Source organism: Streptomyces sp. NPDC051173, assembly GCF_040689515.1.
Taxonomy (GTDB): domain Bacteria; phylum Actinomycetota; class Actinomycetes; order Streptomycetales; family Streptomycetaceae; genus Streptomyces.
In genome coordinates, this window is the sequence record NZ_JBFBBD010000048.1 from 1 (window position 1) to 52,172 (window position 52,172).

The following is a 52,172-nucleotide window of genomic DNA, read 5'->3' on the forward strand; positions in this document are numbered from 1 at the left end:
AGGCGGTCTAGGCCCGGATTTCGCACGTGCCTCGTTCGGTTGGAACGGGGCACGTGCGAAATCCGGGCCTAGACGGCGAACAGTTCCCTGGGGGAGTTTGAGGACGCGCCCGCAGGCCGCTCCCGCCGCAGGCGGCAACGGACCCGCAGCTCGGGGTCTGGGGCAGCGCCCCAGTTTCGGGAAGGGGCGGGGTGGGGGAAAGCCCGCCGCAGGCGGTACACGGATCGGCCCACCGGGCCACGCCCTGGCGTTACGGCGCCTCAACCACCGTACGTCGCACGCAGCGCCTCCTCGGCCGCCGCCAGAGCCGCGGCGCGGTCGAGGCCCAGCCGGTGCGCACGCTGCGCGAAGGTCGCGGCCGCGGCCGCCGCCTCCCGTGCCGCCGTGTCCCCGGGCGCCGCCACGAACGTGCCGTGGCGGCCCCGGGTCTCGATGACACCGTCCGTCTCGAGCGCGCGGTACGCCTTGGCCACCGTGTTCGCCGCGACGCCGAGTTCTTCCGCGAAGCCCCGTACGGTCGGGAGCTTGTAGCCGACGGGCAGCGCGCCGGAGCGGGCCTGTCCGGCGATGGCGGCGCGGATCTGCTCGAAGGGCGGCTCGGCCGCGTCGGGGTCGACGGTCAGGTGCAGGGCCACGGTGGGACTCCCGGTTCGGCGAAGGGTGACGAAGGGTGAAGAAGGGGTGTGTCACCCATTGTGCGTCAGGCGGTCCCACCGTGCCCGGGTGGTGTCAGAGCTCCAGCGACGCGCCGTAGGTGGTCAGCCAGGTGTCGAGGCTGAGGACCAGCTCGGTGGTGGACTGGAACGCCTCGCCGGCGCCCTGGTCGAGCGAGCCGGTGACGGCCGCGGTGTCCAGCAGCGCGTGGACGGGCTTGTTCCGGTCGGCCAGCACGCGGCGCAGCTCCGCGCGCAGGACGCCGGGGTAGCGCGGGTCCTGGCTGCTGGGGTAGGGGCTCTTGACGCGGTCCGCGACGGAGGCGGGGAGCAGGTCGCGGGTGGCGGCGCGCAGCAGGGACTTCTCGCGGCCGTCGAAGGTCTTCATCGCCCAGGGGGTGTTGAAGACGTACTGCACGAGGCGGTGGTCGCAGAAGGGCACGCGCACCTCCAGGCCGGTGGCCATGCTCACGCGGTCCTTGCGGTCGAGCAGCAGCTGCACGAAGCGGGTGAGGTGCAGATAGCTGATCTCGCGCATGCGGGCTTCGAGGCCGGTCTCGCCCGCGAGCCGGGGGACCTCGGCGAGGGCCTCGCGGTAGCGGCTCTCGCGGTAGCCGGCGAGGTCGATCTTCTGGAGGAGGCCCGGGTCGAGGAAGTCGGTGCGGTCGCCGCTGCCGTCGCCGGAGACGGTGTCGAAGATGCGGGCCGTGAGCCAGGGGAAGGTGTCGCCGTTGACGGCCTCGGCGTCGTGGAACCAGCGGTAGCCGCCGAAGACCTCGTCGGCCGACTCGCCCGACAGCGCGACCGTGGAGTGCCCGCGGATCGCCTTGAAGAGGAGGTAGAGCGAGGTGTCGACCTGGCCGAAGCCGACGGGCAGGTCGCGGGAGCGCAGCACGGCGTCGCGGTTGGCGCGGTCCATCAGGGTCGCGGTGTCGAGGACGATGTCGGCGTGGTCGGCGCGTACGTGCTCGGCGAGGGCGTGCGCGAACGGGCCGTCGGGGGTGCCGCGCAGGTCGCTGGCCCTGAAGTTCTCGGCGTGGCCCGCGAAGTCGACGGCGAAGGAGCGCACCGGGCCGTGGCCGCCGTCGGCCAGGCCCTTGGCGGCGAGGGCGGTGATGACGGAGGAGTCGAGCCCGCCGGAGAGCAGGGTGCACAGGGGGACGTCGGCGATGAGCTGGCGGGAGACGATGTCCTCCAGCAGCTCGCGGATGTGGCCGACGGTGGTGTCGAGGTCGTCGGTGTGCTCGTGGGACTCCAGCGCCCAGTAGCTGCGCTCGGTCAGTCCGCCGCGGCGCACCCGGACGGTGTGGCCGGGCCGCACCTCGCGCATGCCCTTGTAGATGCCGTGGCCGGGGGTCTTGGTGAAGGCCAGCATCTCGGCGAGGCCCTCGGCGTCGACGACCGGGCGGACGTCGGGGTGGGCGAGGATCGACTTGGGCTCGGAGCCGAAGATCACGCCGTCGCGGGTGGGGAAGTAGAAGAGCGGCTTGACGCCCATGCGGTCGCGGACGAGGAGGAGCTCCTCGGTGCGCGGGTCCCAGACGGCGAAGGCGTAGATGCCGTTGAGGCGTTCGGCGGCGGCCTCGCCCCATTCGAGGTAGGCGTGGAGCACGACCTCGGTGTCGCTGGTGGTGCGGAAGGTGTGGCCGCGGCCCTCCAGCTCGGCGCGCAGCTCACGGAAGTTGTAGACCTCGCCGCTGTAGGTGGTGGCGAGCAGGGTGCGGCCGTCGTGCTCGACGAGCATGGGCTGCTTGCCGCCGTCGAGGTCGATGATGGACAGCCGGCGGTGCCCCAGTGCGGCGTGGGTGTCCAGCCATATGCCCCCGGCGTCGGGACCGCGGCAGATGTGGGTCTCGTTCATCGCGTCGAGCGTGCCGCGCGCCGCGTTGAGGTCCTGGTCGTAGGCGATCCATCCGGTGATGCCGCACATGCTCGCGATGCTCCCCTTCGCTGGGCCGCCCCGGCCGGTCGGTCCCGGGTGCGGCTGTCCCCGTGTGTGACAGGCCCGCCGTGATCCGCGCGGCACGCCGTGAAGATCACCCTACGCCCGCATAGATGCATTCACCATGTATGGACGAGAAAACATTCGGATCGGATCAGAAACCGGCGGTAACCCATCCCACCTGCGAAAAAAGCCTGCTGACGAGCCGTCAGTCAAGAAAGTGGAACGTAGGTTCCGGATGCATCAGGAAATCGTGGTGCGAGATGTTCCAGGCGTACGCGCCCGCCATCGCGAACGCGATCCGGTCCCCCACCCGCAGCTCGGCGACGGGCACCTGCCGCGCGAGGACGTCCTTGGGCGTGCACAGCTGCCCGGTCAGGGTCACGGGCTCGTCGAGCGCGGCGGGACGCGGCCAGGCGCGCGGCCACTCCTCGACCGGCAGCACGGTGAAGGGCTGGTCGTGCGCCTTGGCGGCGGGTGTGCGCAGGTGGTGGGTGCCGCCCCGCAGGACCGCGAACGCCTCCCCCCGGCTGTGCTTGAGGTCGAGGACCTCGGTGACGTACCAGCCGCAGTGCGCGGCCAGCGAGCGGCCGGGTTCCGTCCGCAGGGTGAGGCCGGGGTGCGCGGAGGCGAGTTCGCGCAGGCCCGCGCCGTAGGCCCGCCAGTCGAAGCGGGTGTGCGGGCGGACGTAGTCGACGGCCATCCCGCCCCCGACGTTCACCTCGGTCAAGGCGATCGAGTGCCGGTCGGCCAGGGCCCGCGTCCAGCTCACCACCCGCGACGCGACCGCGAGGTGCGTCGCCGCGTCGAGCCCGCTGGCGAGGTGGGCGTGGATGCCCCGCAGCCGCAGCCGGCGGCCGCGCAGCAGCGGAATACAGGCTTCCGCGCGATGGGGGTCGAGGCCGAAGGGACCGGGTCCGCCGCCCATGGCCAGTGCCGCGCCGTCCAGTTCACCGCTCTCGCCCACGGGGAGGTTGACGCGCAGGAGTATGTCGGCGGACGCGTCGCCGGGCCGCTCGTCGGCGAGGTCCGCGAGCAGCCTCAGCTCGCTCTCGCTCTCCACGTGGAAGCGCTCCACGCCCAGTTCGAGGGCGAGCCGCAGCTCCTCCTCGGTCTTGCCGGGACCGCCGAAGGCGAGCGGCAGCCCGGGAACCTCCGCCCTGACGTGGGCCAGTTCGCCACCGGAGGACACCTCGTAGCCGTCGACGTGCGGGGCGAGCGCCCGGAGGATCCCCGGCGCGGGGTTGGCCTTGGCCGCGTAGTACAGCTCAACGCCCTCCGGCAGCGCGGCGCGCACCTCGCGGGCGTGGCCGTCGAGCGCGGTGAGGTCGTGGACGTACGCGGGCAGTTCGGCGCCGGGCAGGCGGGCGGCGAGCTCGGCGACGCGAGGGGTGATCATGGTGCGGTGCTCCAGGGTTCGGTACGGGTGGTGCGGGTGGTACGGGTAGTGCGGGTGAGAGCAGACAACAGGTCCGGCACGAGGGGCGAGGCGATGCGGGTGTAGCTCGCGTCCCGGTCGGCCCTGCGCTCCCAGCGGGCCAGCAGATTGGCCTTGGCGGGCAGCGGCGCCCCGGCCACCAGCGCGCGCAGGAGCGGCGGTTCGCCGTGCGCGGCGGCGCGGGCGGCCAGGATCCGGCGGACGGCGGCCCACAGCTCGGGTTCGAGGTGGGGGTGGAGGTCGGCGAGCACGGCGAGCATCTCGGCGACGTGGTTGACGAGGAGGCAGTAGACGACCCGGTCCCAGCCACGCTCACGGCCGTACGTCAGGGAGCGGGCCACGTCCTCCGGCAGCGCGGCGAGGGCGGCGGCGTGCCGCCCCGCGAGCAGCTTGGTGCCTTCGAGGTCGCGGAAGAGCACCTGGCGGGGCACGCCGTCGCCGCCGACGCCCACCACGACGTTCTGGAGGTGCGGTTCGAGGACGACGCCGTGGTCGAAGTAGGCGGCGAGCACGGGCGGCACGAGCAGCCCGAGGTAGGCGTCCCACCAGGCGAGCGCCCCGGCGGGCCCGGCGCCGGCCAGGAGCAGGCCGAGATGGGCGCCGCCGGTGGGGTATTCATCGGCGACGGCCGCCGCGAGCAGCCCGGTGACGCCGGGGGCGAGCCGGGCGGCGAGGCCCTCGCGGACGATGACGCCGAAGCCCTCCGCGAGGTCGCGGCTGCCGAGGTCGAGGGTGCGGTAGCCGGGCTCGCGCAGCAGGTCGGCGCCGGGGAAGCGGGCGGCCAGGGCGGTGGCGACGGGCTCCAGCAGCCGGGTGAGCGCGACGGCGCCCGCCAGCTCGTACTCGGCGTTCTTGCGCAGGCAGTTGGTGATGCGGACGTTGAGGCTGAACTTCAGGAAGTCCCGGCCGTCGTAGAGGGTGCGTACGGACGCGGTGGGCGCGAAGCCGTCGCCGCCGGGCCCGAGGTCGCGCACGTCGCCCCGGGCGAGGGCGGCGCGCAGCGCGGGGTGGTCGCGGAGCATGGCGTACTGCCAGGGGTGCGCGGGCAGCAGACGGTATCCCTCGGGCACGGGCCGCTGCCGGTCGAGGACGGCCAGGGCGCCGTCCGTCGCGACCTCCTCGCGCACGTGCTCGCGGCGTACGGCCAGGTGGCGCAAGGGGAACCGGGCGCGGCTCTCGGGGGCGTAGCGGTCCCAGTCACCGGCGGTGCCGGTGCGGGCCTTGGGGGTGGGGTGGAAACGGTGACCGAAGACCAGGGACTGCTCGGAGTCCAGATAGGCGTCGGTCCCCGCCTCACCGCGTGCGGCGCCGAGGGCGGCGCTCACCCCGGCGTGGCTGGCGGCCACCTGCCCGAGGAACTCGTCGTTCCGGACGCCCGTACGCAGCTCCAGCTCCCGGTGGACGCGCTCGGCGAGCGCCTGCCAGGTCAGCTCGGTCCAGGTGGCGCCACGCCGCTCGGCCACCGGCCCGGTGAAACGGTGGGCGCCGATGAGGGACGCACGGCGCACCCCGACGCGGAGCAGGGTGCCGCCGCGGGGCAGGCGCAGCATCAGCCGGCCGTCGGCGACGGCGGTCCGGTGCTCGGGCCCGGAGACCTCGCGGAGCAGGCAGTTGAGGAGGGTGTGGGCGACGACGTGATCGGCGGAGGCTACGCCGGTGAGGGTGGGGGGTGCGGTCATTGTTGGCGGCTCCTGGTGCGGGTTCATTGCTGAGTGCGGGTTCCTTATCGCCTGCGGCGGGGGCGCCCTGCGGGCGCGGCCTCAAACGCCGGCCGGGCTGGGTTGGGCGGACCGTAGCCCATCGTCTGCGGGCCGCAGTCCGTAAAACGCTGGTCCGCGGGCAAAAGGCCACGGTCCTCGGAATCCAGCCCGTCCGGCGCTTGAGGACACCACCGCGCAGCAGTGGTGCGGGAACGGCAACAGCCGTCGTCATCCACCCACCCCCCGGAGGTAATTGGAGCCCTCCACATAGCGCTTGTTGATGTCGGTCGCCCCCGAGCGTTCCTTCGTGAGGAGGGTGCCGGCCGTGATCATGGCCTTCACGGGGAGGTGGTCGGCGTTCAGGACGCGGGTGCGCAGGGTGGCGGCCGCGTCGGGGGCGGTGGTGGCGACGCGGTCCAGCGCCTCGGTGAGCCGCTCGCGGATCCGGTGCAGCAGGGCGTCCAGGGGGCGCGGCCGAGGCGGGCGAGTTCGAAGGCGGAGGACCCGCTGGAGGAGTTCGCCCTCCAGCGCGGCAGCGTCGGTCAGGCCCATGGCGTGATCTCCCAGCGCCGCGCCGCCAGGAATTCCTCGACGGCGCGGTCGATCCGGCCCTGGTCTGTGCCGGTCGCCCGGATGACCCCGAGGTAGTCGCGGTTGGTGCGGTGGAGCGGGTGCGCCTCGCCGGTCGCGCGCAGCGGCCGGTACACCAGCCGTACGCCGTCGCGTTCCGTGTCGCTCGCCGGAGGCGCCGCGGTGAGCGTGCCGCCGCGGTCGGCGCAGACGTACTCCACGCGCGCCCGGCCGTCCGCGCGGGCGTCCAGGCGGGCGGGCAGCCGCTCGCCGAGGTGGGTGCGGAGGATGCGCTCGAAGAGGGGGATGCCGAGGGCGTCGACGAGCGCCAGGTCGCACTGGTCGCCGATGGCACGGTAGTTGACCTCGACGATGCGGGCGCGGTCACCTTGGACGACGTACTCGGTGTGGCAGGCGCCGAATCCGACGCCGATCGCGCGCAGTTGCCGCAGGGCGTCGGCGGCGTGCGGGTGCGGCGGGCCGGGCAGCAGGGTGAGCCGTTCCTCGGTGAAGTACGGCAGGGGGGAGAGTCCGGTGCGGAAGGTGCCGAGGGTGTGCAGGGCGTGCCCGTCGCCGAGCGTCTCCAGGGTGTGCAGCGGGCCGTCCAGGTACTCCTCGACGACCAGCGCGGCGCCGGGCCTTCGCACGCGTGTCTCGCGGCAGCGGTCGGCGAGTTCGCCGGCGTCGCCGATCAGCACCACGTCCTCGCTGGCCACGCCTTCGCGCGGCTTGAGCACGCAGGGGAAGGGGATGCCGCGGAGGGCGGGGCCGGCCGGGTCGTCGTGCGGGCCCAGTTCGGCGGAGCGCACGGTGTCGGCGCCCGCCCCGGCGAGGCTCCGGCGCAGCCGCGCCTTGTCCTTGGCGCGGAGCGCGGCCTTCCAGTCCTTGCCGGGCAGCCCGAAGTAGTCCGCGGCCAGCGCCGCCTGGACCTGGAGGTGGTCGCTGTTGGTGAAGACCGCGTCGGGCCTCCCCAGCCGGTCGATCAGGCCGATGACCTCGCGGAAGTCCCGTACGTCGCAGGCCACGACGTCCGGTCGCGGCAGCGACGGGCGTTTCGCGTACGCGGCGCGGTGGGCGTCCGGCTGATCGGTGAGCAGCGTGACGGCGAGCCCGAGCACGGCGGCCGCGGGCAGGAAGCCTTCGGTGACGGAGTCGGTGGGGTTGCGGGCGAGGAGGTGCAGCCGCCGGGGCGCCGCGCCTCGCCGTCGGACCGCCGTCGGGTGCGGCGGCGTCTGCGCCTGCGGCGGGAGCGCCCCGGCGGGCGCGTCCGGCCCCGCCACGTCTCCCGCCATGTCTGTCCGGCTATGGGGGGCACCTGGCGGAGCCACTGGTTCGACCACAGACAGACATTAAGTTAGGCGAGCCTAACCTTGTCAATCGCCTTAAAGGATCGGCGTCTTATGTCGCGTTCATCCCTGCCGCGCCGTCACCCCGGCAGCCCGATCCTCCGATAGCGCGCCCGCCGGCCCGACAGGCGTTCCCCCTGTTCACGCGCCGCGAGAGCGGCCAGCTCGGCACCGAGGACCCCGCCGAGTCGCGCGAGGAACCCTTCTCCCTCCGCTGCCTCCTCCACGATCACGTCCACGATGCCGTGGGCGAGCAGGTCCGCGGACCGCACTCCTTGCCGGTCGGCGACCTCGTACGCCCGGTCCGTCGTGCGGTGGAGGATCGCCGACGCCCCCTCCGGCGGCAGCGGCGAAAGCCACGCGTGCCGGGCCGCGACGACGCGGTCGGCGGGCAGCAGGGCGAGCGCGGCCCCGCCCGCACCCTGCCCCAGCAGCAGGCAGAGCGTCGGGGCGGGCAGGGTCACGAGGTCGGCGAGGCAGCGGGCGATCTCCCCGGCCAGCCCGCCCTCCTCGGCGTCCCGCGAGAGCGCGGCGCCCGCCGTGTCGACGACGGTGAGCAGGGGGAGGTCCAGCTCGGCGGCGATCCGCATACCGCGCCGCGCGGCCCGCAGCCCGGCGGGGCCGAGCGCCTGCCCGAGGCCCGGTACGGCGGGTTCGCCCCGGTCGTGGCCGAGGACGACGCAAGGCGTACCGCCGACCCTGGCCAGGGCGAGCATCAGGCCGGGGTCGCGCTCCCCCGCCGCCGTACCGCTGAGCGGCGTCACGTCGGTGGCGGCGGCCGCGAGCAACTCCCGTACGCCGGCCCGGCCCGGGAGGCGCGACCGGCGGATCGACTCGGCGGTGGGGACGTCCTCGGGCGGGGCCGTCCCGGCCTCCCCCACTGCGGCAACCGGCCCGGTCGCGGATTCCCCGCACAGGACCCTCAGCGCCCGCGCCGCCACCCCCGAGAGGCGGGACGGCGGGAGCACCGCGTCCACCAGGCCGTTGGCCAGGAGGTTCTCCGCCACCTGGACGCCCGGGGGGAACTCCTCGCCGTAGAGCGCCTGGTGGACGCGCGGGCCCAGGAAGCCGATGAGAGCGCCCGGTTCGGCGGCGGTGAGGTGGCCGAGTGAGCCCCACGAGGCGAGGACGCCGCCGGTCGTGGGGTGGCGGAGATAGACGAGGTAGGGCAGGCCGGCGGCCTTGTGGTCGGTGATCGCGGCGGCGACCTTGACCATCTGGAGGAAGGCGACCGTGCCCTCCTGCATCCGCGTGCCGCCCGACGCGGGCGCCGCCAGCAGCGGCAGCCGCTCGGCCGTGGCCCGCTCCACGGCCCGCACGAGCCGCTCCCCCGCCGCCACCCCGATCGACCCCGCCAGGAAGCGGAACTCGCAGGCCACCAGGGCCACTCGGCGCCCCTGGACACGGCCCTCACCGGTGATGACGGACTCGTCGAGCCCGGTGCGCTCCCGGGCCGCGAGGAGGTCGGCGCGGTAGGCGGCGTCCTCGGTCGTCACCTCGACGGGCTCGTCCCAGCACCGCCAGCTGCCGGGGTCCACGGCGGCTTCGACGATCTCCAGGGCGGTCGCACGGGGGCTGTTCGCAGTCATGTGATCACCCTGCCACGCCCTCGCTCCCGTTTTCGAGACTCACCCGCGGCCCGTGCTGCCGCGTGCCCGGCTCCATGGCCGGTTCCGGACGGCCGTTGTTTCGCCGGTGACCACGGCGCACAGACTGTCGGGGTCGGAGGCGGCGGGCGAGAGGGGCGAGCGGGATGGGCGAGGCGACAGGCACCGGCGCCGCGGCGGTGGGCAGGACCCCGTTCGACGATCTCTACAGCCGGCCGGACCCGCGGGCCTACTTCCGGGTGCTGGGAGCGCTGGGATACCGGACGCCCCACCATGCCCAGGCGGTCTTCCGGCGCCTGGCCGCCGACCGGACGGCGGGGCCGGGACCGGCGGGCGTGCTGGACATCTGCTGTTCCTTCGGCATCAACGCCGCCCTGCTCAATCACGACGTGACGTGGGACGAGCTCCACGCCCGCTACACCTCACCCGAGGCCGGGGCCCTCACCACCGCCGCGCTGATCGCCGACGACCGCGCCTTCTACGCCGCCCGCAGACGGCCCGGCGCGGTGCCGGTGACCGGCCTCGACGCGGCCGCCCCCGCCCTCGGCTACGCGGTCGCGACCGGCCTGCTGGAAGAGGGCTTCGCCGAGAACCTCGAAACCGCCCCGCCCTCCCCGGCCCTGTGCCGCGCCGTGCGCCGCACCCGCCTGATCACGGTCACCGGCGGAGTGAGCTTCCTGTCCCCCCGCACGTTCCGGTCGCTCCTGGCCGCCGCCGAAGTCCCGCCGTGGGTGGCCGCGTTCGTGCTGCGAACCGGCTCGTACGACCACATCGCGGCGGCCCTGGCCACGCACGGGCTGGCCACCGAGAGGAGCACCGCCACCTTCCCGCAGCGCCGCTTCACCGACGAGCGGGAGCAGCGCTACGCGGTGGACGCGGTGGCGGCGGCCGGGGAGGACCCGCGCGGGAAGGAGACCGAGGGCTGTTTCCACGCGTCCCTGCACCTGTCGCGGCCCCCGGCCGACGTGGCGGCCCTCCCGCTGGCGGCCCTGCTGCGGGACTGACCTCCGCCTGCCGTCAGGCGTCCGCGTCCGCGTCGAGCAGCCGCTCCGGTGCCGCCTGCCGCCAGGAGTCCACGATGATGTCGCGCAGTTCGCCCAGGTCCTCCAGCGCGGCGAGCCGCACCCGTACCCACGAGGAACCCGCCTCGTGCGGCGGGACCCAGAACTTCTCCGGCTCAGCGGCGATCAGCTCGGCGCGCTCGTGCCTGGGGCAGCGGACGGCGATGGACGTCTCGTCGTCGGGCACCGTGATGTACATCTTCCCGGCGACCCGGAACGTGGGCATGCTCCACGCCTCCTTCTCCACCGTCTCCGGGAGAGCCATCGCGATACGCCGGACATCATGGGAATCGATCACGGACGACACCTTAGACAGGCGTTCGGTCAGCGGGCGTCGCAGGCGAGCAGTCCGGCGAGCCCTTTCTCCCGGGCCAGTGCCTCCAGTGCGTCCAGCGCCTCGCAGGCCCGGTCCGCCGCCTCGGGGTCGCGGGCCCGCAGGCCGCTCTCCTCGAACTCGTCCTCGTCCAGGCGCAGCACCGTGCCGCCGTCCGCCGACACCCAGAGGTCGAGGTCGAGGTCCTCGACGACCAGTGTGCGGCCGTCGACGGTCGCGGGGCGGGTGATGTCGCAGTACCAGCCCTTCAGGGCGCCGTCGGCGGACCGGACCTCCTTGACCGCGTACCAGCGGTCGCGCCAGTAGTGCTCGGTGAAGACGTCGCCGTGCTCGAAGCGGACGAAGCCGAAGTCCCGGTCCGCCGCGCCCGCCCACGGGGCGCGTACGGCGAGGTGGGTGCCGTCGTCGTGGACGACGGCCGCGGGGTAGCGCACCTTGGTCCGCTCCCTCTTCGTCAAGGTGACCGTCATGTCACTGCCCGCCGTCAGAATGGTCATGGTGCTCTCGATTCCGCGCTCTTCGCCGTCAGTTCCGGCGGCAGCGTCTCCCGGTGACGGGCGGCGGGTCCACCGGTTTTCCGCGGGCCGCCCGAAAAGCCGGAAGGCGCCCGGGACTTCTCCCGGGCGCCCGGACTTCTTGCCGGTCAGCTCAGCATCGTCTTGCAGGTGGTCGGCGTCGCGTTCGCGGGGTCGAGGGCGTTGGCCGTCTCGTGGAAGGCGAGGCGGTCGATCGTGCCCAGGGTCAGGTGCATGGAGATGTCGACCGGGCAGAGGTCCTGGACGACGACGTTCCGCACGTTCGGGCCGGAGAGGAACGCGGAGGTGTAGGGGGTGACGACCTCGTCGTACTTCGTGGCGATCACGGTGTAGTTGACGCCGGGCACGGTGTCGCCGCCCTCGTTGAGGCGGCGCATGAAGTCGGAGCCGACGACCTGGTCGGTGAGGCCGGGGGTGAGGCCCTTGAGGACCCCGCGCGCGCCGGGGACGACGTCCAGGAGCTTGGTCAGGCCGGACAGCGTCGTGCCGTGGTTGTTGGGGGCTATGCCCACGAGGGAGCCCACCTTGGGCGCGCCGCCCAGGAACTTGAGGTAGTAGCGGGGCATCATCCCGCCCTGGGAGTGGCCCACGATGTCGACCTTGGAGGCCCCCGTCCGCGCCAGCACCGTGTCGACGAACGAGGCGAGCTTGCCGGCCCCCTCCTCGATCGGCCCGAGGCCGTAGAAGGCGGGGATGCCGAGCACCTGGCCGTAGTCGAAGGAGTAGACGCAGTAGCCCCGTTCGACCAGATAGGGCGCGAGGGAGAACCAGTTGTCCGTGCCGTTCTCGAGCGTGCCGTGGACGAGGACGACGGGCCGCGGGTGCGCGGCCGACGGCTTGCAGGAGTCGTTGTTCCAGCCACTGGTGACCGGAGCGGCGTGGGCCGGGGTGGCCGTCGCGAGCGTCGGGGCGACGGCGGCCGCCAGGGTCAGCGCCAGTGCGGGCAGCAGGGCGCGGAAGGATCTGCGGCGCAGCTTCATCTGAACTCCTCGCAGGTGGGGGATGCGCACGTCGGACCGGCACCGGCGGGTGGGTTTCCGGCGCGTTAAGAAGACGTGAACTTACTTGCGAGTAGGGTGCGCGGTGTTTTTGCTTTCGTCAAGCAAATGCACCGAGTTGGGCAGAAAGGTTCAGGCCACGCCCAGCGTCGCCGCGGGCCCCACCGACCCCGCCCCGAAGCGCGCCCGCGCCCGGTCGACGGCCGCCTCGATCCGGCGCGCCTTGTCGTCGGCGGGGTCGAAGGTCAGCTGGTACGGGGCGGGTCCGGCGGGGCCGACCCCCTCCGCGCGCAGCGCCACCGCCCGCACCCGGGCCCGCTGCAGGCCGAGTGCCGCGTGCAGCGCGTACGCGGTGGCGGTCAGCACCGGGGTGTGCGCGGTCGGTTCGGTGAAGGACCTGGTGCGGGTGGTCGAGGAGCCGTCGGCGTAGCGGACGGTGAGCGTCAGCCCGCGGGCGGTCCGCCCGCCCTCCCGCAGCCGCGCCCCGAGCCCGTCGGCGAGCGTGAGCAGGGCGCGGCGCCGGTGGCCGTCGTCCAGTTCGTCCCCGGCGAAGCGGTGCTCCGCGCCCATCGACCGGGCCCGCTCCCCCGGCGTGACGGGCGTCGGGTCGAGGCCGCGCGCCCGCTCGTGGATCCGCCGGCCCGCGGCCGCCCCGAGGATCCGCTGGAGCGCGGGGAGCGGCGCGGCGGCGATCCGGCCGACGCTGTCGAGCCCGTACGAGCACAGGGTGCGGGCGGTCGCCGGGCCGACGCCGTACAGCGCGGCGGCCGGCTTGCGGGCGAGGAAGGCGGCCACGGCGGCGGGGTCGCCGGGGAGCGCGCGCACCGCCCCGGGCGGGCCGTCGTGCGCGGCCATCCGCGCCAGCATCGGGTTGGCCGCGATGCCGACCGTGCAGTCGGCCGCGTACCGCGCGAGCGCGCGGACGCGCAGCAGGCCGGCGAGTTCGGCCGGGTCGTGCGCGAAGTAGCGCACGGCGCCGCGGACGTCCATCAGCGCGGCGTCGGGAGGCAGCGCCTGGACGACGGGCGTCACATCGGTGAGCAGGGCGAGCAGGCCGTCGTACGTCTCCTCGTCGACGGCCGCGCCGCCGGTGGGGTGGAAGTGCACGTACAGGACGGTCGTCTCCCCCGGGAGGGGCGGGACAGAGGAAAGCGGCTGGGGCCGGGCAGAAGAAGGGAGGCGCTCGGTCATCGTCCCGCGCTCCCCGGGCTCGCGTGCCACAACTTCCTTCCGGTGGGCGCGCCTTCACCCGCCGGCCGGAGGTCGGCCCAGGGGTGCATCGCGTAGCCGGTGGACAGGTGGATGCGGCGGGACGGTGCCGCGCCGGACGGGCCGGCGGGGCTCGCCAGCAGTTCGGCCACCGCGCGCAGGCCGCCGTCCGCGCGGAGCCTGGTGAGCTCCGCGAGGTCCCACGCCGCCGCGCCCACCACGCTGAGGCTGCGGGGGCCGCGCCGCTGGACCACGCCGCGCACGAGCAGCAGCCAGGAGTGGAAGACGGTGTGCGCGCACCGCTCGTGGCTGGGGGCACCTCCCAGGCCGCCAGGCCTAGGGGGAGCGTCGAAGAAGGCGCAGTCGACCAGGCCCGTGCCGTCGTCCAGGGTCGTGAAGATGACCCGCCTGCCCGAGCGGACCGGCGGGGTCTGGGTGGCGGCCTTGGCGCCCGCGACCAGGACGGTCTCACCGTGCCGCGCGTCGCGCAGCCGCTTCGCCGGGAGGGCGCCCAGCTCGGCGAGGAACGCCCGGTGGTCGGACATCAGATGGCGCGAGGCGTCCATGCCGAGCACGCTCAGCTCGGCGCCGAGGCGCTCCTCCGCGTCGAGGTCGGGCAGGCCCACGGGCGCGGCGCGGGCGCTGTCGACCAGCGTCGGCTGGGCGGCGGGGCCGCGTCGCCGCCGGTGCAGTTCGGCGATGTGCAGCAGCAGGTCACGGCGGTTGGGGCCGAAGGCGTCCAACGCGCCAACGCGCGCGAGCCGTTCGGCGACGGGCCGGGCGGGGTGGGCGCGCTGCCACAGGTCCTGGAGCGAGGTGTAGGGCTGCCCGGCGACGATCCGCGCCGTCTCGGCCTCGGTGATGCCCTGCACCTCGGAGAGCGCGAGCCGGATCCCGAATTCCCCGGACACCAGTTCGATCCGATGGGCGGCCGCCGACCGGTTCACGTCCAGCGGCAGGACCGGCACCCCGCGCCGCCGCGCGTCCGCGAGCAGCAGCCGCTTGGGATACATCCCCGGGTCGTGCGTGAGCAGCCCCGCGTAGAAGGCCGCCGGGTGATGGGCCTTCAGCCAGGCGGACTGGTAGGTCGGCACCGCGAACGCCACGGCGTGCGCCTTGCAGAAGCCGTAGCTGCCGAACGCCGCCACGATCTCCCAGGTGCGGCGGGCCACTTCGGGCGCGTAGCCGCGGGCCGCCGCCTCCGCCGCGAACCACGCGCGCACCCGGCCCACCGACTCCGGGTCCGACAGCGCGCGGCGCGTCTCGTCCGCGAAGTGCCGGTCGCAGCCGGTCATGATCCGCAGGATCTCGATGATCTGCTCGTGGAAGACGACCACGCCGTATGTCTCGCGCAGCGTCTCCGCGAGGTCCGGGTGGGGGTAGCGCACCGGCGTGCGCCCGTGCCGGGCCGCGACGAAGGGCCGCACCATGTCGGCGGCGACCGGGCCCGGCCGGAAGAGCGAGATGTCGACCACCAGGTCGTGGAAGGTCGAGGGCTGGAGCCGGCCGATGAGGTCCCGCTGGCCGGGCGACTCGATCTGGAAGCAGCCGAGGGTCTCGGTGGAGCGGATCAGCTCGTACGTCGCGGGGTCGCCCGGCCGCACCTGCGCGGGGTCGTCCAGGTCCACCCGGCGACCGGTGGCCCGCTCGATCTCCGCCACCGCGTACGCCATCGCCGACTGCATCCGCACGCCCAGCACGTCGAGCTTGAGCAGCCCGAGGTGTTCGACGTCGTCCTTGTCGAACTGCGCCATCGGGAAGCCCTCGCCGCTGGTCGGCACCACGGGCGTACGGGCCCGCAGCGTCGCGTCAGACAGCAGCACCCCGCACGGGTGCATGGCCATGCCGCGCGGCAGCCCGTCCAGCGCCTCGACCAGCTCCCACAGCCGGCCGTGCTCCTCCGCCGCCACGCCGCGCAGCTCCGGCAGCTCCCTCAGGGCGGCGCGGGCGTCCCGGGCCCGGATGTGCGGGAAGGACTTCGCGAGCCGGTCGACCTCGGCGGGGTCCATGCCGAGGGCGGCGCCCACGTCCCGTACGGCGTGCCGCACGCGGTAGGTCTCGGGCATGGCGACGGTCGCGACCCGGTCCGCGCCGAAGCGGTCGAAGATCGCGCGGTAGACGTCGAGGCGGCGCGCGGACTCCACGTCGATGTCGATGTCGGGCAGCGCGGTGCGGCGGGCCGACAGGAAGCGCTCCATCAGCAGCCCGTGTTCGACGGGGTCGGCGTGGGCGATCCCGAGCAGGTGGTTGACCAGGGAGCCCGCGCCGGAGCCGCGGGCGGCGACCCGGATGCCGAGGGCGCGGGTGTCGTCGACGACCTGGGCGACGGTGAGGAAGTACGAGGGGAAGCCGCGCTGTTCGATGATGCGCAGCTCGTCGTCCAGCCGGTCCCAGTAGCGGCGGTCCCGGCCGTGGCCGCGCAGCACCAGGGCACCGGCGCAGCGGGCGCGCAGCACGCGCGCGGCGGTGCGGTGCCCGGCCCCGACCAGGTGGGGTTCGGGGAAGTGGACGGACCCCAGGCCCAGGTGGTCCTCGGGGTCGACGAGGCACGCGGCGGCGGTCTCCTCGGTCAGGGTGAGCAGCCGGTGCGCGGCGGCGCGGCGGAATCCCGCGGCCTCCACGACCCGCTCGGCGACGGCCGCCATCTCCCCCGGCCCCTTGAGCCAGCGCTCACCGCTGTCGAGGGGCTTGCGGGGGTCGACCGGCACCAGGCGGCGGGCCGCGTCGAGCACGTCGGCGACGGGCCCCTGGCCGGGGTCGGCGTAGCGGACGGCGTTGGTCAGCACGGGGCGTACGCCCTGCTCGGCGGCGAGGCCGAGGGTGCGGGCGGCGAGCCGCAGCGAGCCGGGTCCGGTGCCGGTGCGGCCGTGGCAGACGACCTCCAGCCGCAGGGAGTCACCGAACATTTCCCGCCAGGGCGCGAGCAGCCGCGCGGCCCGGTCGGGGCGCCCGGCGACGAGTGCGCGGCCGACCTCGGAGGAGGGGCCGAGGAGGACGGTCAGGGGCGCCCGGATGCCGGTGGCGGCGGCCGCGAGGTCCTCGTGGGCGAGCCCGGGGCGGGCGGGCGCGTGTCCGGCCGTCCCTCTTCCGGCCGTCCGACTTCCGGTGACCCCGCTTCCAATGGCCCCGCTTCCGATGCTCCCGCCTCCGGTGGCCCACGCGGCGGAGACCAGCCCGCACAGGGCCGCCCAGCCCGCCGCGCCGTCCCGGGCGAGGAAGGTCACGCGGGGCGCGGACTCGTCGACGAAGGCGCCGCCGCGCACAGGGGCGCGCCGGCGGACCGTGGGCCCGAGGGCGGGGGTCCGCTCCCGTACGGCCAGGTCGACGCCGAACAGCGGCCGCACCCCGGCCGGGGCGGCCGCCCTGGCGAACCGGACCGCTCCGGCGAGGCTGTCGCGGTCCGTGAGGGCGACGGCGTCCATGCCGCGCTCGGCGGCGCGCTCGGCGAGCCGCTCCGGGTGTGCGGCGCCGTACCGCATCGAGAACCCCGACGCGGTGCGCAGGTGCGTGAACCCTGCCATCGCACCTCCTGCCGCTCACTCACCCCCTGGCTGATTTCCGCCCCTCCCTCTCCACCATAAACCACTCGCTCGAACATTCGTACGAACAGGGTGGCCGGTCGCCCGAACGGCCCGCACCGCCTGCGGCCACCCGCCCGACCCCGCACGCTCGGGACATGGACCGCACCCCGGGTGACAGCCCCCGCCCCACCTTCGCCGCGGAAGTGCGGGAGGCGGTGACGGTCCGCGCGGCGCTGCTGGTGATCGGCACGCTGGTGCTCCAGCTCGCGTTCATCACGTCCTACATCGGCGCCTTCCACTCCCCGAAGCCGAAGGACATCGCGCTCGGCGTCGTCGCCCCGGCGCAGCTCAGCGAGCAAGTGGTACAGCAGCTGGACGCGCTGCCCGGCGAGCCCCTGGACACGAGCGCGGTACGGGACGAGGCGGAGGCGCGGCGCCGGATCGGTGACCGCGACCTGGACGCCGCCCTGGTCGTCGACCCGCGCGGCACCACCGACACCCTGCTCGTCGCCGGGGGCTCGGGCGCCTCGCTCGCCCAGGCCACCGAGGCCGTCGTCACCCGGGCCGAGGCCGCGCAGCGGCGCTCGCTGAAGGTCACCGACATCGCTCCGGCCGGTGCGGGCGACGCGCGCGGCCTGAGCTCCTTCTATCTGGTGGTGGGCTGGTGCGTGGGCGGCTATCTGTGCGCCGCGATCCTCGCGATCAGCGCCGGCGCCCGCCCCGCGAACCCCCGGCGGGCGGGCTTCCGCCTCGCCGCACTCGCGCTCTACGCCGCCGTCGCGGGCCTGCTCGGCGCCGTCATCGCGGGCCCGGTCCTGGGCGCGCTGCCCGGCAGCGTCCTGGGCCTGTGGGGGCTGGGGGCCCTGGTGGTCTTCGCCGTCGGCGCCACGACCCTCGCGCTCCAGGGGCTGGCGGGGATCATCGGCATCGGCCTGGCCATCGCGATCGTCGTGGTCCTCGGCAACCCCAGCGCGGGCGGCGCCTACCCCTACCCCCTCCTCCCGCCGTTCTGGCGCACCATCGGCCCCGCGCTCCCGCCCGGCGCGGGCACCTGGTCGGCACGCTCCATCGCCTACTTCCGCGGCAACGCCCTGACGGGCCCCCTGCTGGTGCTGTCGGCGTGGGCGGCGGTGGGGACGGCGGTGACGATGGTCTGCGCGGCGTTCCGGCGGAGCCCGGCGGAGCAATGAGTCACGCGCTCCCGAGGTCCAGCCGCCAGTTGTTGGACCTCATCCAATGGCCCTTCGGATACTCGACCTCGACCGCGCCGAGCAGCTCGAAACCCGCCTTGCGGCAGACCGCGTTCGAGGCGGGGTGGTCCACTCCCGGGAACGCGTGCAGATAGCGGTGGCGCCCCGCGGCCCGCGCCGCCTCGACGACCGCCCCGGCCGCCACCGCGGCGAGCCCCCGCCCCTGGAACTCGGGCAGCACCGCCCACCCGGTCTCCCACACCGCGCCGCCCTGCCAGTCGGACTCCCAGAAGCCGATCGAGCCGACGGTCTCGCCGCTTTCCGACTTGAACCACCCCAGCCCCCCCATCGAGCCGGGAGACCTGGGCCTCCCGAACAGCAGCGCTGGTTCATCACAGCCAGACGTCGCGCCGCCAACGGCCACGGAAGCTCACCGAGTCATGGGGAGTTGAACCGGCCCGGCTGAGGGAAGCAAACCCCTGTCAGGGCACGCGAGGTAATGGTGAACTGAGATCACTCACCCGTTCACTCACTTACTCAACCGGCATCCGGGGCAGGGGCATTGATGGATGCGCAGACCGACGTCATCACCGTCGAGCAAGCCATCGAGGCGTTCGCGGCCGAGGTCGCCTACTGGCGGGAGGTCCGGGGCCTGTCCAAGAAGGCCCTCGCGGCCGCGATGGGCTACACGCCGTCCTATGTCAGCCACATGGAGGCCGGGCGTACCAAGCCGTCCGAGGACTTCGCCCGCCGCGCGGACGAGACCATGAACGCGGGCAAGGCGATACGGAAGCGCTGGTGCGAGTACGAGGCAGCCAGAGCCCGAGCACACAGCCCGGCCACCCCGCCGACTCCGCGCCGGGCCGAGCAGCCCTACGCCACCGGGTCGGCGCTCATGGTCGAACATGACGCGGCCCGCCTGGACTACGACGGTTCCATGTACCGGCTCACCATGCGCCGCCTGTTGCGGAACACCGGAGAGGAACCGGTGACCCGCTACCTGATCCGGATCTCTGTCGACCGCTACCCCGGCGAGCCCGAGCGGTCCAACGCCCACTACCGCAAACACCCCCTGGCCTGGGACGAACTCGAGCTGACCGCGAGCTGCCGAGGAGAGGAGATGAAGTGGGAGGCCAAACACGACCGCGACGCCTTCAAGGAGATCTGGCTCCTCTTCGAGAACGGTCAGAGCCGTTTCCCGCTGTATCCGGGCGAGTCCGTGTGGATCGAGTACGCGTACTCCGTCAGCGACCACAAGTGGGGACGGTGGTTCCAGCGTGCTGTCCGGCTGCCCACCGAGCACCTGGAGGTCCAGCTCGCCTTCCCCGTCATGCTCGACGCGATGGTGTGGGGCACCGAGACTTCCATGACCGCCGAAGCGGCCCCGCTACGGACCGCTCCGAGCCGTCACGACGACGGCGAGACCAGCGTCTTCACCTGGTCCACGTCCACCCCCGCCCTCCACGCCCGCTACCGTCTCGAATGGAAGTTCCGGGCAAGGACCGGATCCGACGCGAACCAGGGAGAGTTGCGGTGACCGAGGTGCGACCCAGCCAGCGCATGCGGGACCTCGGTGTCGTCCAGCACGGCGCCGACATCCTCGCCGAGCCTGCCGGCGCCTTCGAACTGCCCGCCGAGAAGACCGCCGCCGAGCGCGTCATCGAACAGCTGACCGTTGCCATGGGCCGCATCGCCCAGGCTCACGATTTCAGCGGCAAGGGCATGGGGCTCGCGGCCCCGCAGATCGGCATCGCCCGCGCGGCCGCGACCGTACGGCCTGCCGAAGCTGGAACGGAGCCCATCGTGCTCCTCAATCCGCGGATCACCGCGTCTTCCGAAGAGATGGACGAGCAGTACGAGGGATGCCTCAGCTTCTTCGATGTCCGTGGCATGGTCCCCCGCCCCCTGCGGATCGCCGTGGAGGCCACCGCCTTGGATGGCACCACTCAGGTGACGGTGTGCGAGCGCGGCCTGGCCCGGCTGGTCCATCACGAGATCGACCATCTCGACGGCCTCCTCTACACCGCCCGGATGCGGCCCGGAGTCGAGCCGATCCCGGTCGGGGAATACCGGCAGACGGGCCGCGCGTGGGCGTACGAGCGGTAGGACTCGGCTGCCGGCCGGGACGAGGGCATGCGCCGCCGTCGGCTGAGCCGGATCAGCCGAAGCGCTCGTCCTTGACGTTGCGTATGAAGTCGGCCCAGGCATCGGCGGGGAGGAGCAGGGTGGGGCCGTGGGGGGTCTTGCTGTCGCGTATCGGGATGACATCGACGGTATCGCCGCCCGCTTCCAGGCAGTTGCCGGCCTGTCCGCTGTAGCTGCTCTTGCGCCATCTCAAACCGCGGCCTCCGCTTCCTCAAGCGCTCGCCGGTACTCCGCTGCCCATTCGGCCGCCCGCTGGTCCTCGGGCAGTCCGGACAGGCCCGTCCGGAGATTCGCCGCCGCGTCCGCGTGGTCGCCCAACGCCAGGCGTGCCAGGCCGATGCCCATGCGCGAGAACGTCGGTGTCAGCCAGTAAGCGGTGCCCGGGGGAAGGTCGCCGCCGACACTGTCGGCCAGCGTGGCCGCTTTGTCCAGCAGCCGTCGGGCGTCGTCGCGCTCGCCCAGCATGGCGAACCCGTGCGCTGCCTGGACGGCGTCGCCGACGCGTTGGAGGGGGGCCGCGCCGGGCGTGTGGTACGCGGTGAGGAACCATCGGACGATCGCCCGGGGCCGCCCCTGTTGTCTGGCGAGGTAGCCCTTGAAGTTGGCTGCCTGGGCGGCGAGTACTCCGTCATTCAGATCGTCGGCGCGGTCCTCCGCTTCGGTGAGCCAGCGGACTGCCTCGGGATCGTTCCGCGCTTCCGCATGCAGCCAGCCTATGAACTGCACCCATTCAGCAGCGACCCGGTGCAGCGCTTCGGCGTGCGGGCCCCGGGCATCACGCGCCAACCGCTCCACCGACTCCCACTGCGCCGCCGTCGCAGGCAGCATCGCGATCGCGGGCAGGGCGTCGTCGAGGCGCCGCTGCGCGGCCAGGACATCGCCCAGAGCGACGACGGTTTTGACGTCGAGCCTGGAAGGCCGGGCGATGCTGTATGCCAGCCGCGCACGGTCGTCCGACGTCAGGGTCGACGCGAGCTCGGAGAGAGCCCCGTCGGCTTCCAGCAACTCGTCCAGGGCTCGGGCCATGTCCGCGGAAGGCTGCTGCTTCCCATTCAACACCCGGCACAGATAGGCCGGGTCATAGTTCAGCGCGCGGGCTGCCGCACGCATGGTGAGGCCCTTGGCGGCCAGGGCGCCGCGTACCCGGGCGGCGAAGTCGGTCATGACAGGCTCCGGAGTGTTGACCGTTGACATCCCAGCGTAGTCAACGCCAGTCAACTCCCGCTCCGGGTCATGCGCAATCGACCATGGTCAGATCGGACCCCCGCGACCGTGCAACCGGCCCGGGGGCATGGCCCACGCTGACAAGGAGCGTCGACATGTACGACATTATCTGCCGCTGGTTCGAATGGGTACGGGCGCTTCCCGCCCCCGGAAGGCACCGTCCCAGCACCGTCGAAACCCCGGGCCACCCCACCAGCGAGCCACAACCACCCACCCCGGCGGAGCCACCCCGCACTGGTCAAGCTCAAGGCAACACCTGCGGTGTCTACCTCTGGGCCACCGCCCACGGGATCGACCTCAAGCCCAGCTCACCCCTCGCCTCCTGCGACTGCTAAGGGCATCAGCCCTCCCCGGAAACACCGAAGGCACCGAAGTCACCGAAGGCGCCAGCGGCCCCGGAGACAGGGACGTTCGTCATCGACACCCGCACCGACCGCGTCGGACAGGTCATGGGCAGCGAAGGTCCCTACATCCAGCTCCGCCCACCGCACGGCGGTAAGGAATGGGAAGCGCGCCCCGTCGCCGTGCGGCCTGTCACCCGTTCCGAGTTGCTCCGTGCCAAGGTGCGGCAGGTCAACGCCGCCGAGCGCTGGGGGAAGTGAGCGTCCGGTACCCACAACGGCGCGCGTCGCCCAACGCGCGCCGTGGAGTGCGCTGACAAGCCGTGGTTCCCGTACGCGTCCGGGTAGAACCTCATCCCACCTAGCGCGCTACCCGGTGAGGACCCGCATGGCCAGCAGCCCGGCGACCGCCCCCCGCCCCCGTGTCAACCCGCACGGCGCGGAGGCCGCCGCGTTCGTCGAGCGCTGGGTGCGGCGGACGGGGCTCACGCAGTCCTTCTCCGCGCAGCGGCGCTTCCGGAAGGCGGGGTGCGCGGCGTTCGCGGCGCGGGTGATGCCGGACGCCGAGTGCGGGCGGTTACAGCGGGGGGCGGCGTGGCTGGTGTGGTTCTTCATCCTCGACGGGCGCTCCGAGGAGTGCGGGGCGGGCGGGCTGCCGCCGCCCTACGCCGATGCCCTGCTCGATTTCCTGCCCGTGGACCTGGGCCGCACCCCGCCACCGCGCACGGCCCTGGAACGGGCCCTGGCCGACGCCTGGCGGATGACGGCCCCGGCGATGTCGCCGCGGTGGCGGTCGCGCTTCGCCGCGCACTTCGGTGAGTTCGTGGACGCGTGGCTGCTCACGACGGAGGGCCCGGCCCGGCCGCTCCTCGACCTCGTCGAGTACACCAGCGGGTACGAAGTACCGCCGGAGGTCGCCTGCTTGGCCTCGATGGACGGCCTCGTCCGCGCGGCCGTGCTCGCCTGCCCCGGCGAGCGGGAGCTCTCCCCCGAGTTCCTGGCCTCCCGCGCGCACGCGCTCCGCCCCGCCCGCTCCGGACTCGCGGCGGACCTGGCCCGCCGCGGCCTCCCGCCCGACGCGCTGGCCTACGCCGACGCCCTCTCCGCCTGGCTGGACGGCCTGCCCCGTGGCCCGGAACTCCCGGCGCGGGAGCGCAGGATCAGCCTCACCGAGGACATCACCGGCTCCCCCGTCGACCTCCTGCGCCCCCGGCGTCCGGCGCCGCCGCCCGTCCCCTCCCCGGGCGGCGACGCCGGGGTCCTACATGGTGGCCGCGAGTAGCTCACGCGTGTAGCCGGCCTTCGGGTCGTCGAAGACCTCGTCGCGCGGGCCGCTCTCCACCACTTCCCCGGCCCGCATGACGGCGACGCGGTCGCAGAAGTGGCGTACGACGGCGAGGTCGTGGGACACGAAGAGCAGGGAGATCCCGAGCTCGTCCCGCAGGTCCATCAGCAGGTTGAGGACCTGGGCCTGCACGGACACGTCGAGCGCGGAGACCGGCTCGTCCGCGATGATCAGCCGGGGGCGCGGGGCGAGGGCCCGCGCGATGCCGATGCGCTGGCGCTGGCCGCCGGAGAACTCGTGCGGATAGCGGGCCAGGTGCGCCTCGTCCAGCCCCACCTGGCCCAGGAGTTCGGCCGCGCGGCCGCGGCGGGCGGCCGCGTCCAGCGAGGTGTGGACGCGCAGCGGCGTGGTGACGATCTGCTCGACCGTGCGGCGGGGGTTGAGCGAGGCGTACGGGTCCTGGAAGACGAGCTGCACATCGCGGCTCAGCGCCTTCCGCGTGGCGGGCAGCCCGATGTCCTGCCCGTCGAACCGCACCTCCCCGGCGGTGGGCCGTTGCAGTCCCGCGAGGACGCGGGCGGTGGTCGACTTCCCGGACCCGGACTCACCGACGAGCCCGAGGGTCTCCCCCGCCCCGACCCGCAGGCTGACGCCACGCACGGCGGCCACGGGCGGCGTCCCGCGCCCCAGCAGGGTGCGCCGGCCGGGGAACTCGACCGTGAGGTCGACGACTTCGGCCAGCACGGCTCCGCCTGCGGCCCGGGGTACCTCCTCGCCCCCGGCACCGCCGGATCCCGTCACGGAGTGACTCGCCGTCGCGGCAGGAAGAACGCGCGAACCGTCCTTGTGACCCGCGACCCTCGCGGCAGCGGATCCGGCATCGCCGGAATCCGGCGCCGGCCGGCCCGCCGTCGCGGTGGACGCAAGGTCCGCCGTAGCGGCGGGCACGACGTGCGGCTTCTCCACGGCCTTCGCGGCCTTCGCGGCCTTCGCGGCCTTCGCGGCAGCGGACTCCGTCACCCCCGCGGCGCCAGCGGCCTGCCGCGACGACGCCACCCGGCCGCCCCGGTCCGGCTCCGGGTCCGGATCGTCCACCGTGGGCAGCCGGGACCCCGGCACCGTCGCAAGCGTCGGCGCCGCGCCGATCAGGGCACGGGTGTACGGGTGCTCGGCGTCCGCGAGCAGCTTGCGGGTGGGGCCCGACTCGATGCCGCGCCCGCCCCGCATGACCAGCATGCGGTCGCACATCTCCGCGACGACCCCCACGTCGTGGGTGATCAGCAGCACCGCGGTGCCGCTCTCCCACGCCAACTCCCGCATGAGCGCGAGCACCTGACGCTGCACGCGCGCGTCCAGCGCCGTCGTCGGCTCGTCCGCCACCAGCACGTCGGGAGAGTTGATCAGCGCCATGGCGATCATGACGCGCTGCCGCATGCCACCGGAGAACTGGTGCGGATAGTCCCGGGCGCGGGCGGCCGGGATGCCGACCCGGTCGAGCATGGCGGCCGCCCGCCCGCGCGCCTCGGCCCGCCCCGACCTCGCGTGCAGCCGGTACGCCTCGGCCAGCTGCGCGCCCACCGTGTGGAAGGGCGACAGCGCGGCCAGCGCGTCCTGGAACACCATGGCGATCCGCGCGCCCCGCAGGGCCCGCAGGGCGGAGTCGGGCGCGCCGACGACCTCGGTGCCGCCCACGGTGACGCTGCCCGTCACCGTCGTACGGGCGGGGTCGTGCAGCCCCATCGCGGCCAGCCCCACCGTGGACTTGCCGGAGCCCGACTCCCCGACCAGCCCGAGCACTTCACCGCGCCCGAGGCCGAAGGAGACGCCGTCCACGGCGGTCACCGTGGCGCCGCGCCCGGCGAAGGAGACGGTCAGGTCATGGACATTCAGGACGCTCACGCGAGCCTCACCCTCGGGTCGAGCCAGGCCACCACCAGGTCGGCGAGGGCGACGAAGAGCACCACGAAGAAGGCGGCGAGCAGGACCGTGCCCACCACCGTCGGCAGGTCGTTCTGGACGACGGAGTCGACGGCGAGCTTGCCGACGCCGCCGAGGCCGAAGACGGTCTCGGTGATGAACGCCCCGCCGAACAGGGCGCCCGCCTCAAGGCCGAGGAGCTGCACCAGCGGCGCGGCCGCGCCGCGCGCGGTGTACTTCAGGTGGGCGCGCAGCATGCCGAGTCCCTTGCCGCGCGCGGTGCGCACGTACCCCTCGTGCATCGTCTCCAGCATCTGGGAGCGGGAGAGGCGGGCGAAGACCGCGGCGTTGACGAAGCCGAGGACGAGCCAGGGCAGCGCGAGCCCGGCCGCCCAGGCGGCGGGGTCGTCGGCGAAGGGCACGTAGCCGGGCACCGACAGGACACCGGTGGTGTAGACGAGCAGGTACTGGAGGGCGTAGCCGAGGAAGTAGATCTGCACGCTGGCGCCGACGAGGGTGAAGCCGGACAGCAGCCGGTCGGTGGCGGTGCCCCGGCGCAGGGCGGCGACGAAGCCCGCGCCGATGCCGAGGACGACGATCACGGCGAGCGCGCCGCCCGCGAGCGACAGGGTCACCGGGAAGCGGTCGCCGATGGCGTCGAGGACCGGCTGGTGGAGGGTGTAGGAGTAGCCGAGGCAGGGCGCCTGGCAGTCGATGGGGCTGCCGTCGACGTCGGCGATGGTGCGGCCGGCGACGAGTCCGCGCAGGTAGTCGGTGAACTGCCCGGTGAGCGGCTGGTCGAGGCCCATGCTGTGGCGTACGGCCTCGACCTGGGCGGTGTCGCACTTGGGGCCGCAGGCGATGAGGGCGGGGTCGGAGGGTGCGGCGTAGAAGAGCCCGAAGGCGACGGCGGTGATCGCGAGGAGCACCGCGACCGCCTGGAGGGCCCGCCGGAGAACGTAGGCGATCACGTCAGGACTTCTTCACATAGAGCGCGGCGGCCGCGATGGAGCCGTAGATCGGGTGGATGGCGGCGCCGCCGATGTCCGCGCCGCGGAACTGCGTGACGCTGGTGTAGAGGAAGGGCACGACCGGTACGTCCTTCATGACGACCTGCTCCAGGTCGATGAGGGCGGCCGCCTTCTGCTGCGCGTCACCGATGCCCGCGAGGCGCTCCAGCTCCTTGTCGACCCGGGGGTTGCTGTAGCGGATGGAGTTGGCGAGGGCGTCGAGCTTGCTGTGGTAGCTGTCGGGCAGCAGCGTGGACGGGGTGGGCCAGTCCACGGAGTTGGTGGAGATCCACAGGTCGTAGGGGGCGTCGCCGCGGAAGACCTGGTCGTTGAAGGCGGCCTTGTCCATCGGCTTGGTGACGAGCTTGATGCCGGCCTTGGCGAAGGCCTCGACGAGGACCTGCGCGAGGCGGTCCTTCTCGGGGGCGTCGCTCTCGTAGGCGTAGGTCAGCGTGGTGACCTTGTCCTTTGCCTTGGCGAGGTGCTCCTTGGCCTTCTCGATGTCGCCGCTGGGCTTCACCGGGTAGAGGTCGTACTTCTTCCAGCCGACGACTGCGGGCGAGGAGAGGGTGGTGGCGAAGTCGCCGAGGCGGGGGCCGCCGAGTACCTGGCGGGCCTGCTCGCGCGGGAAGAGGTAGTGGATGGCCTTGCGGACCTCGGGGTCGGTGACGCGGTTGTTCTTGATGTAGAGGTCGCTGGTGTACGCGCCCTGGCTGCCCGCGACGAGGAGTTCCCGCTTCTTCGGGTCGCGCCGGGCCTCGGCGTAGAGCTCCGGCGGGACCTCGTTCTTGGTGGAGACGGTGCCGGCGCCGTCGCCACGGCTGTTGAAGACCTCCTGCGCGGTGTTGAGGATCTTCTTGCCGAAGGTGAACTCGAAGCGGTCGGGGTACTGGTGGCGGATCGGGTCGGTCTCCGGCTTCCAGTGCGGGTTGCGCTCCAGGGTCAGGCTCTGGTTCTGCTTGCGCTCGGCGATCCGGTACGGACCGCTGGCGAACGGCTTCACGTCGTAGTCGGTGCCGGTGTCCTTGTCCTTGCGGACGGGGGACGAGGAGGACTGCGCGGCCATGTAGGGCACGTCGGACTGCGGCTCGGGGAAGTGGAAGACGACGGTCTTGTCGTCCGGGGTCTCGATGGCGTCGAGGTCGCCGCTCTTGGGGCCGCCGTACTTCTTCACGGCGGCGGTGCGGTCCTCGGAGCCGGTCAGCCACTCGGGCCAGTAGGTGGGGCCGAGCTCGAAGCCGGGGCCGAAGGTGCGCTCGATGCCGTACTTCACCTGCTCGGCGGTGATCGGCTGCCCGTCCTCCCAGGCGATGCCGTCCTTGAGGTGGTACGTCCAGGTGCGGCCGCCGTCGGAGGACCGCCCGGTGTCGGTGGCGAGGTCGCCGACGAGCTTGGGCTTGCCGTCCACGACCTGATACTGCGTCAGCTGTCGGCCCCACAGCAGGGACGTGCTGTAGGACTCGCCCGCGTAGATCTTCTGCGGGTCGAGGTGGCTGTAGTCGTTGAGGTTGGCGATCCTCACCGTGCCGCCGGACCGCGCGCCGGGCTCGGCGGGGGCCGGGCCCCGGCTGTCCTCGGCGGTGCCGAGGGTCGCGGTGAGGCGCTTGCCGCTCCTGACGGCGTCCGCGCCGCCCTTCCCGCTCTCCGCCGCCCCGGAGCCCGCGCCGGCCGAGCAGGAGCACATCAGCATGACGGCGGCGGTGGCGAGAGCCGGCAGGGCTGCGGTGCGCGTGCTGAAGCGGGGCATGGTGAACTCCGTTGATCGGGAGGTGCGTTGTGAGGGTGTGGTGCGGGGTCAGCGGGCGGTACGGGGATCGAGCGCGTCCCGTACGGCGTCGCCGAGGAGGTTGAAGGCGAGGACGAAGACGAGGATCGCCACGCCCGGGAAGACCATGTAGGTGGGGTCGTCGTAGAAGACCTCGGAGCCCCGGGAGATCATGCGGCCCCAGTCGGGGACGGGCTCGTTGATGCCGACGCCGAGGAAGGACAGCGCGGCCTCGGCGGTGACGATGCCGGGCACGGCGAGGGTGATGTGGACGAGCACGGGCGCCCAGACGTTGGGCAGCAGCTCGCGGAGGACGATGTGGCGGCGGCTCGCGCCGACGGCCCGCGCCGCCTCGACGAACTCCCGCTCGCGCAGGCTCCGCACGGAGGTGCGCAGCACCATCGCGAGCGGCACCCAGCCGAAGGCCGAGAAGACCAGGATGAGCGAGGTGAACTGCATCCAGGCGGGCTCGTTCTCACCGGCTCCGACGAAGCGCGTCTGGATGACGGGGCTCAGCGCGAGCAGCAGCAGAAGTGTCGGAAAAGCGAGCAGCACATTGCATACGAAGGTGAAGGCGCGGTCGGCGAGGCCGCTGAGGTAGCCGACGGTCACGCCGAGGACGATGCCGACGACGGCGATCACGGTGACGGAGGCGAGGGCGACCAGCAGCGAGGTGCGCATGCCGTAGAGCAGCTGGGTGAGCACGTCGCGGCCGAGGCCGGGCTCGATGCCGAACCAATGGTCTGCGGAGATACCCCCGTTGGGCAGGACGGGCAGGCCTTCCGCACTGAGGAGGCCGGGCTGGTCCTGCCCGTAGTGGTCGGTGGGGTTCTTGCCGTAGAGGGCCGCGAGGAGCGGTGCGGCGACCGCGAGCAGGGCGCAGAAGGCGACCACGGCGAGGGCGGCCATGCCGGTGCGGTCACGCCGGAAAGCCCGGCAGGCGGCGGCGAGAGGGCCTCCGGACGGCGTTCCTGGGGGTCCCCCTGAGTGCACTTCGGCCATTTGCTGCCGCGCTCCTGAATCGCTCCGGCCGCCGCTCGGTCACTTGGCGGGCCTCTTTTCGGCCGGGGTGCGGGGGTCTCCCGTCCCGGGGTGCGGATCATTAGATCCGATGGTTTTAGGTATCGCAAACCATCTTTTTGAAGACGACTTTGATAATTCGTCGTTGATTACAAGGAAATCTTGCTGGTCAACACCCCTGTAACATTAATTCCCGTCTTTCTCCCGCAAAACGGGCATGCGACAGAACCCCACCCCGCGCGGGACGGCTCTCGCGAGACCTGCCTCACACCAGTTCAGGCCACTACTCAGGGTTTTCAACCAGCGACTGAAAGTGTCCGTTCGGCGTGCGTTCATGCTCAACTTGGGCAAGACTCCGGTCCGTTATCCGAAACCACACACAAGGGAGCGTTCGGAATGCGGTACATCACTGGAGGGTTCGCACTGGGGGCCGCGCTGGCACTGGGCGGCCTGGTGGCGGCCGGGACGTCGACGGCCGCGAGCGCCGCACCGGCCCCCGCCGCCGCACCGGCGGCACAGGCGCAGAGCCTGTTCCCCACGAGCCTGTTCGCACCCTCCTCGCTGGTCCTGACGATCGGTCAGGGCGAGGACAGGGACAGCTCCGGGGTGCAGCGCGCCGTGACCCTGACCTGCATGCCGAAGGCGACCGGCACGCACCCGGACGTCAAGGGCGCCTGTGAACAGCTGCGCGCCGTCGACGGCGACTTCGACAAGACGGTCGCGCTCAAGGCCGACACCTTCTGCACCAAGGAGTGGAACCCGATCGTCGTCACCGCCGAAGGCGTCTGGCAGGGCAAGCGGGTCAGCTACGAGCACACCTTCGCCAACCCGTGCATGAAGCGGGCGTCCCAGAGCACGGTCTTCGAGTTCTGAGACCCGGCTCGAAAGAGCCCCGCGTGACACGCGGCCCCCGGACACCGTGGAGGTGTGTCCGGGGGCCGTGGCTTGTGTGATGCCCCGCCCGGGAGATCCGCAATCACCGGGCGGGTCTCAAGTGGCGTACGCGGCGGGTGACTTGCGGCACACCCGGCCCGGCAGGTTCAGACCTGCTCCGCGCCCGTCCCGCCCTGCGCCGCGTCCGGCCCGTCCTGCGCGGTATCGGTCCCGCCCCGCGCTTCGCCCTCCGGGCGGCCCGGCTTCGCCGGCGCCGGCTCATGGCCCGCGCGCTCCAGGAAGCGCAGCAGCTCGACCGGGAAAGGGAGCACGAGCGTGGAGTTCTTCTCGGCGGCCACCGCCACGATCGTCTGGAGCAGCCTCAGCTGGAGCGCGGACGGCTGCTCCGACATCGTCGCCGCCGCCTCGGCCAGCTTCTTCGACGCCAGGAGCTCCGCGTCGGCGTTGATCACGCGCGCCCGCCGCTCCCGCTCCGCCTCCGCCTGGCGCGACATCGAGCGCTTCATCGTCTCCGGCAGCGAGACGTCCTTGATCTCGACGCGGTCGATGTGCACGCCCCAGCCGATGGCCGGGCTGTCGAGCATCAGCTCCAGGCCCTGGTTGAGCTTCTCGCGGTTGGAGAGGAGGTCGTCCAGGTCGCTCTTGCCGATGATCGAGCGCAGCGAGGTCTGGGCCATCTGGGAGACGGCGAAGCGGTAGTCCTCGACCTGGATCACGGCCTCGGCGGGGTCGACGACCTTGAAATAGACGACGGCGTCGACGCGTACCGTCACGTTGTCCCGGGTGATGCCCTCCTGGGCGGGCACCGGCATCGTCACGATCTGCATATTGACCTTGCGCAGCCGGTCGACGCCGGGGATGACCATGGTGTACCCGGGCTTCCTGATCTCCGGGAGCAGCCGGCCGAGCCTCAGCACGACGCCCCGCTCGTACTGCTTCACCACACGGGACGCCGCCATCGCGTACACCACGCACGCGGACCCGGCGCCAGCCGCCGCCACTACCAGTTCCTCGACCATGGCACGACCCCTTGCCCTGCGTGTCGGGTGTCACATTCCACGGTAGGCCCGTACCGGACCAAGGTCGAGCCCCCGGCCCGGGGTCCGGGCCGGGGGCTCCTTCCGCTGCTGGCCGCAAGGCTTGGGGAAGGGCCGTGCTCGCTCGCGGTCAGGGGTCCGTGGGGGCCTCAGCGATCAGAAGACGCTGACGCCGTACGCCTTGAGCGCCGGTCCGACCGGCTGGAAGAAGGTCGTGCCGCCCGTGGTGCAGTTGCCGCTGCCGCCGGAGGTCAGGCCGAGGGCCGTGGAGCCCGCGAAGAGGGCGCCGCCGCTGTCACCGGGCTCGGCGCACACATTGGTCTGGATCAGACCGCGGACGATCTGGCCGTTGCCGTAGTTGACGGTCGCGTTCAGGCCGGTGACCTTGCCGCCGTGCACATGGGTCGTGGAGCCGCTGCGCTGCACGGCCTGGCCGACGGAGGCGTTGCCCGCGGAGGTGATGCGCTGCGTGCGGCCGTTGTAGAGGTCGACGGCGCTGGGGTGGGCGACGGAGCCGTTGGTGTACTGCACGATGCCGTAGTCGTTGCCCGGGAAGCTGGTGCCGGTGGTCGGGCCGATGCTCGTGCCGTGCGCGGCGTCGGTGTAGTAGGGGGGCTTGCCCTGGGTGCAGTGGCCCGCGGTCAGGAAGTAATAGGTGTTGCCCTTGCGGACGTTGAAGCCCACGGAGCAGCGCCACGTCGGCGCGTAGATGGCGTCGCCGCCCGCGAGGTACTTCGTGAAGGTGCCGGGGGTGCGCTCGACGCGTATCGCGTCGGCGTCCGGGCCGGCCTGCTGTCTGATCCTCGCTATCGCCGCGTCGGAGACGCCGGAGTCCGCGGTGACGACGACGGTGCCGCTGTTCCCGTCGGTGACCCACGCGGTGCCCGCGACGTCCGCCGCCTGCACGGCCGCGCTCGCGGCGGACAGCTGGGCGGCGGAGTGCCGCACGGCCGCGGAGTCGCCCTGGGCATGGGCGTTCGTGGCGACGAGGGCGGACGCGGCGAGCAGTCCCGCGGCGACGGCGACGCGCCGGGCCCGGCGGGTGGGGGTGCGGTGGGGGCTGCGGTGGGGGGATGTGCGCTCGGTCCTCACGTTGTCTTCCTCCCGTGGGGGGTCTGGTGAGGCGCCGCCAAGGGGACACAGCCGTTCCACATTCTGCGTGCCCCTGACAAGCACTTCCGAGCGAGTATTCGGGGAGGACGACGCACCGCGCAAGAGCATCTTTCGGACGTCGTCCACTCAACTGCCCCTCATGCACCGGGAGTTGCTCCGCTTCCCGGGTCCGTCCGGGCTCCGGGCCCGCCGGGCCGCCGCGTCAGCCGGCGGTCCTCGCCTCGCCGGCGCGCACGGACAGCGGCAGGACGTTGCCCGGCGGCGGGAACGGGCAGATGAACGCGTCGGAGAAGGCGCACGGCGGCAGCACCGCGCGGTTGAAGTCGACCGCCACCTCGCCGTCCGGCGCCGGCGCGGGCGTGTAGAGGAAGCGGAAGCGGTAGCTGTCCGTGCCGCTCGTGCCGTCGGCGAAGACCGCCCACAGGGAGCCGTCCGCCTCGGCGGAGACCTTCAGCGTGTGTTCGTCGCCGCCGACGGTGAAGGCCAGCTCGCCCGCGAGGCCCAGCCCCCGCGCCCGTCCGTCCGCGTTCTCGACGGTGACCGTGCGGTCGCGCCCGTACGGGCGGAACAGCCCGCTCAGCACCCACTGTTCGTCGTGGTCGAAGGCGTCGATGCCGGTGAAGGACCGCCGCGCCGCCGCGCCGGGGTCGTAGGCGCGGACCGCCCACAGCCCCTCGCGGCGCATGACGAGCAGCCGCCGCGCCCCGTGCGTGACCCGGGCCGTGGCGGGTCCGCTGTCGGCGATGAGCCGGATCCCGCCCGTGACCGGGTGCCCGTCGGCCCGCAGCCCGTCCGCGGCCTCGGCGGTGAGCAGCACGCCCCCGCCGTCCGGGGTCTCGGTCCAGCGCCCCGGCACGCCGGGGATCCGGCCGTCGGGATGGTCGGCGAGCCAGGAGGTGCCGGTGAGCGAGAGCGGGCCGTAGGGCGCGGAGACGGCCTCGGCGCGCTCTTCCCGCCACGCCTTCCACTGCTGTCGTGCTTCGGTGCTCATGCGGGTCAACCTTTCACAGGGGAACGCGGCGCGGGCAGCGGGAGCCCGAGGTGGTCGCGGAGAGTCGGGCCCGCGTACTCCGTACGGAACGCGCCCCGCTCCTGGAGCAGCGGCACGACGCGGTCGACGAAGTCGTCGAGCCCGCCCGGGGTGAGGTGCGGGATGAGGATGAAGCCGTCGGCGGCGTCCGTCGTGACGAACTCGTCCAGCTGCGCGGCGACGGCCTGCGGGGTGCCGATGAAGGACTGCCTGCCGGAGGTCTCGATCACGGTCTGCCGGATGGAGAGCCCCTTCGCCTCGGCGACCGCGCGCCACCGGGCGGCCACGGCGAACGGGTCGCCGATCCTGACCCGGCCCTGGGCGAGTTCGCCGTCGGGGTCGGGGTCGATGTCGGGGAGCGGGCCGTCGGGGTCGTAGGCGGAGAGGTCGCGCCCCCACACCTGCTCCAGGGTGAGCAGCGCGGTCTGCGGCGAGATCTGCTGCTTGCGGATCCCGGCGGCCTTCTCCTGGGCCTCGGCGGCGGTGTCGCCGAGGACGACGGTCACGCCGGGCATGATCTTCAGGTCGCCGGGGGCGCGGCCGTACGCGGCGAGCCTGCCCTTGACGTCGGCGTAGAAGGCGCGGCCCGCCTCCGAAGTGCCGTGCCGGGTGAAGATGACGTCGGCGGCCGAGGCCGCGAACTCGCGGCCCTCGGCGGAGTCGCCCGCCTGGATCACCACCGGGTGGCCCTGGGGGCCGCGCGCCACGTCGAACTCCCCGGAGATGCGGAAGTGCCGGCCCTCGTGGGCGAAGGGGCGGGGCACGCCGTCCTGCGTCCAGGAGTCCCACAGTTCGCGGGCGGTGGCGACGAACTCCGCGGCGCGGGTGTAGCGGTCGGCCCGGTCGAGGTAGCCGCCGCGCCGGAAGTTCTCGCCGGTGAAGGCGTCGGAGGAGGTCACCACGTTCCAGGCGGCGCGCCCGCCGCTGAGGTGGTCCAAGGAGGCGAGGCGGCGGGCGAGTTCGTAGGGCTCGTTGAAGGTGGCGTTGACGGTGGCGGCCAGGCCGAGCCGGTCGGTGACGGCGGCCAGGGCGCTGAGCACGGTGAGGGACTCGGGCCGGCCGACGACGTCGAGGTCGTGGATCCGTCCCTTGTGCTCGCGCAGCCGCAGCCCTTCGGCGAGGAAGAAGAAGTCGAAGAGGCCGCGCTCGGCGGTGCGCGCGAGGTGGACGAAGGAGGAGAAGTCGATCTGGCTCCGCGAGGCGGGATCGGTCCAGACCGTGGTGCTGTTGACGCCGGGGAAGTGGGCGGCGAGATGCATCTGCCTGCGTCCGGTGCGGCTGGTCATGCGGTCCTCCTCGCGGTGGCGTAGCGGTTGGCCGGGCGCGGCAGGCACAGGTGCTCGCGGAGTGTGCCGCCGGGGTAGAAGGAGCGCAGCAGTCCGCGGTGCTGGAGTACGGGCACGGTCCCGTCGACGAGCAGCGGGAGGTCCCGGTCGGGGTCCTCCGGCCGGAAGTGGAAGCCGTCGACGACGCCGTCCGCGTACCAGGCCCCGGCGAGGCCGGCGAGGGCCACGGCGTCGGCGGCCGCGTGGAGCGCCACGCGCAGGGAGGCGAGGACGACGATCCGCCCGGGGTCGCGGCCGGACTCGCGGGCGCGGCACCGCAGTTCGTCGCGGACGGCGCGGACGGCGGACGGGTCGGCCGTGGCCTCGGCCCGGACGTACGCGACGTCCGCGCGGCGGGCGGCGGTCGCACGGGGCAGGGGGTCGGTGGCGTCGACGGCGACGACGGGGTGGCCCTGCGGGGGCCGGGGCACGATGGAGGGGCCGCGGACGCTGAAGGCGGTGCCCCGGTAGTCGACGTGGTGGAGCTTGTCGCGGTCGACGAAGCGGCCGGTGGCGACGTCGCGGATCTCGGCGTCGTCCTCCCAGCTGTCCCAGAGCCTGGTGACGACGTCGGCGACCTCGTCCGCCTCCTGCCACAGTTCGCGGGCGGGCGCGGCGGGTCCGCGGCCGAAGTGGCGGGCGTCGGCCTCGCCGGTGGAGACGTCGACGGTCCAGCCGGCCCGGCCCCGGCTGACCCAGTCGAGGGTGGAGACGGCGGAGGAGACGTGGAAGGGCTCGGTGTGCGTGGTGGTGACCGTCGGCACCAGCCCGATCCGTTCGGTGACGGGCGCGATCCGCGCGAACACGGCGAGGGCGTCGAGGCGGCTCGCCCCGCGCCGCGGCGGGCCGAGGGTGTCGCCGAGGGTGACGAAGTCGAGCTTGCCGTGCTCGGCGAGGCGCGCCGTGCGGGCGTAGGGCTCGGCGTCCCGGGCGTCGGTCCGGTCGAGGGCGACGGCCAGGTGGAGCGGCCGGGTGGGTACGGGTGAGGACATGGGGTTCCCTGGGGTGTGAGGGATGTGTCGGTACGCGATGGATCCCGAACTTGCAGCGTTTTCCGGCCTGTTGGGGTCAGCAGCACGGAGGCAGGGCCGGGGGACGGTCTGCCGCCAGGACCGGGAGCCGACGCGGGAACAGTTCGCGTACGGCGCCGAGCGCGGCTCGCGCCGTGGCGTCGTTCTGCCGGAACGCGGGGCCGTTGGAGCGCGGCCGGGTGAAGGCGGCACCGGCGCGGGCGTCGGTGTGCGGGCCGAGGGCGAAGCGGCGGGGGTGCGGGCGGCCGTCACGGTCGAGGATCCGGCCGTCGTCGGGGCTGACGGCGAGCAGCCCGGCCGGGGTCACGGTGGCCTCGCCGGCCAGGCCGCGCAGCAGCCGGTCGCCGGAGCGGGCGACCGAGGGCGCGGGCAGCCGCGCCTCGACGAGGGCGCGCGCCTCGGTCACCGCGCCGGGCACGGTCGGGCTGTGGGCGCGGAAGGTCCCGCGGCCGGGGTCGGTGGCGATCTCGGTGTCCGCGCCGAGGAAGCGCACGTATCCGGCCCGGGAGAGGGCGAGGAGCTGCCGCAGCCGGGGGCCGGGCGGCCCGGAGGCGAGGTAGCTGAAGAAGCCGTGCCACCAGGTGCCGATGTCGCCGAGGCCCAGGAGCTGTCCGTAGGCGGAGAGCAGACCGAGGAACACGGCCAGGTCGGGGCTGTGGCGGGGGTCGCTCCGGCGGGCGAGGTCGGCCTCGATGTGGGCCCGCAGCCCGGCCTGGAGCGATGCCGCGTCGGTATGGCGCAGCCCGGCCAGCGGGTGGTCGAGGGCGGCCAGGTCCAGCCGGTCGGCGGGCTCGGGGACCGAGGCGGACACGAGCGCGTCGAGTTCGGCGCTGCCGGGGTCGCACAGGGCGTACTTCGCCTCGAAGTCGGGCCAGCCGACGCGGGTGCGCTCCGGGTGCGCGGTGAACAGCCGGTGGTAGTGGGCGAAGCCCAGCTCCTTCTCGACCAGCGGCCGGATGTCACGGCCGAAGTCGAGCGGCCCCGGCCGACGGCGCAGCTCCTCGGCCTCGGCCGGGCCCAGGAAGCGGGGCAGCGGCGGCCGTTCGCCGCTCCAGGGGTAGTCGATCTTCGCGCGGTACGGGACGCCGCGCCGCGAGCCGACGTGCAGGACGGGCTCCCGCCCCGACGGGTGGTAGGTCAGCGTGCCGGTGCCGTCGTCGGTGTACGTACCGCCACGGCCCTCGGTGACCAACACCATGAGGTCGACGAAGGCGAGTCCGAAGCCGCGGACGAGGACGTCCGCACCGGGCCGCAGCACGGCGAGGTCGCTGTCGGCGGTGAACTCCGGTGGCAGATAGGTGAGTCCGTGGCGGCGGGCGAAGCCCGCGAGCGCCGCCTCCTCGGCGCCGGGGGCGGCGGGCAGGTGGCCGAGGGCGAGCACGACGAGGTCGGCGGGCAGCGGGTCGGCCCGGCCTTCCAGCCAGATCGACTGGCGTCCGTCGCGGGGGCCGGAGAGCCGTAAGGCGCGCCGGCGGTGCTCGTGGACGACGACGCCGGGCGGCAGGGCGGCCACGGCGCGGCGGTGCGTCCAGTCGAGATAGGCGCTCTGGAGGCGCCTGCTGGGATAGGTACGGTCGGCCAACTCCCCTGCCTCGCTGGCGATTTCGGGCCCTGCGGCCGGGATGGACCCTTCGGCGACGAGGGCGGCCCACTCGGCGAGGGAGGGGCCGGGCCGTACGGGGCCCCGCAGTTCCACGGTCTCGTCGGTGAACATCGTGACGTCCTCGGCCATGGAGTTCATCCACAGCAGCGGCGACTGGTCGCGCCGCCAGACACGGCCGCCACCGGGCGGGTACGGGTCGACGAGGTGCAGGTCGAGGCGGGCGCCCGCGAGGAGTTCGGGGGCGTTGGCGGCGATGCGCTCGACCAGGCCGGTGCCGCGGGGACCCGCGCCGACGATGACGAGGGAAGGGACGGGCGGGGTGGGGGTATCCGGGTGCGCGGACATGCGAAGGCTCCGTGGATGCGGGGATCGAACACGGGAGTTGACGCCTTCACACCGGGCCGCGCCCCTCAGCGCGACCGGACCCCGAGGCTAAGCCGGGGAGCCGGCCTGCTGTCAAGCATGTCCATTTCACCGTCCACGATGCGGACGCGCTGTCCCAACGGCATTGACGCGGAAACGGATGGCTGTTCCACTTGGCCCATGCACTCAGGGCAACGGCTGGTCACGCGGGACCACATCGACTTCGGTCGGGTGTGGTCCGCTTCGTGTCCGGGCTCCCCTGTTCCCTTCGCGGGATCCTGTACGGCCACCGCCCGTACCGCGTGATCCCCGCGGGGCCGCCGCGTCTCCGGCGGGCCCCGTGCCTTCACACCGCGGCAGTCAGGCCGCACCCCTCCCCTCGCACCACACTACCCATGGCCGGGTGAGGCTGCTCAGCAGTCGCACCCACAGTCGCAGCAGTCACAATTGCTGCAACAGTCACAGCAATTGCAGCAGTCACCACAACTGTCACAGCCACTGCAATCACAGTCGTCGCACCAGGCGTCCCGCTTCTTCCCGTTCCAGGGGTCGGTGTAGTCCGTGCAGCAGATCTGGCAGGTGCAGAAGAGCCCGGCCCACACCGCGCAGCCGTGGACCGGCCCGCGCCGCCGCCTCGGCGGCTCGGGCGGCGCGGCGGGCGGCATGACCGGCGGCGGGCCGAACCACCCCTGCGCGCCGTGCTGTACGTCACCGCCCGGCTCGTCGCCGTGCTGATGCCCGCAGGCCGTCGCGCCGAACGCGCGGTCGACGGCGCGCCCCAACTCGTGCGCCAGCAGCACGTGCGCGAGCCTCCCCTGCCCCTTGCTCGCGAAGTCGACCTCCCGCAGCGCGAGCCGCACGCCGTGCACCGCGTCGTCGCACAGCCGCCGCACCTCGGCGAGGTCGGTACCCGTCACGGCGACCGGGTTCCACGCGCCGTTGGCCGCGTCCTCCGCCAGGTCCTCCACGGCGTCCAGGAGGTGCGCGAGCCGGCCGAAGAGCCGCCCGGCCTCCTCCAGCGGCGCCCGGTTGGCCGGGCGGCCGGCCAGCACCGCCGTGTAGCCGAAGGCCGCGGCGGTCGCCGTCTCGGTCGGCTCGGTTATCGCCAACAGCGAAGTGCCCGGCCCCGCCAGGGCCTCGACCCCCGCCTGCCGTTCGACCGCGTCCACCAGCACCGCCGTGTCGAAACCGAGGTCCGACCCCGTACGGGCACCGGCCCGGTCCCACTTCGCGGCGACCCTGCGGGCGGCCGCGGCGACCGGACGCCGCGCCAAGAGCCCGTCACCGTCGGCGACATGGTCGCGCATCTTCGCCGACGCGAGGACGAGCGAGACGGAGGCGGCCAGCCGCGCGCCCTCGCCCTGCGCGACGGAGGCGGTCCGCATACCGCGCAGCGGACAGGGGCCGGCCGTGCGCCGCCACGCGTTCGCGCCCTCGGTGCGCGGCGACTGCGCCTCGACCAGAACCGAAATCACCAGTCCGTCATAGTTTGTGGCTGCTCTGGCGAATTGTCCGTGGTCGCCGCGCAGCGCCAGGCACAGCCCGCAGAGATGAGCCATCCACTCCGTGCGCATCGACTCCGACAACCGATGACGACATGGTCTGACGATCCCGAACAATTCCGGCCCCCGTGTGTGGTGTGGATGGACCCGGGCATCCTAATCACCGGACAACCACACCGGCCCGCAGCCCGCGGACCACCCCCTGACACCGCATATGCCCAGGTCCGCCGCTTGTGACGGGCCTCTCAGGCGATCTGACGCACCGCCAAGCGCTTTGCACCAGATGCGTCACGAAATCCACGCTTGGCGGCTATCCACTTGGCACACCATCCACAACATGGACGACGATAGGGAAGCGGTCGGACCACACCGCGTGTGAGAGGAGGCGTCCATGGGATCGGTGCGCAAGGCGAGTGCCTGGCTCGGCCTCGTCGACGACAGCGATGACGAGCGCTATTACGACGACGACTACGCCGAGGGGCCCGAGCCCGGCGACTCCTGGGTGACCAACCCGAAGGTACGGGTGGCGGACGAGGTGGCGCAGGAGCAGGGCACCCGCATCGCCACGGTCACCCCGGACGGCTTCCGGGACGCCCGTGGCATCGGCGAGCTCTTCCGCGAGGGCGTCCCGGTGATCGTGAACCTCACCGGCATGGAGCCCAACGACGCCAAGCGGGTCGTGGACTTCGCGGCCGGGCTGACGTTCGGCCTGCGCGGTTCGATCGAGCGCGTGGCCAACCGCGTCTTCCTGCTGACCCCCGCCGACTACCAGGTCCTGAGCGGCGAACCGGCGGGCCGCCGGGCGAACGGGGGCTTCTTCAACCAGAACTGAAGGGGGCTCCGGCCGGGGCCCCGGGGTCACCCCCGAGAACACCTCGACCAGAGCCCAAGAGCTGGGCAGCCCGGTGCTCACCGGAAGGCGTCGATGCCGGTGAGCGCCTTGCCCAGCACCAGCTGGTGCATCTCCACCGTCCCCTCGTACGTGAGCACGGACTCCAGGTTCGTCGCATGCCGCATGACGGGGTATTCGAGGGAGATCCCGTTCGCGCCGAGGATCGTCCGGGCGGTGCGGCAGATCTCGATCGCCTCGCGCACGTTGTTGAGCTTCCCGAAGCTCACCTGCTCCGGCCGCAGCGTCCCGGCGTCCATCCGCAGCCCCAGGTGATGGGCGAGCAGCAGGCCCTTGTGCAGCTCCACGGCCATGTCGGCGAGCTTGGCCTGGGTGAGCTGGAAACCACCGATGGGACGGCCGAACTGCTCCCTCGTCCGCGCGTAGTCCAGCGCCGCCTCGAAGCTCGTACGGGCCGCGCCCAGGGCACCCCAGGTGATGCCGTAGCGGGCATGGCTCAGGCAGCTCAGCGGGCCGCGCAGCCCCTCCGCCTCCGGCAGGACCGCGTCGGCCGGAAGCCGCACCTCGTCGAAAATAAGCTCGCTGGTGACCGACGCACGCAGTGACCACTTATGGGTGATTTCCGGCGCGGAGAAGCCGGGGCTGTCCGTCGGTACGACAAACCCACGGATGCCGGCGTCGGTCTGCGCCCAGACGACGGCGACGCCCGCCACCGAACCGTTGGTGATCCACATCTTGCGGCCCGTCAGCACCCAGTCGCCGCCGTCGCGCTTGGCGTACGTCCGCATGCCGGCCGGATCCGAACCGTGGTCGGGCTCCGTCAGCGCGAAGCAGCCGATGATCTCGCCCGCGGCCATGCCGGGCAGCCACCGCAGGCGCTGCTCCTCGGAGCCGAAGCGGTGGATCGCGTACATCGCGAGGGAGCCCTGGACGGACACGAGCGAGCGGATGCCGGAGTCCGCGGCCTCCAGCTCCAGACAGGCCAGGCCGTACTGCACGGCACTCGCGCCCGCGCAGCCGTAGCCGGTGAGCGGCATGCCGAGGGCGCCTATGGCGCCGAGTTCGCGGGTGAGTTCACGGATGACGGGGAGCTCGCCGCGCTCGTACCACTCGGCGATGTGGGGCAGGACGCGGTCGGCGGCCCACTGGCGCACGGTGCTGCGGACGGCGAGGTCCTCGGGCGACAGCAGGTCGTCGATGCCGAGGGGGTCGCGCGGGTCGAACGGCTTACGTACGGATGTGTTCACGGACATGACCGGCCTCCGGTGATCATCGGGTCGCCCCGACGCTAATCCGCTCGCCGCGGGGGCGTCCAGGGCTCAGCCACCTTCGACCTGCGGGCCGGTTGCCGCACATCCAGCCCGTCCGGCGTTTGAGGACAACGCGCGAAGCGTGTTGCGGGGTCTGGGGCGCAGCCCCAGTTTCGGGAAGGGGCGGGGTGGGGAAACAGCCCGCCGCAGGCGCGAACAACCCGCCCCCAACTACCGCTCCCCGACGGAGTCGCCCCCACAATCCATCACCCGAGGCAACCGCAACGCAGCCACCGCCCCCACCAGAAGCAGAGCCGCGCTCAGCAGCAACGTCACATGCAGGCCGTGGATGAAGGCGTCGCGAGCCGCCGCCCGCAGAGCCGAACCCGCCGGGGCGGGGAGGCCGGCGGCGACCTCGTACGCCTCGCCCAGGGAGTGGCTCGCGGCGGCCGTCGCCTCGGACGGCACACCCCGCGTTCCGGCGACGCCGGGCGCGTACGTGGCGTTCATGACGCTGCCGAGCAGGGCGATGCCGATGCCCGCGCCGAGTTGGTAGGAGGTCTCGCCGATCGCGGCCGCCCCGCCCGCGGACTCCGGCGGTGCCTCGCTGAGCATCGACTCGTACGCCCCGAAGAGCGTGGTCTCCAGGCCGAAGCCGAGGAGGACGAAACCGGCGACGAGGGTCTTGGGCCGGTCGTCCGCGCCCATGGCGGTGAGGGAGAGCACGGCAGCGGCGGTCAGGACGAAGCCGAGGCCGACCATCAGGCGTGGCCCGAGCCGGTGCAGCAGGCGGGAGCCCACGAGGCCGGCGGCCATCGCGGCGAGGGTGAGGGGCAGCAGCCGCAGCCCGGTCTCCAGGGGCGTGAGGCCGAGGACGAGCTGGAGGTACTGCGCGGCGATGAGCTCCAGCCCGACGAGCGCGAGCATGGCGAGCACGATGCAGCCCACGGAGGTGCCGAAGGCGGGCCGGGCGAACAGCCTGAGGTCGACGAGCGGGTGCTCGCGCCGCCGCTGCCTGCGGATGAAGAGGGCCAGCAGCCCCGCCCCGACGGCGCCGGGCACGATCGTCGCGAGGGTCAGCGGCGGCTCGCCGCCGCCGATCCGCTTCACGGCGAGGACCATGCCGAAGAGGCCGAAGGCGGCCATCAGCGCGCCGAGCACGTCCCACGGCCCGTCGCGCTCACCGGTGGACTCGGGCAGCAGCCGGCGTCCGACGGGCAGGCTGACGGCCATCAGCGGGATGTTGATGAGGAAGACCGAACCCCACCAGAAGTGTTCGAGGAGGAGGCCGCCGAGCAGGGGGCCGAAGGCCGCGCCCACGGCGGCGACCGCGCTCCAGATGCCGACGGCGAGGGCGCGCTCGCGCCGGTCGGGGAAGACCTGCCGGAGTATCGAGAGCGTCGCCGGCATGATCATCGCGCCGCCGACGCCGAGCAGCGCGCGGGCCCCGATGAGCACGTCGGGGCTCGCGGCGAAGGCGGCGAGCGCGGAGGCGACGCCGAAGAGGCCGTAGCCGAGCAGCAGCACCCGGCGGCGGCCGACGCGGTCGCCGAGCGTGCCGAAGAGGATCAGGAGCGAGGCACAGACGAGGGGGTAGACGTCGACGATCCACAGCAGCTGGACCGCGCCGGGGCGCAGGTCCTCGGTGACGGCGGGGACGGCGACGTGCAGCACGGTCGCGTCGACGGCGACGAGCAGCAGGCTGACGCAGAGGACGACGAGGACGGTCCAGCGATTGGCCCCCGCGCCGCGCTCCCGGCCGGGCCGCGGCTGGAGCCACTGCCCGCGCCGGATCCGCTGCCGGGGAACGCCCGCAGCCCGTCGGGCGTCGGCTGTGGTCGTCCCGGACATGCTCACCTCCGTGTCGTGCGCTCGCGGCCGTCCGCGGGCCCGAAGGGCGTGGACCGGCGGGATCGAGGGCGAGTGAGTCGACAGCGTACGCGAGTCCCGGGCACGGATCCGTGCTCCTGGTCACGCGGTGGTCGCCCGCCGGGGGCGTGTCGCGCGTGCTGGACAATGGGCCGGGTGACTCATCTCGTTTCTCCCGCCGGTACGGACGCCGGAGCGGGCTCCGTGACGGCCGCTCCGCGGGTGCGCGGGGTGCTGCGGCACGCCGCCCCCGCCCTGCTGGTCTACGCGGGGGTGCGCGCGCTGGGCGTCGTGGTGCTGACGGTGTGGGGCGCGGTGGCGGGCAAGGATCCGCACCAGCTCCTCTCGGCCCGCTGGGACTCGCTCTGGTACAGCCGGATAGCCGAGGACGGTTACGGCTACACCCTTCATCTGGGCGGTGACAAGGTCCACTCGGACCTGGCGTTCTTCCCGTTGCTGCCGTGGCTGGAGCGTGGGCTGTCGGCGGTCTTCCCGCTGTCCGCGGCCGACGCGGGTCTCGTGGTCAGCGCGGTGTCCTCGCTCTGCGCGGCCTGGGCGGTCTTCCTGATCGGTGACCGCTGTCACGGACGGCGCGCGGGCATCGCGCTCGCGGCGCTGTGGGCGGCCCTGCCCGTCGGCATCGTGCAGTCGATGGCGTACTCGGAGTCGCTGTTCACCGCGCTGGCGGCGTGGAGCGTCTACTGCGTGCTCACCGGACGGTGGGTGTGGGCCGGATCACTCGCCGCGCTGGCCGGGCTGACCCGGCCGGTGGGCGCGGCCGTGGTCGCGGCCGTGTGGATCACGGCGGCGGGCGCCCTGTGGCGCGACCGGCGACGCCCCGGCGCCCGGATGATGCTGGGCGTGGTGCTCGCGCCGCTCGGCTGGCTCGCGTACTTCACCTGGGTCGGCGTGCGGACCGGCAGCGTGACCGGCTATCTGGACGTGCAGGGCGGCTGGGGCAACGGCTTCGACGGGGGCCTGGCCTTCGGCTCCTTCGTCGCGGGCCGGCTGGCGGGCCCGGCGTGGCCGGCGGGCGTCGGGCTGCTGGTGGGTGTGGCGCTGGTGGTGTGGCTGTACGCGAAGGGCGTGCGGCAGCGCCAGCCGCTGCCGCTCCTCGTCTACGCGGGGACGGTGCTGCTGCTCGCGCTGACGGCGAAGGGCTACTTCGGTTCGAAGCCCCGGCTGATGATGCCCGCCTTCCCGCTGCTGCTGCCGCTCGCGGTGGCGGTCGCCCGGCTGCGAACGACACGGGCGGTGCTGACGGTTGCTCCTGTGGTGCTGGTGTCCGCTGTGTACGGCGCGTTCTGGCTGCACGGCTCGGGCCCGCCGTGATCGAATCCGCCGAGGCGTCGGCGGCCGAGCCCCTGGGCCGTGTCCAGCGGGTCTTTGCCAGTCTGCGGGCCCGTCGCCTCCCCCAGCCACCTCCCCCAGAGGTGCTCCCAGCGGGCTGAATTGCGCACTCGCATCAGCCACATCCAGCCCGTCCGGCACTTGAGGACACCGCCGCGCAGCGGTGGTGCGCAGACGGCGCCACCCGCAGCACCGACCACAAGATCCGCCGGACAGCCCCTGGGCCGCTCCGGCGGGAAACGTCACGGAACGCACCGGCCAATCGGCGATAAACAGCGGCACACAAAAGCAATTCGACGGGGACACCGTCAACTGCGGTGGATCCGGGCTTCTTTAAGCGCTTCTTATTCCGCGGAATCAAACGTGCCGTAAGTCATGTTTGAGACGCATTCCACATCACATCGTCATCACAAAGCGCCTCGATCGGCCGAACCCTCCTGTCACGCAATGTAACGTCGATTGGGTGCGTACCAACGATGAGCTCGTCCAGCCGGAGGAGCGCCCGACCGAGCCCGTGCGGCCGCGGATGACCCGGACCCGTCTCGGGATCTTCGTGGCGACCTCCGTGGTCTATCTGGCGATCGTGGTCGGCGTGCTCACCACGTCCTGGCCGGTGCGGTTCGACTGGCAGGTCATGCTCTTCCGCCCGTACAAGCAGTGGCCGGAGATCCACACCTTCCTCGACTACTTCGTGGTGCTGGGCCAGCGCGGCCCGACCGCCGTCGCGGTGGCCGCCTGGCTGGGCTGGTGCACCTACAAGCAGAAGACGCTGCGGCCGCTGCTGGTGCTGGGCACCTCGCTGCTGCTGCTCAACGCCACGGTGGGCGCCGCCAAGCTCGGCATGGGGCGCCTCGGTCCGCACTACGCCACGTCGATCGGCTCGAACGAGATGTTCGCGGGCGGCGACATATTTCCTTCGGGCCACACCGCGAACGCCGTGGTGACCTGGGGCGTCCTCGCCTATCTGGCCACCACGCCGCGGAAGCGCCGGATCTCCTCGGTGATCGCCGCGATGCTGGCGCTCGGCGTCGGCATGACGACGGTCTATCTCGGCACCCACTGGATGAGCGACGTGACGCTCGGCTGGAGCGCGGGGCTCCTGGTGCTGCTGGCCCTCCCATGGTTCGAGGCGCCGATGGCGCGCGCCGAGGCCTGGCTGCTCGCCGCCTGGCACCAGGTGCGCTCCCGCACCGTGTCCCTGCCCGCGCCGGCCGCGCCCGTCGCGATCGGCGGCCCGCGCCCCGCGGCGGACGACCAGCGGCCCGTCCGCGAGCCGGTGGGCGTCGGCGGCCGTACGGGCACGCGCGTGTCCGACGGCCGGCCGCACCTGTCGCCCAAGCCGCACACGGTCCGCTCCGAGCGGACGCCGGTCACGCCGAGCGGCAGCCGTCGCCCGCCCAGCCCGGACCGCACGCCGCGCACCGCGCCGCTCGGCCCGGCCACGGGCCGCGGCCGCACCGTCGGCAGCTGACCGGCCCCGTAGAGACACACAGCACGCACGGCCACCGCGGCCCCGGAACCCCGGCGAGGGGTTCCGGGGCCGCGGTGGTGTCCGGGTCAGCCCTTCCAGCAGCGCCGTACGGAGCCGTCCGCGACCTCGAAGTTCAGCCTGCCCGCCTGGTATTCCATGGTGACGAACGTGCCGGGTGCCAGCGCGCGGACGGTCGCCCAGCCACGCGCCCGGGCGCGCTCGGAGGCGTGCGCGACCTCCAGTCCGACATAGGCGTCGAGGTCGTCGTGCGGGTCGGCGGGGACGTTCGGTAGAGGTGCCATGAGACCAACCGTAGGCGCCGGGGGCGGGCCGCGGTAGCGACGCCCGTGAGCATGGGTCCATGCGCTCCGGGTCCGTCACCGGTCACACTTGTGTCACAGAGAACTGCCGCCGGTTTACCGGGTCCGGTATCACCCGTACGAGCCTTCCCGTCCCTCCTGCCCCGCCTTCACAAGGCTTCGCCCGTAAATACACGCGGCCTTCCCGGAATGTCCTCGACAACTGCCAGGATCGCCCCGGGAATTCCCCCGCGCGCCGCCGCCCGTAAATACTTCCTGCGCATTTACAGGCCATCGGCCGTACTGCCGTTCCGGGCTACCGTCCGACTATCCGGAATGCATTGTTCCGTCGCCCTTTCCCGCCCGGGACCACTCAGCGCCGGCAACGGGCCCGACGTTCGTCCGCCGGGTTACCGCGCCAGGTGCCGGCCGGGGCGGATCGCGTCCGGCACGACCCGGCCGGACCCGGACTCTCGGCCCCCTCGGGTCGCTGCCGCCCCGGGACCGGCCGCCGGGCGCACACGACGCGCCCTCGCGCGACAGGCGCGTGGCGAGCATCATGGCGTGAGCCCGAAAGCCCGTCGACGATGACATCGAGGGAGCGCAGATGGGGACGGACACCGCGCACGCGGCCGCCGGTCCGGTCCGGGAGCGGCAGCCCGGCCGGATCCTGGTGGACTGGCTGACGACCACCGATCACAAGAAGATCGGCCACCTCTATCTGATCACGTCGTTCTGCTTCTTCCTGGCGGCCGGGCTGCTCGCGATGCTGATGCGTGCCGAACTGGCGCGCCCCGGGCTCCAGTTCATGTCCAACGAGCAGTTCAACGAGACGTTCACCGCGCACGGCACCATCATGCTGCTGCTCTTCGCGACGCCGGCCTTCGCGGGCTTCGCCAACGCGATCATGCCTTTGCAGATCGGCTCGCCGGACGTGGCGTTCCCCCGGCTGAACATGTTCGCGTACTGGCTCTATCTCTTCGGCGGGCTGATCGTGGTGAGCAGCCTGCTGATGCCCGAGGGCGGCGCCGCCTTCGGCTGGACCGGCTACGCGCCGCTGAGCAGCGCGGTCCGCTCGCCGGGCACCGGCGCCGACATGTGGATCATGGGCCTGGCGCTGTCGGGCTTCGGCACGATCCTGGGCGCGGTGAACTTCCTGACCACCATCATCGGGATGCGCGCGCCCGGGATGACGATGTTCCGGATGCCGGTCTTCACCTGGAACGTCCTCTTCACCTCGATCCTGGTGCTGCTGGCGTTCCCCGTGCTGGCGGCGGCGCTGCTCTGCCTGGAGGCGGACCGGCGGTTCGGGGCGCAGATCTTCGAGCCGCAGAACGGCGGGGCGCTGCTGTGGCAGCACCTGTTCTGGTTCTTCGGGCATCCCGAGGTCTACATCATCGCGCTGCCGTTCTTCGGCATCATCTCGGAGATCATCCCGGTGTTCTCGCGGAAGCCGATCTTCGGTTACGTGATGCTGGTGGGCGCCACCATGGCGATCACGGCGCTGTCGGTGGTGGTGTGGGCGCACCACATGTTCGCCACGGGCGCGGTGCTGCTGCCCTTCTTCTCCTTCATGTCCTTCCTGATCGCGGTGCCGACCGGGGTGAAGTTCTTCAACTGGATCGGCACCATGTGGCAGGGGTCGCTGTCCTTCGAGGCGCCGATGCTGTGGGCGGTCGGCTTCCTGGTGAGCTTCCTCTTCGGCGGACTCACGGGCGTGATCCTGGCGTCACCGCCGCTGGACTTCCACGTCACGGACAGCTATTTCGTGGTGGCGCACTTCCACTACGTGGTGTTCGGGACGGTGGTCTTCGCGATGTTCGCGGGCTTCTACTTCTGGTGGCCCAAGCTCACGGGGAAGATGCTCGACGACCGGCTGGGGAAGGTCCACTTCTGGACGCTGTTCGTGGGCTTCCACACCACCTTCCTCGTCCAGCACTGGCTGGGGGTGGAGGGCATGCCCCGGCGGTACGCGGACTATCTGGCGGCCGACGGCTTCACCGCGCTCAACACGGTGTCCTCGATCGGGGCGTTCCTGCTGGGCCTGTCGACGCTGCCGTTCCTCTACAACGTCTGGAAGACCGCGCGCTACGGCAAGCGGGTCGAGGTCGACGACCCCTGGGGCTACGGCCGTTCCCTGGAGTGGGCGACGTCCTGCCCGCCGCCCCGGCACAACTTCACCGCGCTGCCCCGGATCCGCTCGGAGTCACCGGCCTTCGACCTGCACCACCCGGAAGCGGTGCGGGAGGCGGAACCCCCGGTCACGGCGCCCGGACCGGCCCGGCCCTGAGCCCGCGTCGGCCTGCCACCGAGGACTTGACAGTCCTCCGGCGGCAGGCCGCCATTCGTACGTGCCCCTGCGCGTAGTCAAGGGGCATCGCTCACCACCTGTACCAGCGGCCCCTCGAACCCCCGGCCCCTGTGGACCGGAAGAGGAAGCCGAGGAGCCAGATCACCAGGACCGCGACCGCGATCCACCACAGGATCTTGATGGCGAAGCCGGCTCCGAAGAGCAGCAGGGCCAGCAACAGGACGATCAGGACAGGAAACATGATTTCGCACCTCCATAGATGCGAGTGCCCCTCTGTCCTCGAACCACACTCCGCACGGGCCCGCGGGCCGGTGGATCAGCGCACGGTGGGCGGGCGTTCGTCGACCCGGATCGCGAGGTCGTTGTCGGCCGTGAAATACGGGCCGGCTTGCGCGGGCGCGTACGAGGCGTCGACGGTCTGCGCCGGGTAGACGAAGATCTGCTTCTTGTCGGCGACGTCGTCGAGGATCCGGGCGACGCGGGCGGTCTCCGCGCCCTGGGCGCCGCGCACCCAGAGGTCCCAGACGTCCAGCCCGCCCTGCCACTCCTCGGCCAGGGCCGCGAAGGGGAGCGTGCAGGTGAAGTCCTGGTCGTCGGCGCCCTCTTCCTTGGCCGGGGCGACGGGGACCGTGCGGACCCGCTCGGGGTCCCGGCGCAGGCGGGCCTCGACCACGGCGCCGGCGAGCCAGGCGGCCGGGTCCGCCGCCCGGTAGAGACGGCCGTGCAGGGTCAGGCCGGTCGCGTCGAGGACGAGGTCGCCGGCCTCGGCGTGCGGCCCGCGCAGCCAGCTGCGCAGGGAGAGGTTGCCGTGCTTGGTCGCGTACGGGATGCGGACCGCCAGCGGGGAGGTGCTGGGGCCGGGTCTGCGGTCGACCAGCGAACGGAGGTCGGCGAGGCCGGGCACCAGGCGCCTGGGCTCGGCGTCGGCGCAGGCGGCGTAGACGTCCCAGCGGCCCTCGGGGAGGGCGACGGTGCTGGGCAGGACGGCGCGCAGCCGGCCGTCGCCGTCGGGCGCGAGCGGCAGCCTGACCTCCTCGGGCTCGTCGGGCCCGTCGGTCTCCGCGCCGCCGCGGCGGCGCAGCACCAGGGCAGCGGACCAGTCTCCGGGGGCGTCGGCGAGGCCGGGGGCGTCGAGGTCGAAGGTGAGACCGCCCGCGGAGTCCGCGATGCAGTCGGCGCTCGGATCCTCCACGCCGAAGGGCTGGGGAGGGGCAGACACGATGGTGGGCTCCTCGGGTGTGCCGGCCGCGTGCGGGGCGGCGGACGGGCCGGTGGTTTCGTCGGGTGAGGTGTGCTCGTGGGGCACGGCGGGATCGGTGGGAGGCGTCATGCGGCCCGCCCCTTCCGCAGGGCGGTGCGGCTCCTGTCCTTGGTCCGCAACGCGCTGCTGAGCAGGGCTCCCCGGGTGCGGTGCAGCGAGCCGCGCAGGCCGCCGCGCGAGGTCAGGTCGGTGAAGAGCGCCTCGTAGCGGCCGGCGACCTCGGCCGGGTCGAAGCGGGCGGAACTCGCCAGGGCCGCCTGTCCCATGCGCCGCCGCAGGTCGTCGTCGTTGATCAGCTTCAGCAGGCCGCCGGCGATCGCGTCGACCTTGCCGGTGGGCACCAGCAGTCCGTCGACACCGTTGTCGATGATCTCGCCGGGGCCGTGCGGGCAGTCGGTGGAGACCACGGGCAGGCCGCTGCGCATCGCCTCGACGATGGTCATGCCGAAGGACTCCAGGCTGGAGGTGACGGCGCCGATGGAGCCCTTGACCCACTCGGCGTCGAGGGGGGTGGCGGGGCCCATGAGGTAGACGTGGTTGTAGAGGCCGCGCTTGTCGATCTGCGCGCGCAGCTTCGCCCGCTCCGCGCCCGCGCCGTAGATCCGCAGCCGCCAGTCGGGGCGTTCGGCGACGACCTTCTCGAAGGCACGGATCAGCAGGTCGTAGCGCTTGGCGGGAGCGAGTCGGCCGGCGGCGATCACCCACTTGCCGGTGGAGTCGGCGGGGGCGAGGGCGGGGGCGGGGATGCTGTTGGGGACGGCCTCCACCCGCACACCGGGCAGCCGCATCAGCTTGCGGTAGGTCGCGGCGTCGGCCTCGGTGACGGTGGTGACGGCGTCGAGCCGGGGGTAGTTCGTACGCAGGGTCAGCTTCAGCTGCGGGGAGTGCGTGCTGAGGGTCAGGTGCTCCTGGCCGACGCGGGCGACGCCGTGCCTGGCCTGCTGGGCGATGTGCACGTTGAGGCCGGGCCGGGTGCCGACCACGACGTCGCAGTCCAGGTTCCGCAGGTGCTCGGCGATCCGCCGGTCGGTGAGCGCGCTGTACTGCTTGTAGCGGCCCTCGGTGGCGGGGAAGACGGTGGCGGGGCGCTCGTACTCCGGGTCGTCGCCCTCGTAGCCCGGGGTGCCCTTGCGGAGATCGACCAGGTGGCGCAGGCGCACCTTGGGGCTCGGCGCGAAGACGGGCTCCTCGCGATGGCGGAAGACGGAGACGATCTCCACGTCGTGGTGCTCGGCGAGGGTGCCCGCGAGGTTGTACGTGGTGCGGATCGTGCCGCCGATGCCGTACGCGTTGTGAATCAGGAATGAGATGTGCATTCGTCCCCGTATGCAGCCGTTTCGCCGCGGACATTCCGTGCAGCCCGCCTACCGAGACATTAGACCGTGGGGAAGGCTTCCGGGTTGGCCCTGATCACCAACTCGTTCCGCAAGCGATGGCGAATCGGTAGCGGAACCGGGAACTTTCGGCCGTTGCCGCTGGTCCGCGCCGGGTCCCCGGCCCCGAGCGTGACCCCTGCCACGGATCGTCCGTTGTCTTCCCGAGAGCCGGGAACCGCCCGGCGCACACGCACCCAGTTCGAGGAGCCACCCGTGCCTCGCATGCTCGACGTCAGTGACGACGTCCGCGCCGAGATCGGCGACGAGGAAGCCGACCGCCTGCTCGGCGGCGACAACGCCCCCGGCAGCTATGACTGCACCTCCTGCCGCACCCCAGGCGACACCGAGCGGGAGCCCACCAGCACGGTGCTCTTCGTCGGCGAGGAGACGGCCGTGCTCGCCTTCGCGCACGCCGCCTGCATCCCCTCCCAGGTCGTCCCGGTCTCCGAGGAGCAGCTCCAGGGCGCCGTCCGGTCCATCACCGCGGAGGACGCGGCGCAGGCCCCGGCGGGGCCGCCCGTGGTGCCCATCGGCACCGACGGGCCGGTCCAGGCCGAGCTGGGGGTGACCAGCGGGCTGGTCCTGATCGACGGGGACCTGCACCCCGCGCTGGTCGTCGAGCCGCTCGCGCCCATCGCCCGGCCGGGCACCACCGGCCCGGTCGACGTCTTCCTGCCGCTCCTGATCGAGCAGGGTTTCACCCCGGTCGCCGCCATCGACCAGGTGCCGCCGCCCACCCCGGGCTGGTCGGTGCTGCTGGCCGTCGGCCGGCTGCACGCCATCCTCCAGCCGGGCACCGGCGGCGGCACCCCGTCGGCGTGGTGGCAGGCGCACCAGGCGATGGAGGTCGCCCAGGAGTGGCGCTCGGCGGTCAACAAGACCAAGAAGGTGCTGGTCTTCGCGGCACCCGTCGGCACGATCGGCCAGCAGCCGCGCGAGGACCTGCTCCGTGACGCGCTGGACCGCGCCGCCGCCCGCGGGCAGCTCGTCGCCGCGACCATGCCGCTCGCGGGCACATGAGTCACGCCGTGCTCCCGCTGCCCATGCGTCACACCACCACGGGCCATTCCCGGCCCGGCCCGCATCCCCCGGGCCACGGACTCGTTGGCTCGGATGTGCACTCATACGAGCCTGCCCCCCGGATCCCGTACCCCCATCACATCCCCGGCATGCGCCCACCCCGCGAAGCCGCCCCGCAGAGCCACCCCGCCTCGGTGACCCCGATCTACGATGCGCTCTACGCCGAGTACCGTCGCTCGTTCCGGGCGCTCCCCTTCGACCGGACGGGCGAGGAGGAACTGCGGTTCGCGGGGTTCGGCCACCAGTTGGTCGCCCACAGCAGCCCGGCCGCGGCCACGGGGCCCGGGTGCGGCGGCAGGAACGCGTGCGTCATCGACAGCCCGGCCAGCAGCGGCAGCGCGTACA

Annotated in this window: 43 protein-coding genes and 3 pseudogenes; 13 read left to right on the forward strand and 33 right to left on the reverse strand. The window is 73.0% G+C overall.

The features are described 5' to 3' along the window. Window positions 1-260: 260 nt before the first annotated feature. The 7 genes and pseudogenes from AB0435_RS23000 to AB0435_RS23030 all read right to left on the reverse strand — a co-directional run bounded on the left by AB0435_RS23000 (window position 261) and on the right by AB0435_RS23030 (window position 9,238). A complete protein-coding gene (locus AB0435_RS23000) occupies window positions 261-635 on the reverse strand; it encodes a GntR family transcriptional regulator (protein WP_366427847.1) in 375 nt (124 codons plus the stop codon). A gap of 94 nt (window positions 636-729) precedes the next feature. Further along, window positions 730-2,583 (reverse strand): asparagine synthase (glutamine-hydrolyzing), encoded by a 1,854-nt coding sequence (gene asnB, locus AB0435_RS23005; protein ID WP_366427848.1) that lies wholly within the window; start codon window positions 2,581-2,583, stop codon window positions 730-732. Between the two features lie 220 nt (window positions 2,584-2,803). After that, window positions 2,804-3,994 (reverse strand): type III PLP-dependent enzyme, encoded by a 1,191-nt coding sequence (locus tag AB0435_RS23010; protein WP_366005000.1) that lies wholly within the window; start codon window positions 3,992-3,994, stop codon window positions 2,804-2,806. Then, window positions 3,991-5,712 (reverse strand): IucA/IucC family protein, encoded by a 1,722-nt coding sequence (locus AB0435_RS23015; RefSeq protein ID WP_366427849.1) that lies wholly within the window; start codon window positions 5,710-5,712, stop codon window positions 3,991-3,993. Before AB0435_RS23015 ends, AB0435_RS23010 begins: the two co-directional genes overlap by 4 nt. A 249-nt stretch (window positions 5,713-5,961) precedes the next feature. Then, window positions 5,962-6,227 (reverse strand): annotated as a pseudogene (locus tag AB0435_RS23020) (IucA/IucC family protein); the annotation flags it as partial. 48 nt (window positions 6,228-6,275) lie between these two features. Next, window positions 6,276-7,595: a siderophore biosynthesis protein gene (locus tag AB0435_RS23025; protein ID WP_366004998.1), complete on the reverse strand. Its 1,320-nt coding sequence runs from the start codon at window positions 7,593-7,595 to the stop codon at window positions 6,276-6,278. A 134-nt stretch (window positions 7,596-7,729) separates the two neighbouring features. Beyond that, window positions 7,730-9,238 carry a carboxyl transferase domain-containing protein gene (locus AB0435_RS23030; protein ID WP_366004997.1) on the reverse strand — a complete coding sequence of 503 codons (1,509 nt, stop codon included), beginning with the start codon at window positions 9,236-9,238 and terminating at the stop codon, window positions 7,730-7,732. Between the two features lie 164 nt (window positions 9,239-9,402). Between AB0435_RS23030 and AB0435_RS23035 the strand changes: the two genes are divergently transcribed. Beyond that, window positions 9,403-10,260 carry a hypothetical protein gene (locus AB0435_RS23035; protein WP_366004996.1) on the forward strand — a complete coding sequence of 286 codons (858 nt, stop codon included), beginning with the start codon at window positions 9,403-9,405 and terminating at the stop codon, window positions 10,258-10,260. A 13-nt stretch (window positions 10,261-10,273) separates the two neighbouring features. Here AB0435_RS23035 and AB0435_RS23040 read toward each other — a convergent pair whose 3' ends face one another. The 5 genes from AB0435_RS23040 to dnaE all read right to left on the reverse strand — a co-directional run bounded on the left by AB0435_RS23040 (window position 10,274) and on the right by dnaE (window position 16,915). Further along, window positions 10,274-10,615, reverse strand: coding sequence for an MmcQ/YjbR family DNA-binding protein (locus AB0435_RS23040; protein WP_366427850.1), 342 nt, complete (start codon window positions 10,613-10,615; stop codon window positions 10,274-10,276). Window positions 10,616-10,641: 26 nt separating this feature from the next. Continuing rightward, on the reverse strand, window positions 10,642-11,148 hold the full coding sequence (locus AB0435_RS23045) for a DUF402 domain-containing protein (RefSeq protein WP_366427851.1): 507 nt from the start codon (window positions 11,146-11,148) through the stop codon (window positions 10,642-10,644). Window positions 11,149-11,294: 146 nt separating this feature from the next. Further along, on the reverse strand, window positions 11,295-12,167 hold the full coding sequence (locus AB0435_RS23050) for a triacylglycerol lipase (protein ID WP_366008389.1): 873 nt from the start codon (window positions 12,165-12,167) through the stop codon (window positions 11,295-11,297). Window positions 12,168-12,317: 150 nt separating this feature from the next. Further along, window positions 12,318-13,376, reverse strand: coding sequence for a hypothetical protein (locus AB0435_RS23055; protein WP_366427852.1), 1,059 nt, complete (start codon window positions 13,374-13,376; stop codon window positions 12,318-12,320). After that, window positions 13,373-16,915 carry a DNA polymerase III subunit alpha gene (gene dnaE, locus AB0435_RS23060; protein WP_366427853.1) on the reverse strand — a complete coding sequence of 1,181 codons (3,543 nt, stop codon included), beginning with the start codon at window positions 16,913-16,915 and terminating at the stop codon, window positions 13,373-13,375. The genes AB0435_RS23055 and dnaE overlap by 4 nt, the downstream gene beginning before the upstream one ends. A 155-nt stretch (window positions 16,916-17,070) precedes the next feature. On the opposite strand from dnaE, the gene AB0435_RS23065 reads away from it, so the two are divergent. Continuing rightward, window positions 17,071-18,105: a DUF3533 domain-containing protein gene (locus tag AB0435_RS23065; RefSeq protein WP_366427854.1), complete on the forward strand. Its 1,035-nt coding sequence runs from the start codon at window positions 17,071-17,073 to the stop codon at window positions 18,103-18,105. A gap of 1 nt (window position 18,106) precedes the next feature. Here AB0435_RS23065 and AB0435_RS23070 read toward each other — a convergent pair. Next, window positions 18,107-18,430: pseudogene (locus AB0435_RS23070) on the reverse strand (GNAT family N-acetyltransferase); the annotation flags it as partial. 240 nt (window positions 18,431-18,670) lie between these two features. On the opposite strand from AB0435_RS23070, the gene AB0435_RS23075 reads away from it, so the two are divergent. Both AB0435_RS23075 and AB0435_RS23080 read left to right on the forward strand, forming a co-directional pair. Further along, a complete protein-coding gene (locus AB0435_RS23075; RefSeq protein ID WP_366006577.1) occupies window positions 18,671-19,642 on the forward strand; it encodes a helix-turn-helix transcriptional regulator in 972 nt (323 codons plus the stop codon). Then, window positions 19,639-20,211, forward strand: coding sequence for a peptide deformylase (locus AB0435_RS23080; RefSeq protein ID WP_366427855.1), 573 nt, complete (start codon window positions 19,639-19,641; stop codon window positions 20,209-20,211). Before AB0435_RS23075 ends, AB0435_RS23080 begins: the two co-directional genes overlap by 4 nt. A gap of 52 nt (window positions 20,212-20,263) precedes the next feature. Here the strand turns inward: AB0435_RS23080 and AB0435_RS23085 are convergent, their stop codons facing one another. Together AB0435_RS23085 and AB0435_RS23090 are read right to left on the reverse strand one after the other, a co-directional pair. Then, window positions 20,264-20,443, reverse strand: coding sequence for a DUF397 domain-containing protein (locus tag AB0435_RS23085; protein ID WP_366006579.1), 180 nt, complete (start codon window positions 20,441-20,443; stop codon window positions 20,264-20,266). Next, complete coding sequence (locus AB0435_RS23090) at window positions 20,440-21,414, reverse strand: helix-turn-helix domain-containing protein (RefSeq protein WP_366427856.1); 975 nt, start codon at window positions 21,412-21,414, stop codon at window positions 20,440-20,442. Before AB0435_RS23090 ends, AB0435_RS23085 begins: the two co-directional genes overlap by 4 nt. A gap of 155 nt (window positions 21,415-21,569) precedes the next feature. Here AB0435_RS23090 and AB0435_RS23095 point away from each other — a divergent pair, with 155 nt between their 5' ends. From AB0435_RS23095 to AB0435_RS23105, 3 genes are all read left to right on the forward strand, one after another. Continuing rightward, window positions 21,570-21,809, forward strand: coding sequence for a hypothetical protein (locus tag AB0435_RS23095; protein WP_366427857.1), 240 nt, complete (start codon window positions 21,570-21,572; stop codon window positions 21,807-21,809). A gap of 114 nt (window positions 21,810-21,923) precedes the next feature. Beyond that, window positions 21,924-22,076, forward strand: coding sequence for a hypothetical protein (locus tag AB0435_RS23100; protein WP_366006581.1), 153 nt, complete (start codon window positions 21,924-21,926; stop codon window positions 22,074-22,076). A gap of 127 nt (window positions 22,077-22,203) precedes the next feature. Next, window positions 22,204-23,097: a hypothetical protein gene (locus tag AB0435_RS23105; protein WP_366006582.1), complete on the forward strand. Its 894-nt coding sequence runs from the start codon at window positions 22,204-22,206 to the stop codon at window positions 23,095-23,097. Here the strand turns inward: AB0435_RS23105 and AB0435_RS23110 are convergent. Genes AB0435_RS23110 through AB0435_RS23125 form a run of 4 tightly spaced genes read right to left on the reverse strand, consistent with a single transcriptional unit; the run spans window position 23,077 to window position 28,794 of the window. Further along, complete coding sequence (locus tag AB0435_RS23110; protein WP_366427858.1) at window positions 23,077-24,999, reverse strand: ABC transporter ATP-binding protein; 1,923 nt, start codon at window positions 24,997-24,999, stop codon at window positions 23,077-23,079. The genes AB0435_RS23105 and AB0435_RS23110 overlap by 21 nt on opposite strands. After that, window positions 24,996-25,988, reverse strand: coding sequence for an ABC transporter permease (locus tag AB0435_RS23115; RefSeq protein ID WP_366006584.1), 993 nt, complete (start codon window positions 25,986-25,988; stop codon window positions 24,996-24,998). Before AB0435_RS23115 ends, AB0435_RS23110 begins: the two co-directional genes overlap by 4 nt. A gap of 1 nt (window position 25,989) precedes the next feature. Further along, window positions 25,990-27,774 carry an ABC transporter substrate-binding protein gene (locus AB0435_RS23120; protein WP_366427859.1) on the reverse strand — a complete coding sequence of 595 codons (1,785 nt, stop codon included), beginning with the start codon at window positions 27,772-27,774 and terminating at the stop codon, window positions 25,990-25,992. 48 nt (window positions 27,775-27,822) lie between these two features. Then, window positions 27,823-28,794 carry an ABC transporter permease gene (locus AB0435_RS23125; RefSeq protein WP_366006586.1) on the reverse strand — a complete coding sequence of 324 codons (972 nt, stop codon included), beginning with the start codon at window positions 28,792-28,794 and terminating at the stop codon, window positions 27,823-27,825. Window positions 28,795-29,208: 414 nt separating this feature from the next. Between AB0435_RS23125 and AB0435_RS23130 the strand changes: the two genes are divergently transcribed. Continuing rightward, window positions 29,209-29,685, forward strand: coding sequence for a subtilase-type protease inhibitor (locus tag AB0435_RS23130; RefSeq protein ID WP_366427860.1), 477 nt, complete (start codon window positions 29,209-29,211; stop codon window positions 29,683-29,685). A gap of 167 nt (window positions 29,686-29,852) precedes the next feature. Here AB0435_RS23130 and AB0435_RS23135 read toward each other — a convergent pair whose 3' ends face one another. From AB0435_RS23135 to AB0435_RS23165, 7 genes are all read right to left on the reverse strand, one after another. Beyond that, on the reverse strand, window positions 29,853-30,725 hold the full coding sequence (locus AB0435_RS23135) for a slipin family protein (RefSeq protein WP_366006588.1): 873 nt from the start codon (window positions 30,723-30,725) through the stop codon (window positions 29,853-29,855). Between the two features lie 174 nt (window positions 30,726-30,899). Then, window positions 30,900-31,835 carry a S1 family peptidase gene (locus AB0435_RS23140; RefSeq protein ID WP_366006589.1) on the reverse strand — a complete coding sequence of 312 codons (936 nt, stop codon included), beginning with the start codon at window positions 31,833-31,835 and terminating at the stop codon, window positions 30,900-30,902. A 223-nt stretch (window positions 31,836-32,058) separates the two neighbouring features. Further along, window positions 32,059-32,847 (reverse strand): DUF1684 domain-containing protein, encoded by a 789-nt coding sequence (locus AB0435_RS23145; protein ID WP_366427861.1) that lies wholly within the window; start codon window positions 32,845-32,847, stop codon window positions 32,059-32,061. 5 nt (window positions 32,848-32,852) lie between these two features. Next, a complete protein-coding gene (locus AB0435_RS23150) occupies window positions 32,853-34,172 on the reverse strand; it encodes an NtaA/DmoA family FMN-dependent monooxygenase (protein WP_366427862.1) in 1,320 nt (439 codons plus the stop codon). Beyond that, complete coding sequence (locus AB0435_RS23155) at window positions 34,169-35,203, reverse strand: LLM class flavin-dependent oxidoreductase (RefSeq protein WP_366427863.1); 1,035 nt, start codon at window positions 35,201-35,203, stop codon at window positions 34,169-34,171. Before AB0435_RS23155 ends, AB0435_RS23150 begins: the two co-directional genes overlap by 4 nt. Window positions 35,204-35,279: 76 nt before the next feature. Next, the gene (locus tag AB0435_RS23160; protein ID WP_366427864.1) at window positions 35,280-37,190 is read right to left on the reverse strand and encodes an FAD/NAD(P)-binding protein; all 1,911 of its coding nucleotides are present in this window, start codon (window positions 37,188-37,190) and stop codon (window positions 35,280-35,282) included. 431 nt (window positions 37,191-37,621) lie between these two features. Then, the gene (locus AB0435_RS23165; protein ID WP_366006594.1) at window positions 37,622-38,827 is read right to left on the reverse strand and encodes a DUF5685 family protein; all 1,206 of its coding nucleotides are present in this window, start codon (window positions 38,825-38,827) and stop codon (window positions 37,622-37,624) included. A gap of 274 nt (window positions 38,828-39,101) precedes the next feature. On the opposite strand from AB0435_RS23165, the gene AB0435_RS23170 reads away from it, so the two are divergent. Beyond that, window positions 39,102-39,542 (forward strand): cell division protein SepF, encoded by a 441-nt coding sequence (locus tag AB0435_RS23170; protein ID WP_361534221.1) that lies wholly within the window; start codon window positions 39,102-39,104, stop codon window positions 39,540-39,542. Between the two features lie 77 nt (window positions 39,543-39,619). Here the strand turns inward: AB0435_RS23170 and AB0435_RS23175 are convergent, their stop codons facing one another. Next, a complete protein-coding gene (locus AB0435_RS23175) occupies window positions 39,620-40,813 on the reverse strand; it encodes an acyl-CoA dehydrogenase family protein (RefSeq protein WP_366006595.1) in 1,194 nt (397 codons plus the stop codon). A 228-nt stretch (window positions 40,814-41,041) separates the two neighbouring features. Further along, window positions 41,042-42,661: an MFS transporter gene (locus tag AB0435_RS23180; protein WP_366427865.1), complete on the reverse strand. Its 1,620-nt coding sequence runs from the start codon at window positions 42,659-42,661 to the stop codon at window positions 41,042-41,044. 222 nt (window positions 42,662-42,883) lie between these two features. Here AB0435_RS23180 and AB0435_RS23185 point away from each other — a divergent pair, with 222 nt between their 5' ends. Then, window positions 42,884-44,011, forward strand: a complete 1,128-nt coding sequence (locus tag AB0435_RS23185; RefSeq protein ID WP_366427869.1) for a hypothetical protein — start codon at window positions 42,884-42,886, stop codon at window positions 44,009-44,011. A 481-nt stretch (window positions 44,012-44,492) separates the two neighbouring features. Further along, on the forward strand, window positions 44,493-45,500 hold the full coding sequence (locus AB0435_RS23190; RefSeq protein WP_366006597.1) for a phosphatase PAP2 family protein: 1,008 nt from the start codon (window positions 44,493-44,495) through the stop codon (window positions 45,498-45,500). Window positions 45,501-45,586: 86 nt separating this feature from the next. Here AB0435_RS23190 and AB0435_RS23195 read toward each other — a convergent pair whose 3' ends face one another. Beyond that, the gene (locus AB0435_RS23195; RefSeq protein ID WP_366427866.1) at window positions 45,587-45,802 is read right to left on the reverse strand and encodes an I78 family peptidase inhibitor; all 216 of its coding nucleotides are present in this window, start codon (window positions 45,800-45,802) and stop codon (window positions 45,587-45,589) included. 604 nt (window positions 45,803-46,406) lie between these two features. On the opposite strand from AB0435_RS23195, the gene ctaD reads away from it, so the two are divergent. Further along, window positions 46,407-48,089: a cytochrome c oxidase subunit I gene (gene ctaD / locus AB0435_RS23200; RefSeq protein ID WP_366006599.1), complete on the forward strand. Its 1,683-nt coding sequence runs from the start codon at window positions 46,407-46,409 to the stop codon at window positions 48,087-48,089. A gap of 91 nt (window positions 48,090-48,180) precedes the next feature. On the opposite strand, the gene AB0435_RS23205 is transcribed toward ctaD, so the two are convergent. The 3 genes from AB0435_RS23205 to AB0435_RS23215 all read right to left on the reverse strand — a co-directional run bounded on the left by AB0435_RS23205 (window position 48,181) and on the right by AB0435_RS23215 (window position 50,687). After that, on the reverse strand, window positions 48,181-48,351 hold the full coding sequence (locus tag AB0435_RS23205; RefSeq protein ID WP_366006600.1) for a hydrophobic protein: 171 nt from the start codon (window positions 48,349-48,351) through the stop codon (window positions 48,181-48,183). A 75-nt stretch (window positions 48,352-48,426) separates the two neighbouring features. Next, window positions 48,427-49,440: a hypothetical protein gene (locus tag AB0435_RS23210; protein ID WP_366427867.1), complete on the reverse strand. Its 1,014-nt coding sequence runs from the start codon at window positions 49,438-49,440 to the stop codon at window positions 48,427-48,429. Next, complete coding sequence (locus AB0435_RS23215) at window positions 49,437-50,687, reverse strand: glycosyltransferase family 4 protein (protein WP_366427868.1); 1,251 nt, start codon at window positions 50,685-50,687, stop codon at window positions 49,437-49,439. The genes AB0435_RS23210 and AB0435_RS23215 overlap by 4 nt, the downstream gene beginning before the upstream one ends. A 273-nt stretch (window positions 50,688-50,960) precedes the next feature. Between AB0435_RS23215 and AB0435_RS23220 the strand changes: the two genes are divergently transcribed. Further along, window positions 50,961-51,767, forward strand: a complete 807-nt coding sequence (locus tag AB0435_RS23220; protein WP_366006603.1) for a hypothetical protein — start codon at window positions 50,961-50,963, stop codon at window positions 51,765-51,767. Window positions 51,768-52,083: 316 nt separating this feature from the next. Here AB0435_RS23220 and AB0435_RS23225 read toward each other — a convergent pair. Next, window positions 52,084-52,172 (reverse strand): annotated as a pseudogene (locus AB0435_RS23225) (hypothetical protein); the annotation flags it as partial.

What these genes read in the sequence shown, in the direction of transcription:
- AB0435_RS23010 (WP_366005000.1), bottom strand. Translation starts at nt 3,994, where the DNA reads ATGATCACCCCTCGCGTCGCCGAGCTCGCCGCCCGCCTGCCCGGCGCC.
- AB0435_RS23045 (WP_366427851.1), bottom strand. Translation starts at nt 11,148, where the DNA reads ATGACCATTCTGACGGCGGGCAGTGACATGACGGTCACCTTGACGAAG.
- AB0435_RS23135 (WP_366006588.1), bottom strand. Translation starts at nt 30,725, where the DNA reads ATGGTCGAGGAACTGGTAGTGGCGGCGGCTGGCGCCGGGTCCGCGTGC.
- AB0435_RS23160 (WP_366427864.1), bottom strand. Translation starts at nt 37,190, where the DNA reads ATGTCCGCGCACCCGGATACCCCCACCCCGCCCGTCCCTTCCCTCGTC.
- AB0435_RS23215 (WP_366427868.1), bottom strand. Translation starts at nt 50,687, where the DNA reads ATGCACATCTCATTCCTGATTCACAACGCGTACGGCATCGGCGGCACG.
- ctaD (WP_366006599.1), top strand. Translation starts at nt 46,407, where the DNA reads ATGGGGACGGACACCGCGCACGCGGCCGCCGGTCCGGTCCGGGAGCGG.
- AB0435_RS23125 (WP_366006586.1), bottom strand. Translation starts at nt 28,794, where the DNA reads ATGGCCGAAGTGCACTCAGGGGGACCCCCAGGAACGCCGTCCGGAGGC.
- AB0435_RS23120 (WP_366427859.1), bottom strand. Translation starts at nt 27,774, where the DNA reads ATGCCCCGCTTCAGCACGCGCACCGCAGCCCTGCCGGCTCTCGCCACC.
- AB0435_RS23030 (WP_366004997.1), bottom strand. Translation starts at nt 9,238, where the DNA reads ATGACTGCGAACAGCCCCCGTGCGACCGCCCTGGAGATCGTCGAAGCC.
- AB0435_RS23075 (WP_366006577.1), top strand. Translation starts at nt 18,671, where the DNA reads ATGGATGCGCAGACCGACGTCATCACCGTCGAGCAAGCCATCGAGGCG.
- AB0435_RS23035 (WP_366004996.1), top strand. Translation starts at nt 9,403, where the DNA reads ATGGGCGAGGCGACAGGCACCGGCGCCGCGGCGGTGGGCAGGACCCCG.
- AB0435_RS23105 (WP_366006582.1), top strand. Translation starts at nt 22,204, where the DNA reads ATGGCCAGCAGCCCGGCGACCGCCCCCCGCCCCCGTGTCAACCCGCAC.
- AB0435_RS23195 (WP_366427866.1), bottom strand. Translation starts at nt 45,802, where the DNA reads ATGGCACCTCTACCGAACGTCCCCGCCGACCCGCACGACGACCTCGAC.
- AB0435_RS23205 (WP_366006600.1), bottom strand. Translation starts at nt 48,351, where the DNA reads ATGTTTCCTGTCCTGATCGTCCTGTTGCTGGCCCTGCTGCTCTTCGGA.
- AB0435_RS23210 (WP_366427867.1), bottom strand. Translation starts at nt 49,440, where the DNA reads ATGACGCCTCCCACCGATCCCGCCGTGCCCCACGAGCACACCTCACCC.
- AB0435_RS23015 (WP_366427849.1), bottom strand. Translation starts at nt 5,712, where the DNA reads ATGACCGCACCCCCCACCCTCACCGGCGTAGCCTCCGCCGATCACGTC.
- AB0435_RS23150 (WP_366427862.1), bottom strand. Translation starts at nt 34,172, where the DNA reads ATGACCAGCCGCACCGGACGCAGGCAGATGCATCTCGCCGCCCACTTC.
- AB0435_RS23130 (WP_366427860.1), top strand. Translation starts at nt 29,209, where the DNA reads ATGCGGTACATCACTGGAGGGTTCGCACTGGGGGCCGCGCTGGCACTG.
- AB0435_RS23180 (WP_366427865.1), bottom strand. Translation starts at nt 42,661, where the DNA reads ATGTCCGGGACGACCACAGCCGACGCCCGACGGGCTGCGGGCGTTCCC.
- AB0435_RS23065 (WP_366427854.1), top strand. Translation starts at nt 17,071, where the DNA reads ATGGACCGCACCCCGGGTGACAGCCCCCGCCCCACCTTCGCCGCGGAA.
- AB0435_RS23100 (WP_366006581.1), top strand. Translation starts at nt 21,924, where the DNA reads ATGGGCAGCGAAGGTCCCTACATCCAGCTCCGCCCACCGCACGGCGGT.
- AB0435_RS23095 (WP_366427857.1), top strand. Translation starts at nt 21,570, where the DNA reads ATGTACGACATTATCTGCCGCTGGTTCGAATGGGTACGGGCGCTTCCC.
- AB0435_RS23170 (WP_361534221.1), top strand. Translation starts at nt 39,102, where the DNA reads ATGGGATCGGTGCGCAAGGCGAGTGCCTGGCTCGGCCTCGTCGACGAC.
- asnB (WP_366427848.1), bottom strand. Translation starts at nt 2,583, where the DNA reads ATGTGCGGCATCACCGGATGGATCGCCTACGACCAGGACCTCAACGCG.
- AB0435_RS23090 (WP_366427856.1), bottom strand. Translation starts at nt 21,414, where the DNA reads ATGACCGACTTCGCCGCCCGGGTACGCGGCGCCCTGGCCGCCAAGGGC.
- AB0435_RS23055 (WP_366427852.1), bottom strand. Translation starts at nt 13,376, where the DNA reads ATGACCGAGCGCCTCCCTTCTTCTGCCCGGCCCCAGCCGCTTTCCTCT.
- AB0435_RS23025 (WP_366004998.1), bottom strand. Translation starts at nt 7,595, where the DNA reads ATGGCGGGAGACGTGGCGGGGCCGGACGCGCCCGCCGGGGCGCTCCCG.
- dnaE (WP_366427853.1), bottom strand. Translation starts at nt 16,915, where the DNA reads ATGGCAGGGTTCACGCACCTGCGCACCGCGTCGGGGTTCTCGATGCGG.
- AB0435_RS23145 (WP_366427861.1), bottom strand. Translation starts at nt 32,847, where the DNA reads ATGAGCACCGAAGCACGACAGCAGTGGAAGGCGTGGCGGGAAGAGCGC.
- AB0435_RS23155 (WP_366427863.1), bottom strand. Translation starts at nt 35,203, where the DNA reads ATGTCCTCACCCGTACCCACCCGGCCGCTCCACCTGGCCGTCGCCCTC.
- AB0435_RS23175 (WP_366006595.1), bottom strand. Translation starts at nt 40,813, where the DNA reads ATGTCCGTGAACACATCCGTACGTAAGCCGTTCGACCCGCGCGACCCC.
- AB0435_RS23050 (WP_366008389.1), bottom strand. Translation starts at nt 12,167, where the DNA reads ATGAAGCTGCGCCGCAGATCCTTCCGCGCCCTGCTGCCCGCACTGGCG.